Consider the following 57,671-nt stretch of genomic DNA (forward strand, 5'->3'; position numbering starts at 1 on the left):
CGCCGGCATCGACGCAGTCTGGTATGCACTGGTTTCACTGGTGGTCACGCTGGGGAGCGGCCGTGGCTGGCTGGGCGCAGCGGCAGCGCACCGCCTGCAGCAGGTGTTTGGGGTCTTGCTACTGGGCCTGGCAGCACGTCTGGTGCTCAGCCTCTGAGGAGGTCACTGGTTGCCGGCTATTCCAACCAAATCCCGATCATAAAAAAAGCCCGCAAAGCGGGCTCTCAAACTCTACTGCGGGGTTGAGGCAGCGCCCCTATTGGGGGGAGCAAGGAACGCTGCCGTGAAATGATTATCCCCGAGTTTTATCTCTACTTGCCGCAGGAAAACGCACCCACCGTTCGACTTACCGCAAACCTCCGCACTTGACACTGTACACATACACAATTACTGTACAAACATACATATAACCAACCCGCTTCAAGAAAAACCGGAGGCAACCATGGCCGTTGTAGCTGTATGGAAATGCGATAGAGACGGAGCAATGTTCGACAACAAAAAAGACGCCGAAGAACACGACAAGATGCTGGAGCTCGCCGCCAACATCACTTCCCTGATCGAGCGCCACGTGGATGGCATCTCAGAAGAGGTTGGCGAGGAAATCGGCCTGCTGCTTGCCAAACGCCGCGAAGCCCTGGCAAAAGCCTGCAAGGGTAAGCCGGAAGTACTTCTTGAAGAAGAAGCCAGCACCGAAGAAGAACAGGCGGACGACCGCGTAACCCCGCTGGCGGTCAATCAGTAAACTCAAGTCTTAAAAGTACCATCCCTGTACTGTGCCCGGCCTGAGCCGGGCTTTTTTGTGCCTGCAATTGACTGAGGGTGCAATGCCCCCATAAACGCAACTGCGCCTGCGCCCAGTTGCGGCCAACCTCAGAACTTCAACGCACTAAAAGTGCCGACTAGCAGGACTACTGCAAGCGCCAGGATGACGGTCCAGGTCAGTGCGGTGCCCCAGAAACGCCCGGGATGGTAGCCGCCCCTGCCCGCGGTCAGTCCGAAGGCATGCAAGAAGCGCCCAAACAGCAGGGTCCCGCCAAGGATATGCAACCAGCTGGCGGCAAGACCATTAAGCTCTGCCAACAACAAGAGCAGCAGAGCCAGGGGCACATACTCCACTGCGTTGGCGTGCGCGCGAATCAGAACCTCCGCGGCATGCTTCCCACCGCTGCCGAGCCCGACCTTCTGCGTCCGACGAAACTTCACCACCCGGAAGGCCAGTGCAATGATCAGAAGCGCACAGAGCGCAGCATAAAAAGCGGTGACTGTAGCCATGATGATTTCCTATCAGGTTTGCGGTTCGGGGGACAGTCTCAACGCTTGAAACCGAACGCGTGCCCCGCTTGAGGCTTGAGGTAGCGATCCCTCAGTCTCGTGGAACGGTTTACCAGGGACTGTGGCTCGCCGTTAATAATCACAGCCTCGGCATAACTGGTTACCTCGAGAGGATCCCCACTCCAGACGACCAGATCTGCCACGCGGCCCGGGGTCACACTGCCACCCCCAATACGGAACACATCGGCGACATTACTACTGATTGCTTTCAGGGCCTCTTCATAGGGCAGCCCCGCAGCAACCGCATTGCCCGCAGACTGGCGCGCGAGGTATACGTTATGAGTCGAGGCATAACTGGGGCCGCTGATGACCACTTTGACCCCGGCCTTGTTCAGTAACGCCGCATTATCCAGTCGCGCGCCCAGGCTTTCGAATCCAGTCGGCAGGTTATTGATGGCATCGACTATGACGGGCGCTTTGGCAGCCGCGATACGATCAGCCACCATCCACCCTTCAGCTGCACCGAGAATAACCAGCTGCAGCTGGAACTGGCGGGCGAGATCGAGCACGGCGATGATGTCGCTGGCACGGTTAGCCGTCAGCAGTAGCGGCTGCTTGCCTTCGATTACCGGTTGCAGGGCTTCCAGGTCTTCAATGGAGTGATTGAGTTCTCGCCATTGGCCACGGCGGATCGCGTCGCGATTTTCCCGGTACTCCCTGGCCTCCTCCAGTGCATTGCGGACCTTGGCAATCGCGTTGGCACGGCTGCCGCCCGCGAGCACACTGCCGGCCTCACCGGTATAGGCCTTCTGCGCCAGATCCGTGGCCACCACACTGTCAAAGCGACCATTGAGTGCGATCGCAAAGCTGCGACCGGCAAAAACCCGTTGCGGGTCGCCGACACTCTCACCCCACATCTGGATGCCGGGGAATACCAACGCCCGGGTCACCCCGCCTGCACGGTTGAACGGAATCAGCGTGGATTTCGGGTTGTAAGCAGGCAGGGGATCGAAAGCCGCACCGATGCTCTCACCGGTCACGGAGTAATCATTGGTGCTGCTGGCAGCTCCGATTTCCACCAGTCCCAGCTCGGAAACCGGCGCGATGACGCCGGGCGTTACAATCTTACCGCTCGCATCGATCTCGCGGTCGGCCTTTACGCTGATGGATGGCGCCACCTGTTCTATCCGACCGTCACGGATCAGCACGTCGGCAGTCGGCAGCGTTCCAGCCTCGGAGAGGGTATGGACACGACCGCCCTTGATCAGCAATGTCTCCGCCACGACAGCTGGTGCTACGGCACCAACCAAAACCGCCAGCGCCGGGAAAATAAACTTGTTCAGGGCTTTCACGAGCGCTCTCCTTCCGGATTCAGGATACCCAGTTCAAAATCACTGTGGGGCTGGCGGGCGGGATCATCACGGTCAAACATCAGCTCACCGTCAATAAATACCTTCTCAGCCTTGCTGTAGACACTGAAAGGATTGCCGGACCAGAGCACTATGTCGGCCATCTTGCCTTTCTCGATACTGCCGGTCTCTTCGGCAACACCCAGGGCCTTGGCCGGATTCAGGGTCATCCAGATCACGGCATGTTCCGGCTTGATATCAAACCCGGCGCGCTGGCCGGCAGTCATGGCCTTGGCCACCTCTTCGTTCAGGTGCTGAATACCGATGGCGGAGTCCGAGTGAATCATCGCGCAGGCACCGGACTGGTCGACGATCGCGATGTTCGCCTCCGTCATGTCAAAAGCCTCGTGCTTGAAGCCCCACCAATCTGCCCACATCGCAGCGCAGACACCCTGCTCTGCCAGCAGGTCGGCCACTTTATAGGCCTCTACCGCGTGGTGGAAAGCGGTGATCTCAAAATCAAATTCCTCGGCGATGTCCATCATGATGGCCATTTCTTCACCGCGGTAGCAGTGGTTGTGTACCAGGATTTCGCCGTTCAGCACGCCCGCCAGCGTCTCCAGCTGCAGATTGCGCTCCGGAGCCTCACCGCCTTTATCCCAATACTTTTCCCACTTGTCCTTGTAGCGGGACGCCTCGAGCCAGGCATTGCGGTAGCCGGCAACATTACCCATGCGGGTGGAGGGAGCCGTGCCCTTACCGCCGTATACCCGCTTGGGGTTCTCACCACAGGCCATCTTCAGGCCATAGGGGGCGCCGGGAAACTTCATGTCCTGGACACTGCGGCCGGGCACATTTTTGAGGGTCACACTGCGCCCACCAAACAGGTTGGCGGATCCTGGCAATATCTGCAGGGTCGTGACGCCGCCGGCCAATGCCAGTGTAAACTGTGGGTCCTGCGTCCAGACCGAGTGCTCCGTCCAGACTTCGGCGGTATTTGGCGAGGTCATTTCGTTGCCATCCTGGGAGGACTCGATGGACGGCGCAGGATAATTACCCAGGTGGGAGTGCACATCCACCAGCCCCGGCGTCACCCACTTGCCGTTGGCATCGATCTCCAGGGCATTGCGTGGTGCGCGCAGTTTATCGCCGATTTTGGCGATCCTGCCGTCCTCCAATACCAGATCGGCGTTATCCAGGCGCTCACCGGTACCTGTAAGTACAGTGGCATTGCGGATGATGACGGGCTTGCTCTGTTCCAGAGCGTAGGTTGAGGGAAAAGCTTCGAGGTCAGCAAAGCTCTTGGCTGCTTCTTTGCCCCCAGTTTCCTTCTCGCCGCCACAGGCGGTCACCAGAATTGCGGCGCCCAACAGGGCCGCGAGACAGCGAAAGTGGTGCTGCATTGTTATGTCCCGGTCTCATTGACTGATTGTGATCGATTCCGGCGTCTATCCTACCAGCACTGGCACGGTTCGACACAGACGCATCCGATGATGCGCATTGACAGGAACCCCACGGGGCCAGCGCAGTTCATTTTTCATGCAGCTTTAACTGTGAAACCTGTCAGCAGCACTAGTCTGTAAAAGAAATCTCACTTTCTCGACCTGGAAGCCCGCAACCGGGACGTATCCTCCGGCCTGGCGTCCTGCACGAGTTCATCAAGAAACTCCTCACAACGATCCCTCACTTGCAGCTGGACCAACACTTCTGCGAGAGCTGATAAGTGGCATCCCTGCCCCCGCTCCAGCCTCTTTAATGTGCTCATGCCGATTCCACTGGCCGCCGCGAGTTCTTCCTGGGAGCGATTCTGGGCAAGGCGCAAGCGTCGCAACCGGTCCCCCAGGAACCGGAGCAGCGTCACCGCCTCCAGGCTGCCCTCAGCGGCCTCGTCCGTATTTTTCTTACCCATTCCGACCCACTCCCGCTATCCGTCAACAGCGCCCATTATACTGCTCCTATCAAGCGGCAATCTTGCATAACTGCAATGCCGGTAGACTTTGTGTGGCCCCCGTGCTGCAATTCGAGTCGGAGCGCAGGGAGTCGCTGCTCCGCCGATCCCAATAGCCCGGCATGCACAAGGACGGAGAATGAAAGAAAAAGATCAGGGCAATCTTGCACCACCACTCAACCTCAGTGGAGAAACCCGGGTCATTTACGACGCACTGCGCAAGAGCGAAGAGCGTTACAGAGAGTTGGTAGAGCATGCCAACTCAATCATTCTCCGCTGGGACCGTCACGGCTTTATCACTTTTTTCAATGAGTACGCGCAGCAGTTTTTCGGCTATAGCGAAGCAGAAATACTTGGCAGGCACGTGATAGGAACAATTGTCCCGGAAAATGAGAGCACAGGTCGCGATCTCCGGCCGCTGATGGATGAGATCTGCCGCGATCCGGAAGCCCACCGCTACAACGTCAACGAGAACATTACCCGCGCGGGCAAACGTGTCTGGATTGCCTGGACCAACAAGGTGCTCAAGGATGACGCAGGTCACCCGGTTGGCGTGCTCAGTATCGGCACCGATATCACCAAACAGCGCCGGCTTGAAGAAGAGCTGCGTCAGGCTCAGAAGATGCAGGCGATCGGTGAACTTGCCGGGGGGATCGCCCACGATTTCAACAATATGATTCACGGCATCAGCGGCTATGCGGAGGTCATCCGCGAGCTCAGTGACCACCCGCGAGTCGGGGAATATGCGACCCACATCCTGACGACCGCCCAGCATGCCGCAGAGCTGACTCAACAACTGCTCACATTTGCCCGCAAGGGGAAATATCAGCTACGACAGTGCAATACTCACGACATTATCCGCGATGTCTGCGCCATGCTTTCCAGAACCATCGACCGACGGATCATTGTCGAGCAGAACCTTCAGGCAAGCCGGCCCCACGTACTTGGCGATGCAGCACAATTGAAGAGTGCCCTTCTCAACCTTGGCATCAACGCTAAAGATGCCATGCCGGATGGAGGCACGCTGCGTTTCTCAACACGGAATGTGGCGATCGAGGCCCCCGTCACCATTTCAGAGTTTGAACTGCAATGCGGCCAGCATCTCCTCATCACCATCAGTGACGACGGCACGGGAATGCCGGAGACGGTACGCCAGCGCATTTTCGAACCCTTTTTTACCACCAAGGACAGTGGCCGGGGTGCGGGCCTGGGACTGGCGGCCGTATATGGCATGACACATATGCACCAGGGCGCCATTCGTTGCCATAGCAGGGAGGGTCAGGGAAGCAGCTTCGATCTGTTCCTGCCGATCAGCAAAGACTGCGCAAAGCGGGAGCAACAGAATCGACGATCACCAGATCCCCGTAGCGGTATCCACATCATGGTAGTGGATGACGAACCCATGGTGCGTAACTACTCCAAAACCCTGTTTGAGATGCACGGGCACAAGGTGGTGACCTTCGAATCAGCGGAAGCTGCGATCGATTTTTATCGTACCGATCACGCCAGCATCGACCTGGTATTACTCGATATGATCATGCCCAAGATGGACGGGCAGCAACTGTTTTCCCTTCTCAAGGAGATCAACCCGGAAATCAATGCCATCCTGTCCACCGGCTATAGCGTGGAAAGTAAGATCGAAAGCATACTCCGGGAGGGCATCATCGAATGTATTCGTAAGCCGTTTACCTACGAGCAGCTGGACTCACTGCTCAGGCGACTGGCGGCAGAGGGGCGCCTTCCCGGGTACCAGGCCCTGGAGCCGCTGGAGAATTGAGAAAAAAAACTAAATCTCAATAATGCATGATCTTGATAATCGGCTCACCGTTGTCACACTCTCCCACCACCTCGGCATCAGTGATTTTGGAGCCGGCCTGGATAACCTTGTTTGAGGGGTAGGAAACAAAGCAGGCAAAGTTGAAATTTACCGCCCAGTTGCAGAGCAATCGGCCGTCTTCTTCCTCGTAAAAGCGCTGCTGACAGAATGAAAGGTACGGGCTCGCACCGCCTCCCGCCTGCCGGGCTTCCGAGTCAGTGTCCGAGAGCGCGAAAACGCCTGTCGGGAGTATCAGCCCCAACGCGAGTAACCACCGCATAACTACACTCGCATTTCAATTATCCGATGTATGCAGCATAGCAACGGCTTGCGCGTGTTTCCTCTTTTCTGATGATTGGCGCAAGATTTCACATTGGAAAATAAAAAAGGGGGTGGGAATCCCACCCCCTGAAAGCCAATTCTTGCGGAAGGGAAATCCGGAATTGGAAGTTCAAGGTGAAAATGCCGACTCAACCTGCCGTAAACCTCTGAACCGGATGAGTCCGCCGCTCTCGCCTTTACATAACGATTCGATGCTATAACCGTTTATTGCAAAATCGAGAACGATTACGAATATATTATTCCTACCGGCAAGAGGCAACCCCCTTCAACACAATCCAAACAGTTGCGTGGTTTTTTACGCCATTCAAGCTCAACCAAGGGAAAGATCAGTTGGTGCGCGGTCGTCGCGGCTGCCCCTGCTGCCGGAATACCGCTACCGCATCACGGCTGCGCTCAAACAGGTCCTTGGCCTTTTCATCCCGCTGGGACATCAACAGAAATAAAAGATCAGTGACCATAAGCTGTGCGGTGCGGGCGAGAATGGAAGAGCTGCGCGTGCCCGCCTCGTCGGCGACACAGAACAGGTTGATGCCCGCAACGTCAACCAGTGGATTGCGGGAAAAGCTGGTCAAAGAAATCACCGCCGCCCCCTGAGCGAGGCCCGCTTCGGCAACACGAATGACCTCCTGGGTCTGGCCGGATTCGGAGATCGCAAAAATCACATCCCCCTCGCCCAGAGTGGCTGCATTGGCCATCTGTACATGCGTATCACTTTCTACCAGCACCGACTTGCCCAGCTTCATCAACTTGAAAGCCAGATCCTTTGCCACCAGGGAGGAGGCACCTACGCCGGCCATCAGGATTCGCCCGGAGCCGGCGAGCAAAGCCACTGCGGCAAGCAGCTGGGATTCCGGATTGACTGCCAGCGTCTCGTTCAGTGACACCGTTTTACGGGCGATCAATTTCTGCGCAACGGTGGTGACGTTGTCACCGATGGCAATATCACCGTGAATCGCCTTGGGCAGCAGTGAGGTTCGCGCCAGGGATTCGGTGAGAGACAGCTTGAGGTCGGAATAGCCCTTGTAGCCCAGTTTCTGGCTGAACTTGACCACACTCGACTGGGAAACTCCGATACGTTCCGCCAGTGCCTTGGAAGACTTACCCCGAACCTCCTCCACATTCTCCAGAAGAAAATCCGCAATACGTCGCTCGTGATTGGACATCGAATCGCGCATCGCGCGGATTTTTGCGATAGAACCCATAGCTTTCACTCTGCCGGGAGCGCCCGGGTCCCCGCCCAGTTCACTCTTCAGTGGAAAAGAGGAGCACAATCGGCGCTGCCGATGGAAAATACTTTGCCCCACCCAAGAATAAATGATACCAATATAAGGAATTATTAGGAATAATTAAGCATTGGCGCTTATCGAGCGCACGAAAGAATAACAACGGGTGAGCATTGATGGAATTGCAGTTCACTGGACTCGACTGGGCAATTTTTGCACTCTATGGAGCCGTGCTTGTCGGCAGCGGCTGGTACTTCAGCCGGAGCCGCTCCGCGGACAGCCGCGACTACTTCCTGGCCCACAACAGCATGCCCATGTGGATGGTGGCGATCTCTACACTGGCCACCACACAATCCGCCGCCACCTTCCTCGGCGGTCCCGACCTGGGCTATCGCGGTGACCTGACGTACCTGTTCACCAATCTGGGCGCCATTCTGGCGGCATTCATCGTCGCCCGACACCTGATTCCGCGGTTCTACGAGCAACGGGTCACCACGGTTTACGAGTTACTGCAGAGCCGTTTCGGTGAGGGGGCAAAGCTTAAAGCCGGAGCCATGTATCTCCTTGGCCGGGTATTTGCCAGCGGCGCTCGCCTCTACATGGCGGCAATCGCCGTCTCCATGATCCTGTTCAATGATATTGATGCCGATCACGTCGTTCTGGCTGTACTCCTGTTAACCGCAGCCGGCCTGCTGCAGACCTTTATCGGTGGCGTCCGCTCGGTGATTCAGAGCGATGTCATGCAATGCGTGGTCTACGTGAGTGCCGCCATTGCAGTGGTGGGTGTTCTGCTATGGCAGATCCCCGCTGACCTGCCGGCAATCGTCTCCGCACTGCAGAATCCTGTCGATGGCAGCGGCTCGAAGCTGGCGCTGGTGGATACAAGCTGGAACCTGCAAGACCCTTTCAATCTCTGGGCCACATTTACTGGCTTCGTGCTGCTGAATATTGCCGCCTTTGGCCTCGATCAGGATGTTACCCAACGCCTTCTCACCTGCAAGACGCCCCGCGATGGTGCCCGTGCCATGCTCCTGTCCGTAGTGATGGTCGCTCCGGTAATGGCTGTGTTTATGGGGATCGGCCTGCTGCTCTATGTTTTTTACCAAGTTCCCGAACTGATGGGTGGCACTTCCGTTTCCTCACCGACCGGTGGCGACATCACTGTGTTTATGCACTACGTCCTCAACGAAATGCCGGCAGGCCTGCGCGGACTGGTGACTATCGGCGTGATCGCCGCGGCACTATCGACCCTGAACTCCAGCCTGAACTCCATGGCCAGCGTCCTTACCGAAGACCTGTATCGCAACTGGCTGGAAAGGCGCGGAGTCGACAAGCCCGCCCACCATTTCGTAATCGCCGGGCGCAGCGCGATGGCGCTGATCGGCGCGGCCCTGAGTGGCATGGCGATCCTGTGCTTCTACTGGCAGCAGATCAGCGATCTGCCGCTCATCACTTTCGCTCTCTCGGTGATGGTTTTTGCCTACTCCGGGCTTCTGGGTGTGTTCTTCACCGTGCTGTTTACCAACCGCGGCAGTGGCTTGAGTGTAACCATGGCGCTGATCGGTGGCTTTGTCGTCACCCTGCTGTTGCAGCCCTGGATGATAACTATGCTGACCGGCAACGAGGAGCCGCTCACGCTAGCGTTCCCCTGGCAGCTCTGCCTGGGTACAGCCATTGCCTTTTCCATCTGCTGTCTCGGCAAGCCGGCTGAGCAGGCTGACGTCGAGGCCTCTGAGGAAGCTCGCGCATGAGCCAGTGCTTTCTCGGCATCGATGGCGGTGGCACCAAAACCCTCGGCCGTATCGGTGGACCCGGCGTTGAGCCCCTGGAACTGCGGGCCGGCCCCAGCTCCCTCACCCAGGACATCGAGGGTGCGATCGGCAATGTCATGGGGCTTTGCCGCGACCTGCTGATGCGCAGCGGCATACAGTCAGCGGAAACACACCTGGTCTGCGGGGTTGCCGGAGCCGGTAATCCGTCCGCCGCAGCAAAACTCACCGCGCGACTGGAATCCCTAGGATTTGCCAGTGTGACGGTGACCTCTGACGCACGGACATCCCTCATTGGGGCTGGCGCAGGTAGCCCGCTCGTCATGGCTGCTATCGGCACCGGATCTGTGGTGATGCGCCTCGCCAGTGACGGCGACATTCGCCAGTTCGGCGGTTGGGGCCTCGCGGTGGGAGACGAAGGGAGCGGCGCCGCCATCGGCAAAAGTGCCGTGCGCGCCCTACTCTGGGAACTGGATATCTATGGCGGCCCACGGACTCCGCTTTGTCAGCAAATCATGGCGGAGGTAGGCCAGCATCGCGGCCCAATTCTGAGCTGGCTGCAGAGCGCTGGCTCGCGGGAATACGGCGGACTGGCACCGGTGGTTTTTTCCCACTTGCCCGCCTGTGATCTGGCTCGGGAAATCGTCACCAACACGACCGCCGAAGTGGAAAGACTGATCCGTGCAGCTTCCGCCGCGGAGGCACTGCCGCTGGCGCTGTTGGGCGGACTCGCCGACAAACTGGTGCCCTATCTGTCCCCGGACCTGCAGGAACGGCTGATCCCGCCACTCGGTACTGCATTGGATGGCGCCTGCATTCTGGCCAGAAACGACAGCAGGGTCGCGACTGTACCCTACTCTTAGCCAAACAGTCTCAAAAGGAAGGATCCTGGAGCCCGAATTTCCAGGAAATTGTGGCAATCAGGCGAATTTGGGTTTCCTCCTGCCGGCGTTATAACAGGCGTAAACCCGCTCTCGCCAAATTCTGGAATTAGACAATGAGCCAAGACCTGATTCAGGAGCTGAGCCGCCTCACCAGCGAGGCGCGCAACCCAGACACACAGGACATCGACCTGCTACCCACCGAGGCCATCCTGGAAAAAATCAATACCGCGGATCGAGAGGTTCCCGTGGCTGTGCACCGCGTTCTGCCCCAGGTGGCCGAGGCGGTTGAGAAGATTGTCGACGCGTTCAAGAACGGTGGGCGACTCATCTACATGGGCGCAGGAACCAGTGGACGCCTGGGCATCCTGGACGCGGTCGAGTGCCCGCCTACCTACGGCGTCACCGAAGACATGGTGGTCGCCCTGATCGCCGGTGGTGAGGACGCTGTCTACCGGGCCCAGGAAGGCGCGGAGGATAACCCGGATCTCGGTCGTGCCGACCTGGAAAAGATCAACCTGACCGAGCGCGATGTCGTCGTGGGAATCGCAGCCAGTGGCCGGACACCCTATGTGATCGGCGGTCTGCAATATGCGCGAGCACTCGGCTGTACCACGGTAGCCCTGTCCTGTAACCGCGCAGCGGCAATCGCCGATGAGGCAGACATCGCCATACTGCCGGAAGTGGGTCCGGAGATTCTCACCGGCTCCACCCGCATGAAGGCCGGTACAGCCCAAAAGCTGGTGCTCAATATGCTGACAACCGCCAGCATGATCCGGCTCGGCAAGAGCTTCTACAATCTGATGGTGGACGTTAAGGCCACCAATGCAAAACTGATCGGGCGCACCCGCCGCATCGTGATGGAGGCCACCGGTGTCAGTTTTGAAGAGGCGGATCGGGTTCTGGGCCAATGCGACCACAACGCCAAGCTCGCCATTATGGTGATCTTGAGTGGACTGGATCGGGCCGGCGCAGAACAGGCACTGGAAGAATCGAATGGTTTCTTGAGACTGGCGTTACAGCAGGTAAAGCCAGAAAGGCAAGCTGAGGAAGTGCTTGCCTGACCGGGAAGGGAATCCAGCCAGCGGGGGGCCACCCCCGCTGTTATCAGAGCCTTCTCCGTGTACGAAACACCCACCGTATAAACCCCGCAGCCCAGGCGAGCCTGAAACTTTTCTGTTGGAGCTAACTGTCAGGCGTTCCTCTCCGATAAAGCTGCGTTCTCCAGCACGTCCGCAACAATTTCCAGCCAGTGGCGCACCGGAGTCTCGGTACCACCCTGCAAGTGCAGCTGGCAGCCAATATTGGCCGTGAGGATGGTGTCGGGATTAGAGGCCTGTAGCCGCTGCAGTTTTTCCTCACGGAGCGCCCTCGACATCGACGGCTGCAGCACCGAATAGGTGCCGGCGGAGCCGCAGCAGAGATGAGCATCCTCCACCACAGGCAATCTAAACCCGAGCTTGCCCAGCAATCGCTCCACACGTCCATTCAACCCCTGGCCATGCTGCAGGGTACAGGGGCAGTGAAATACAAACTCATTGGCAGCCACTGCATTAGTAAGCTGGAGATTTCGCTCCTCGAGCACCTCCTCCATTACCTCGACAGGATCACGGATCAGGCGCACGATCTCCTCCGCCTTGTGGCGGTAGTCCGGATCATCCGCCAGCACAGTGCCGTAATCTTTCAGGTGCACACCGCAACCACTGGCCGTGGACACGATTGCCCGAATCGGCTCCTCGGTGAGACGTTGCCACCAGTAGTCTACCTGCGCGCGCGCCAGCGACCGCGCCTCCCCTTCCCCGCTGGTATGAAAGCTTGCCGCGCCGCAACAGTTCGCCGCAGCGGACTCCTCCACCGGGACTTCCAGAGCCGTCAGGATTCTTATAAAGGCGACATCGGTTTCCGGTCGCAGGGTCGGCTGTACACACCCCTTGACCAGCAATACCTTGCCAGCATCGGAATCACTCGCGTTGGTAGCAACCCCGGATTTGATCTCGGGTGACTTTTTCTGCGCGGTGCGCGGAGGGAAATAGACACGGCGCAACACCGCCGGCAACAGCGGCGCGAAGGGACGCCCTATTGCCATCAAGGCGGGAAAGAGAGCCGGGGTCACCATCAATTTACGCAGCAGAAAACGCAGGCTTTTCTGTGCCGCACCGCGGGGAGCGAGCCGCTCACTGGTAGCACGGCCCACTGCAACCAGCTTGTGATACTCCACACCGGATGGGCAGGTGGTCTCGCAACTGAGGCAGGTCAGGCATCGATCCAGATGGGTGCGGGTCACCTGCGTGGCCTCACCGGTCTCGAGCATTTCCTTGATCAGGTAAATCCGCCCGCGCGGACTGTCGAGCTCGTTGCCAGCCTGCAAGTAGGTTGGACAAGTTGCGGTGCAGAAGCCGCAGTGAACACAGGCATTCAGCACCTGCTCGGCCCGCTTCGCCTCGCCGGGGTGCAGTAAGCCTTCGATGATCCTGACCTGCATCAGTGCTCTCCCCCGGATTCGAAGTGACTACTGAAAAGAACCGGGTTGAAAACACCCTTCGGATCGAACGCATCTTTGATGCGTCGGTGCCACTGCGGCGCGCTGACAACCGGCGTTACCGCATCGCCGCGCAAAACCCGAAGGAAACCGCCTTCCGCCAGCGCCCGCTGTTGTAATTCCTCGTGGTCGCCGCCTTTTACCCAGATCCGGGCACCCTCCCAGTCCGTCAAGATGTCGCCCTGGGGAATTTCAACCTGCGTTCGCGGCGGCAGTAACAGGCAGGCGAGTTGCTCTGCACAAAAAAAATCACTGCGTAGGTCGCGCAGCGCACTCCAGTCGAAATCCGAGGGCTCGCCCCCCAGAGACGCCAAGACCTCATCCAATGCCTTTGCCCGGCCACTGAACCGCAAGTGCAGGTGACCTTTGTACCAGCAGCTGCCGCTGAGCAGGGGTCGCAACTCCCTGCAGCGCGGCCACCAGTCTTGCAGTTGCGCAGGAGAGACAGCGAAAGTGCGCGTTTCGTGCCTCTCCGCCAATGGCGCGAGGCGCAGGGCAACATCAAGAATCACACCTAGAGTGCCGAGGGCACCGACCTGCAGCCGGGATAGATCATAACCGGCCACGTTCTTCATCACCTGCCCACCGAAATTCACAATTTCGCCGTGGCCATTGATCAGGCGGCAACCCAGCACCGTGTCCCGCAATGAAACACCGAGGGATCGCCCGGGGCCATCCCAACCGCAGGCAATGGCGCCGCCCAGTGTGCTCTCCGCCGTCGGTGCGGGGATCTCGGCGGCGAAACGCTGGCCGTGGCTGGCCAGCAAATGTTCCAGTTCAACGAGTCGCGTTCCTGCGCGAGCGCGGATCACCAGCTCATCCGGCTGATAGTCGATGACACCGCAGTGGTCAGCGACAGACATGGCCTCGGGTCCCAACGGCAGGCCCATGCCGGCACGGCTGCCACTGCCCACTATTTCCAGCGGCCTGCGCTCAGCCTGAGCCTCTTGCACCTGCGCCTGAAGGTGGGCACTGCGATCGTGCGCTCCACAAACGTCACTCATGAGAACGCCTCAACGCGCGGTATTCCTGGCAGCGGGCCAGCTCGGGGATCTGCTTATCCGGATTCAGCAGGCCGAGAGAATCCAGTGCTTCCTTGATGGCCATGAACTGTGCGATCTCCGCATCAGTAAACTGCACTGCCATCTGATTGATTTTTTCCAGCCCGACACCGTGCTCTCCGGTGATACTGCCACCGACGGCAATACAGTACTCAAGAATATCCGCCGCCAGCTGCTCAACCCTATCCAGGGCGTCAGGCTCACTGCCGTCAAACATGATGATGGGATGCAGGTTACCGTCGCCGGCGTGGAAGACATTCGCCACCTGCAGGTCGTAGTTCACGGCAAAAGACTGGATGGCTTCCAGCACATCGCCAATGCGGTGACGGGGCACCGTGCCGTCGATACAGTAATAGTCAGGGGAGAGGCGGCCAATCGCAGGAAAAGCGCTTTTGCGCCCCTTCCACCAGAGTGCCCGCTGCGTCTCATCCGCGGCGAGCTGCACACGGGTGGCACCGGAACTGCCGAGCACCTCCTCCACCAGCTTGAGCTCTACGTCCACCTCGCGGGGATCACCATCCAGGTCGATAATCAGGATCGCCGCTGCATCCAGTGCATAGCCGGCATGACAGAACGCTTCAGTTGCCGAGATCGCCAGCGCATCCATCATTTCCAGTGCCGCCGGGATCACACCGGCACGGACGATGGCCGAAACTGCGTCGGATGCGGCGCGCACACAGGCGAAATCCGCCATCAGCGTCCGGGTTGTCGCGGGAAGCGGCGTCAGCTTGACGGTCACTTCCGTGATAATGCCGAGACACCCCTCAGAGCCGTGCATCAGCGCCAGCAGGTCGTAGCCCGGTTGAGCCAGGCACTGACCGCCGATGGTCAGCACCTCCCCCTCGCTGGTAACCACCCGCAGCGCCGAGACGTTCTGCACTGTGACGCCGTATTTGAGGCAGTGAACGCCGCCGGCATTTTCCGCCACATTGCCGCCAATGGAGCAGGCAATCTGGGAGGAGGGATCGGGAGCATAGTAAAGCCCCAATGGGGCCGCAGCGCGAGAGACCTGCAGGTTCACTGCCCCCGGTTCCACCCGGGCAGTCATGGCATCGCGGTCCAGTTCGAGTATCCGATTCATGGCGGCGGTAACCAGCAGCACACCGGATTCGATGGGCTTGGCACCGGCGGACAAGCCTGTCCCGGCTCCCCGGGTCACCAGGGGTACACGGTGACGGTGACAGGCAGTCGCCACAGCAACCACGTGAGCCTCAGCCCGGGCCAGAACCACCGCCACTGGGCGACTGCAGTAAACCGGCAGAGCGTCGCACTCGAACGGCGCAATCTGCTCCCGCTCTGTCAACAGACAGTCTGCTGGCAGCTGGGAGCGGAGCTCCTTTAACAGGGCTTCTGCAGACACCGGATCACACCTTCCAGATAATCCTGCGGCGGTACATCTGCCACATCACCACGTAGAACAGCGCCAGACAGCTGACCGCAAATGCCAGCGATCCGCCGTAGCTGCCAAACAGGGGCTCGAACACATTGCTGAACAGCCATCCCTTCAGTGTCGTCTCTCCGACGGGAATCATGATTAACACGCGGCCAACCACCCCGGCCAGCATGAACAGGGCGATGGCGTTGACGCCGAATACCAGCAGCGGTGCCAGCGGACCGCGGAACCCGCGTATATCCACCAGATAAAAGAGTGTAGCCAGCAGCATCAGGGAAACGCCGCCGGTGACCATCACGAAGCTGGGTGACCACAGAGCCTTGTTGATCGGAACCCAGGGGTGAAGCAGTTGCCCGACCACCAGCAGCAGCACACCTGCCGCCAGCCATTGCCTGCACAGCTTCATCCTGCCCTCTTCCGTACCATCGCAGGCTTTCCAGGCCAGCCCCGCCAGAACACCCAGCAGGCAGGTGGAGACGGCGAGAAGCGTGGTCAGGACGCCCTCCGGGTCGAAGGGAAAAGGCTCCGCGTTGCGGTAATAGAGATGCTCGCTGCCCAACAGCCAGTGATCCAGCCAGGCGGAAAAATGATTGCCGAATAGTAACTGGCCGCGGAATACCTCGCCGCTGTCACCACTGTACGGGATCCACAACATCATCAACCAGGGCACGAGTGTGCAAAGCACCGCCGCAACAATCAGCCCGCGCGTCGACAGCCAGGAAACCAGGTAGCAGCAGAAAATATAAACCAGCGCGATACGCTGCAGCACGCCGAGCCAGCGGATACCCGTCAGGCGGTCCTCAAACCAGTCGTAGGCCGGATCACGGAAATTGTAGAAAAAAATGGCGAGGAAGAGGCCCAGACCGAATAGCTTGAGTGCCCGGGACCATTGCGGCCAGCCCACTGCCGGGAAAGTCTCCCGGCGGCCATTGGCAAGCACCATCGATACACCCACGACAAACAGGAAAAGCGGAAAGATGACATCCGTAGGGGTCCAGCCATGCCATTCCGCGTGCGCCATGGGTGCATACACGTAGGACCAGCTGCCGGGATTGTTCACCAGTACCATGGCGGCGATGGCGAGACCGCGCAGCAGATCCACCGACATCAAACGCCCCTGCGGGCTAAGGGACAGGATGTGCTCATTATGACGTTGCAACATGTTAACCCTCCGGATAGAGCAGGTAGGGCTGGCGGCGCTCCCTGAACTGCTGGTGCTGAGTCTCCCAACTGCGTCGAATCTCCTCCTCGTCCTGCCCGGCCACGATGGCCTTGCGCAAACGGTCAGTGCCGGCCAGTTTGTCGAAGAATGCGGAACGGGAGAAGAACTCCTCAGATGACTCACCGGTGCGACCTGACCAGTCGATCAGGTACTGCAGGGAAAAGCGCGGTTGGTTATCCAGCATCCGCAGATCGTCCCCTGTCACCACAGACCCGCGGTGCTTGGGGTTCTCACTGGCGCCGGCGATAGGCTGCGGAGTAAATTCAAACTCTCCCTGTTTATCACCGGGATGGCCGATTGTCTGGAACGGAAACTCTGTGCCCCGGCCGATGCTCACCGTCGTACCCTCGAACAGGGCAAGGGACGGATACAGGCGGATGGACAGGTCATTGGGCAGGTTCGGTGAGGGCTTGACCGGCAGTGAGTAAACATCACTCTTGTGGTAATTGGTGGCGGGCACCACGGTTAGCTCACAGCGTGCACCCTCATCCAGCCAACCCTCGCCGTTGATCATCTGCGCCAGCTCTCCCACGGTCATGCCGTGCACCAGCGGGATTGGATGCATGCCGACGAAACTGCGGAATTCCGGCTCCAGCACCGGACCATCGATGTAGTCACCATTGGGGTTCGGCCGATCGAGAACCATCAGCGGCAGGCCGTAATCGGCACAGGCCTGCATCAGGTAATGCAGCGAGCTGATGTAGGTGTAGAAGCGAACCCCCACATCCTGGATATCGAACAGCAGCCAATCCAGGTCTTCGACGCTCGCCTCCGGGGGCGCATACTGCCCGCCGTACAGGGACACGATAGGTAGCCCGGTGGGGCCGTCCACGCCATCGTCCACCTTGCCCCCGTTTTCCACATTGCCGCGAATACCATGCTCCAGTGCAAAGATCCGGGCGATGTCCACGCCTTCATCGCGCAGGAAATCCACCAGGTGCTGTTGGCCGACCCTGGAGGTCTGGTTCACCACCAGTCCGACCCGCTGCGCTTTCAACAGCGGCAGGTAACGCTCGGGCTGCTCGGCACCGGTGAGCACCGGTTCCGGGCGGTCTTCGCTGCAGCCGGAGAGCGGCAACAGGCATAGCACTGCGACGAGGGGGCTCAAAAGAGCGCGAAGGGAAAATGCTTTCATGATAGCGCTGTCTTTTTTATTGAAATAAGTCATCTGGTGGATAAAGCCCGGGCCTACTGCACGGGGAAATCGAAATATTGTTCGGGCCAGGGTTCGGGCTTGAAGGTGTAGTGCCACCACTCCTGGAAATAATTGACGAAGCCGCGCGCCGCCATCGCATCACGAAGCAGCAGGCGATTCTGTACAGCGAGAGAATCTTCCAGCGGGAATTCAGTAGCGGAGCGCTCATCCATGAAATCGAAGCCGGTGCCCATGTCGACAAGGTCACCGCTCTCGAGCCGATACAACCCGAGATCCACGGTGGCACCGCGGCTGTGCCCGGAGCGCTCGGCGATATAACCGCGCGCAAACATCTGCGACTTTTCTTCCCGAGGGTAGAAAGCCTCCTTGGTAGAAAAGTCCTCAGGCTCACTCACCCAGCGCACGAAATGGTTTACCGCCTGTTGCGGGCGATAACAGTCAAATATCACCAGTCCGAGGCCGAGTGTAGAGAGATCACTGGCCACTTCCTTCAGGGCACTGGCCGCTTCCGGTGCCAACAGACAGCGATTGGCCTCATAGCCATCCAGTGGTTCACCCACCAGGTTGTCACCGCTGTGATACTTCATGTCCACACGGATATCGGCGGCGGACACCGCTTCCATCTGCACCGGCGGCTCGGAATTGTCCGCAGCACAGGCAGTGAGCACCACTAGCGCCAGTAACCAGCTTTGCTTTGCATCCATGGCGATCTCTCCCTGCCGGTTCGCCCAGCCAACTGCCGGGCGTTTATTATTTTCTTGTCAGCGTCACGATCAGAGCGCTTCCAGTTCCCGGATTCCCGCTTCAACTTCATCCGGACACATGACACGGATTGCCGGGGCGCCGTTGATCGAGCGCAAGCCATGCATTTCCAGGTCCTCGCGGTCTTCCACGTAGGAGCGGATCGCCGCCAGGATCTCCCCGGTAATCTCCTGCCCCGGCACCAGCAGCGGAATACCCGGCGGATAGGGCACCACCTCATCGCAGGCAATACGCCCTTCCAGTCGTGCAGCATCGGCTCCACTCAGGGGCAGCTTTTCGCCGCGGGCAAAATAGGCAGCCCTGGGCAGAACACGGATTGCACTCAGCGCCGGCAGGGATTGCCCGCTGTCACCGGAACCCGACTGCAGGCAGTCCTCCGAAAGCCGGCGCAATGCCTCTTTGAGGCGCAACACCTTGCTTTCTGTCGTACCGATGGTGACGAGGAAAGACAGAGTGTTGTGAGTGTTCTTCTCCACCTGGATGCCGTATTTGTTAAACAGCACCTGTTGCGCATGCGGCGCTGAGACGCCGGCACAGCCCACATCGATGGTCACCTTGGTGGGATCCAGCAAAATACCATCACCGGCGACTTCCTCGCTGCAAAGATCCTCCACCGCGAGGCTGCTGAACGGCGTGCTTTCACATACAAACTGGCGGATGTCCTCGGCAAACGCGAGGGTGCGGCTCAGCACCTCGAAGCCCTCAATACTCATCTGTTTGCGTGCCACATCCAGGCTCGCGATCATGCCGTACTGCGGGCTGGTGGAGGTATGCATATTGATGTCTTCGCGGAAACCCGCTGCATCAAAGCCTTTTACGCTGTCACCGACGTGGATCATACTAGCCTGCGAAAATGCAGACAGCATCTTGTGGGTCGACTGGGTAACGAAATCGGCACCACACTCGATCGCAGTCGGGCGGAGTTCCGGGTGGAATCGTCCGTGCGCATACCAGGCCTCATCGATCAGCACATAGACGCCGTGGTCGTGGGCGTACTCGATGATGGGCTTCAGGTCGTAGCGCAGGCCATCGTAGGTACACGACGTCAGCACCAGCAGGCGCGCCGACGGATTGCGGTCGATGGCGTCGAAAATTTTGGCCTTGGAGACAGGGCCATAAATGCCGTAGTGCTGATTGACCGAGGACTCCAGGTATACCGGCAGTGCCCCGCTCATGATCATCGCGTGGTGCACCGACTTGTGACAGTTACGGTCCACGATCACCCGGTCCCCGCTGCGCAGTAGGTGCTGCAGCACGATCTTGTTGGAAGTGGAAGTGCCGTTGGTCACGAAATAACTGTGCGCCGCACCGAAGGTCTTCGCCGTCAGCTGCTGGGACTGGCGAATCACACTGATGGGATCCATCAGGGAGTCGAGCATCTTCACACTGACGGACAGGTCCGTATTGAAGATGTGCTCGCCCATAAAGCGGTAAAAATCCACCACCCAGGGGCTGGAACTCAGGCTGTCGCCACTGGAATGCCCCGGTGTGTGCCAGGAGTCACGCGCGGCGTAGACATACTCGCGCAGAGCGTCGGCAAACGGCGTGGCAATACGCTCTAGCAGGATGCGGCGCAGGGTACGATATACAACGCCGTAATTGGACTCGCTGCGGGAAATGACACTCTCATATTCCCGCCCGCTCGCCGCCCGATCCCCAGCGGTCAGCAACACACAGTCAATTTCTGCACGCCAGCGGCGCAGGGTGGTGTACGCCTCAACCAGGGTGTCGCCGCCCAGACTGCCGTCATCCAGCGCAACGATCTGTGTTTCGCCGCGACCGAGGAAATCTTCCAGGTCTTCAAGTCCGGTATGGCAAAAAGACAATTTTACCGGCGAGTCGTGGTCACTCTCCGCCACCAGGCCCAGTTCTGAAACCCAGCGCGCGCCAAACCTTGGCTCCGCAGTGACCAGTACAATCTTACATTCCGTCATCAACCAACTCACAACTACAGCAAGAGCAGACCCAGGGCAACAAATCCTACCGCGCTGACGGCACCCGCTATCAACGCATACGGCAACTGGGTCCGCACGTGATCAATATGTTCAGTCCCCGCCGCCAGCGACGAGACAATTGTTGTATCTGAGATCGGCGAGGCGTGGTCCCCGAAAATCCCTCCGGAGAGCACCGCCGCCACAAATAGCGCCGGTTCGGCGCCCAATGCCGAAGCCACCGGAATGGCAATCGGCAGCATAATGGAGAAGGTACCCCAACTCGACCCCACAGAGAAAGCGATCACGCCGGCAACCAGGAAAATAACCAGGGGCAAAAACGCCACGGGAATAGCATCTCCCACCATCCCAGCCACATAGGCACCCGTACCCAGGGTCTTGGAAACAGCCCCCAGGGCCAGGGCCAGTATCAGAATGATTGCCAGCGGCAGCATCCGCCCTGCCCCCTCCATCCAGGTATGACTCAGCTCCTCGAGGGTCATGCTGCGCTGAAAAATGACCAGCAGGGAAACAACGGTCAAAGCCGCAAAGGATGCCCAGAGCACTGCCGTGGAACCGGAACCGGCAAAAATCTCGCCGTCACCGGTGATCCAGAGTCCCAGCGGCATGGCCACGATCAGCGTGAACACAGGCAGCAACATGTTCATCAGGCGCGGCTTGACGTGCTTGCGCTCAGCCGTCGCCGCGGCGATGTCGAGTCCGTCCACATCACCGCTGTGCGTGCGGGCCTGCGCTTTCGCCATGGGGCCCGGATTGTAGTCGCGGGTGATGGTGTAAGCAGTCAGTGCGACGGCGGTAATGGCATAGAGATTCAGCGGGATACTGGCGAGCAACACCTTGAGCGGCTCCTGCACACCAAGACCGTCCAGCAGGCCAAGGTTGAATGCGCCCCAGGCATTCAGGGGAATCAGCATACAGATTGGTGCAGAGGTAGAGTCGATGATGTAGGCGAGCTTTTCCCGCGCGACGCGGAAGCGATCGAACAGTGGCCGCGAGACCGTACCCGCCACCAGCACCGTGATATTCGATTCGATAAAAATCACGATACCGATCAACCAGGCCATCCACTGGGCACGCTTACCATTGGTAACCCAGCGGCTCCGCTCGAGGAAACGCACAAAACCACTCACCGCACCACAGCGCTCGAGGGTGATGATGAATGCCCCGATAATCAGCGTGAACGCCACGACCCGGGCATCCCCCGGGCTGGCCAGCACCGCAATGACCGCATCGATGGCCTCGGCCAAGGAAGGGAAAAAGCCGGACTGATTGAGCAGAAAGTAACCGAGCCAGATACCGGCAAACAGTGCCAGGTAGACCTGTCGGGTGAGAAGCGCCAGACCGATGGCAAGAAAGGGCGGCAGCAGGGTAATCCAGGATAATTCAGTCATACAGCATCGTTTGATTATTGTTTTTTATATGCTGACAGGCCCCGCGGGGCCTGCCGAAACAGCTTTTATCGCCGAAACCGATAATTGCATTCCGGCTCGGGATAATTCTGAGAGAGCGAGCAGCAATCAGCTCACCACCGGCTCCTGCAGGATCAGGGCGCCGCTGTCACCGTCCAGCTCGGCCATGGCTCCCACCGGCACCACTGTCTGGTCATCCACGTGCCCGATCATCAGGCCGCGCACCACCGGCACTTCCAGCCCGGCGCTGCGTTCACGCAGTACGTGCTCCACGCTGAACGTGTTGCCACTGGTTTCCGCATCGGTGAACTTGCCAAAAACGATTCCGTTCACTTCGTCCAGCTTGCCGGCCAGCCACAGCTGAGTCAGCATGCGGTCAATACGGTAAGGCGCCTCACCGACATCCTCCAGAAACAGGATCTTGTCACGAAAATCCGGTTCGAAGGGTGTCCCTAGGAGGCTGCACATCAATGTGAGGTTGCCGCCGATGAGCCGCCCCCTGGCGCTACCGCCTCGGAAACGGGTCACACGATTGCGGCGCTCGACCCGGCCGGGGCTGCCTTCAAAGGGCGGCGCCTCGCCAAGACGCACCGGAAACTCTCCGCGGACCAACACCTTGGAGAATTCTTCCAGGGTGTAGTCAGTAAAATTCTGAGCCGCGATGGGACCGTGGAATGTGATCAGGCCACAGCGCTCGTGGATCGCATTCAACAGCGCGGTGATGTCACTGTATCCGAGCAGGATTTTGGGATTCTGGCGAATGGTCGCGTAATCGAGCATCGGCAGGATACGCGGTGTTCCATAGCCACCCCGCAGACAGAAGACCGCATCCACCTCGGGATCCGCGAACATGCGATTGAAATCCTCTGCCCGCGCCGCATCCGGCCCGGCCAGATACTGGGTGCGCTGGTAGAGGTTTGCACCTTCCTTCACCTTGAAGCCGAGGGACTTTACCACGTCGATGGCAAAGCGGATATCTTCGTCCTCCCAGGCATTACTGGCGGGAGTGACCAGCCCCACCGTCATTCCGCGACGCAGACGGGCTGGCCGCAACAACTCGCCGGTGGACGGTGCCGCGCCGGCACTGCCTGCAGCGGCAAGGCCGCTCAGCAGCGGAGCCGCCATCAGGGATTTAATTAGTGTTCTTCTTTCCATGGGGCTCTCCTACCACCTATCTTCAACCGCCTTCACTGAGCCGCACAAAGCGCAGATCCGGAAAATCGTAACTGAAGTCCACACCGCGCGACTGCGGCTGCATTGTCAGCACCAGAGTGCCGCTCTCATCGCGCTCTGCACGTACCCACGCATCAGCATCGAGGCTACGATCATCCCACTTCACACTCCAGACACCCGGTGCCGCAGCACGCATGCTACCGGCAAGCCGTGGTGATTTCAGTGATCTCCAGCGCAAGCCTTCATTGCCCTGCTCAATCTCAATGGCACCAAACCAGGGATCGCGATAACTGCCGATGACCTCCGCATCGCCGACGTCCGCCATACTCTCTGGCGCCGGTAACAGCTCCGGCTCAACGGGCTCGGCTGCGCCGCCGTATAATTCCTGAAAATACGCCAGCCAGTCCCGCTCCTCGGCGCCGAGGTAAGGCTTCAACAGTCCGTAGATAAGGGCCTGACGGGCTACCCCCGCACTACGATTCATCAGCACCACAATCGCCAGTTCCTCCTCGGGAACCAGCGCCGCCCAGGCATACATGCCCGATAGCGAACCGGTATGGTGGATCACCCGCTTGCCGTGCATGTCCTGGACCCGCCAGCCCAGCGCATAAGCATAAAAATGCCCCGCGTCCCGCTCCGAGCGCGAGGCAGAAAGCGGCATCAACGTGACCGGGCGCCAGAGTCGATCGCGGGTTTCCTCGCTGAATAGCTGTACGCCTGCGGGAGAAATCCCGCCGGCGAGAAACGTACGCAGCCAGGTCATCATATCGCCGGCACTGCAGTGCATTCCGCCAGCAGCCGCGAGCACAATGGGTTCGTCACCGGCCAGGTTCGGCGTATCCACCACCAGACCCTGCTCTTCCAGCCGATGTGGATCCGCAAGGTTATTTCTCGCGGATCGCGGCACCGGACCTGCGAAGCAATGCTCGAGGCCAAGCGCCTGAAGCAGTCGCTTCTGCACAAAGTCTTCGTAACTCTGCCCTGACACGGCAGCGATCAATTCACCGGCGACGATATACAGAAGGTTGTCGTAGGCATAATCCGCGCGAAAGCTTCGCGTGATTGGCAGATATTCCAGACCGGAAAGCACATCGGCGCGATCGAAATAGTTTGGCTGCGGCCAGAGCATCAGGTCTCCAGCACCGGGTCCCAGGCCGGAGCGATGGGTCAGGAGGTCGACGACGCGGAATTCCGAGGTCACCCAGGGATCGGCAAGCTTGAAGCCGGGCAGGTACTCCACCACCCGGCTATCCCAGTCGAGCTTTCCCTCCTCCACCAGCAACGCCAGCGCTGCAGTGGTAAATGCCTTGGTAGTCGACGCAAGTTTGAACAGGGTTTCCTCATCTACGGGGTGTGGCGTTTCCACATTGGTAACACCAAAGCCGCGCAGTAGCACCGGCTTACCCCGATGCCACACACCCACTGCGGCTCCGGGCACCCGCTCTTCTTCCAGCACCCGCTCCACCAGGGCCTCGACCTCGCCTGAGGATGGCGGGGAGTCGCCGCATCCGGCGATGAGAAGAGTGAGGAAGGCTGCAAATGCCCTTATTTTCATTATGTTACCCCTGTAAGTAAGGCCCAGGAGGCCCTGAAATTTGAGCGACTTTCTTATTTAGCCTTATTTAGCCTTATTTGGCTTATGCGGCCGGCTTCTCGATCATTGCGATTCAAGCTCAACGCCAAATTGAACTTCACGACACCAAACAGGAATCCTTGACGGCCTCTCTTTGGTAGAATAATTTATCAACTCATAAAATCAGTGTAAATATAATTTATTCCAAGCTAGAACTGCCGAATTATTGACCAAGCAGGCCAGCAACCAGGCAGGTCGATACAAAGGGAGCACCCCGTGTCCTCACCTAACCTCTCGCGCAAACTATCACTCGTGTTTTCTGCCGTGTTTACCTTTTCCACCCTGAACGCCAGTGCGGCGACTACCCTCCAGGATGTGCAGCAACTAGTCAATCAGGGCCAATACAGTAATGCTCGCAAACAGATTGAACGCCTTCTGGAAAACGAGACGCTGAAGCCGGAGCACCATCAGCTGAAGTTTGAAGCGGAACGGATGCGGCGCATCGAAATGGAGTTCACGCTACAGCGCAATGAACTGCTGACTTCTATCCAGCGATATATTCCAGATGCCACCGAGGAAGATGTGGATGCGTGGGACAAGGCGGGCCTGCTGGAATCGAAGGTGATCGATGGAGAGCGCCGCTTCTTTGGCAAGACAGCTTACAACCTGGTACACATTTCTGATACTGCAGCAGCACGAACCGCGGACTACCGCCGCTTCACCGACAAGGCGCCCCTGTATGAAATCCACCCACACCACCGGGAGATCATCGGTGCCGATGAGCCAGTCCGTCGGCGCATTCGCGTAAGCTATTCACTGAGCGTCGATCCCGATGCAGTACCCGCCGGAGAAACCGTACGCGCATGGCTGCCTTTCCCCAAGCCTATTGAAGGCCGCCAGGAAAATGTCTCCCTGCTCGCCTCCTCTCCATCTCAATATGTCATGGCACCGGAAGCACAGCCGCAACGCACTATTTATTTCGAAAAACAGGCGGAAGCGGGTAAACCGGTGGAGTTTGCGGTGAGCTATGAATTCGACAGCATCGCCAAATTCACACAGATCAACCCCGAACTGGTCACTGTCGTCAAACCCACAGAGGCACTCGTACCCTACCTGCAGGAACGTGCGCCCCATATCCAGTTCACCCCATCCCTTCGCACCCTGTCAGACAGAATTGTCGGCGACGAAACCAATCCTTACCGCATCGCGCAAAAACTCTTTGCCTATGTCGACAGCATCCCCTGGGCAGGTGCCCGGGAGTACTCCACCATTCGCAATATCAGCCAGTATGCCGCGGAGGCAGGTCACGCGGATTGTGGCCAGCAAACCCTGCTCCTGATCACCCTGCTCAGAATGAACGGTATCCCAGCACGCTGGGAGTCCGGCTGGGAGTTTTCCCCCACATCCTTTGACACCATGCACGACTGGGGAGAGTTTTACCTGCCTTCTTACGGCTGGATGCCAATGGACGTCACTCATGGCAAGCTTGCCGGTAAAACGGCTAGTGAGACCTGGTTCTACCTGGGCGGTATCGACGCCTACCGCCTGATTTTCAATAGTGACTACAGCCAGCCTTTCTATCCAGCCAAGGAACACTTCCGCTCAGAAACGGTTGACTCACAGCGCGGTGAAGTGGAATGGCGCGGCGGTAACCTCTATTTCGATCAGTGGGATTACAGCCTCGAATGGGAAGTGGTGGACCAGGGCTGAGCTACCCGAGAAATCAGCAACGAAAAAGGCCGGAACCCCAACAGGATTCCGGCCTTTTTCGAAAAGAGATATACCACCCCAAAAAAAATCAGCTGCTCCGGGCGAGAAGACCGCTCACCAACCCTTCCACAAGGTGCAACTGGCCAGAGCGGAACAGCAGCCTTTGCATGTCCTCATTCTCATCCGCAGGCACCACAAAGAGGCGAATATCGGAGTGGATACTCGCTGCATTGTAGTTATAGCGGGTCAGACTGAGCACCTTCACACCGTGCTCCCGGGCATGGTTGGCCACGTCCACCAGCGACTCCTCACCGCCAAAGTCGCAGATAATGCAGAGCAGGTCCTCATCCCTCAGGGAGCTCGCCATGCGATGCTGCACCTGTTCACCCTCCACGAATACCGCCCAGCAACCTAGTTCCAGCAACTGATGAGTGAGGTATTTTGCAACAGCGACAGAGCCCGGGCAGGCAGAAACCTGGATACAACGGGCACCGCGAATGGCAGCAATCGCTGCCGCAAGATTTTCAGCCTCATTGATTCCGGCGGTATTCTCCAGTACTTCGAGCTTTTTCTGCCCGAGCTGACTGAGGGGATTGTCCGGCTGACCGAAATGGCCCTCGCCACCGCCCTGCCCCGACTGGCTACGCGCGGATTCGGCATAGGTCTCATATACCGCGAGCTTGAGACTGGGATACCCCTTGTAGCCGAGCTTTTGTGAAAATTTCACCACACTCGACTGGCTGACACCCACCACATCCGCCAACTGTTGCGAGGAGTAGTCTCGCAACAGCTTGGTATTCTCCAGAATGAAATCAGCAAGCTTGCGCTCGTTGACCGACATCTGGTCGCGCATCGCGCGCATCTTCAGTAAACATGTCATGCTCTGGGGCTCCGCTGGATGGTTTGCCGCCGATCTTTAGACCAGCAGCTCCAGCCCTTCAATTTTTTCAATACCCAGTCCCGGGGTTTCATTGAGAATGATATCCGCATCCTTATAGGTTGCGCCACCGATCACCGGATCGTACTGACACAGAGAGGGAACATCGAGATCGAGTTTGGACACTACCGGTGACTTGGCCGCGGCCATATGTGCCGCCGCTGAAACGCCAATACTGGTTTCCAGCATGCAGCCAACCATACACTCCAGATCATACAGCCCCGCCAGGTCGGCGATCTTCAGCGCATTGGAAATACCGCCGGTCTTCATCAGCTTGATGTTGATGATCTCTGCAGCATGACGCTGGATCACATCCATGACCTCCAGCGGACCAAATATACTTTCGTCCGCCATAATCGGCGTCTTCACCCGCTCGGAGATGTAGCGCATGCCCTCGAGGTTGTTGGCCTTCACCGGCTGCTCTACCAATTCGAGGATAACGCCCGCCTCCTCCAGACTACGAATCGCCATCACGGCCTGTTTCGGGCTCCAGCCCTGGTTCGCGTCCAGGCGCAGCAACGCCTTGCCCTTGACCGCGGAGTAAACGGCCCTGATTCGCTCGATATCAAGGCGGATATCCTTGCCCACTTTGAGCTTCAGGATTTCAAAGCCACGCTCCACTGCACTTTCAGCATCGGCCACCATCTTGTCGATGTAGTCGACACTGATCGTAATGTCGGTTGTCAGGCAATTCTCGCCACCTCCGAGAATTCGATACAGGGGGGTCTCGTAACTCTGGGCGAAGAGGTCGTAAAGAGCGATTTCCACCGCGGCCTTGGCGCTGGTGTTGTTGATCATCGCCCCACTGATTTCCCGCGTCAGGCGGTTGAGTTCAGAAACCTCACGATTCAGAAGCAAAGGGGTGAACACCGTCCTGACCGCCTCGATGACGGAGCCGTGGGTATCACCAGTAATCACCGCCGTCGCGGGGGCGTTACCGTATCCGATATGGCCGGTATCAGTCTCCAGCATGACCACTACGTCTTCGACACACTCCACTGTGCGCAGCGCCGTCTTAAATGGCGTGATCAACGGCACTTTGAGCATGCCCAGCTTCACATCAACAATTTTCATGGCGGTACCGTTCAAATAATGGTTTTTATTGCGTAGATGCTGTCGACGAAGTCCATACTGCGTCCCAGCCAGAGAGGCTTTAACGGCGTCACGGATACACCCGAAAGGGTCCCGGAGTAAAAATCGCCTTCGCTATTGAAATAGCTAAGCCCAGTCACATCATGAATAACAAAGGGCTCACCATCCACGTGCCCGATGTACATCATCACATGCCCTGGGATATAGATAAGGTCACCCACTTTCAGCTCTTCCAGAGCCTGCAACTTTGCCTCACGACTGGCATCGCCGAGGCGACGTGTCGGCGCGAAATCACTGCGGCCTTGCTGGCCAGAGTTGCGCGGCATCAGGATGCCAAAAGACTTGTAGACTTCTCCAACGAAGCCGGTGCAGTCCCGACCGTTGTAATCGTGGCCCCAGCCATAGCGCTCACCGAGAAATTTGAAAGCCTGCTCGATCACCTGGCTTGGCCGGTACTCCAGCGGGCCGGTATGGACATCCTGGCTGCGGGCAATCAGCGCCGGAGTGAACTCCAGACGCCCTTTCGCGTCGCGCACCGGTAGCTTCACCACGTAACTGGCATAGGGATTTTGCCCATTGACGCTGTGGCCGACCTCACCTGCAGTCATCAGTGGTAAGGACACCCCCATATCCAGAACAACTTCGGAGGTCCTTGGGTCGACGGGGTTGTAGTTGGTTTTCACCTGGGAGCCGGTGACCATCAGGCGCGCATCAGCGCCCTGCCAGCCCTCGATTTCTGCCCGATCGCCTACCGCCACGGCGGATTTCGGTAACCAGGCCGCGTAGTGATAGTTGACCGCGAACCACCACTTGCCATCAGCGCTCTCGTGTAACAGCGCCAACTGCTGGCCCGGGAAAACGCCGGTCTCCTGCAGGCGGTCCAGGTCGGTATCATCAGGGTGCTTGTAGATTCGGGTGTGGGTCGGATAGCTGCGCATACTCGCACGCTGCACCACCATCCCCCATTGGACAGCAACCGCTTCTGGCAGCTCGTGCCGCTGTACCGCGGCCTGCCAGGCCTCGTAGTCGGCATCGGACACCTGGCGACCATCGCCATGGTAACGGGGCGACGATGCCGGTCGACTCACGCCATCGATCAGCGCCAGGACACCCGCCCTGGGCAGGCTGGCCGGGAATGCTTTCAGCTGGTGGAGATGCTCATCCCGAGACAGGTTGGCGGCGTTGAACTGCCGGATCTTCTCGGCGGTGAGGCGGACGGAATCATCCTCCAGCCGCGAGAGCCAGAACTCAGCGGAAAGCATTTCCTCCCGCACTTTCGGGACGTCAGATATAAATGTGGATTCGCCCCCCGGCGAACCTACTTCAACCCCGCCACTGACAGCGGGAAGCGACAGAGCCAACAGCAGCCCCGCCAACGTCATTGTTATTCTCATCTATTCGCTCCAGCGCCTTCCGGCAGATCTGGCCGCTCAGCATCCCAGACCGCTCAACTTCTCAACGCCTCAACACCAGTAGGGTTACCCCTGCGAGAATACATTATTCAAATCTTAGTAACAACTTTGAATAAACCTGTAAGCGGCAAAAAAAAGCCGGCACAGAATGCCGGTAACAACAATGGTGAGAAGACGACGGGGCAGACCTTCGCCCCAGCCTGCTCGATGGGAACCCGATAACACTGCAAACGCCGATAAAACAACACTTCGATGGCGCATGCGCCCTAATACCAACATCGCAATCCGGGCGAAATGGACACCGGCATCCAGGGAACAACATGGAATAAACTATTTTTCTTTGTGTGGACGGTCAAGAATTTTTTAGTTTTAATCGTGGAATGAAAGGATTGAATCCACGACCCGCTTGGCGCAAAGTTCAACAAGAACAACCTATCGCTGTGGCCGATTGACCTTAATTCGATCGGCCAAGGGAAGGGCTTACACTGGCCCCACGTCGATAATAATGAAGAAAATCACCATGCAGCCGATTCACGACCGCTGGCAGAATCTCGTCAGCCTGTTGATGGTGTCCATGATGGGCGCCGCTGTTCTCACCCTGCTGCCACTGTGGGTCGGTGGCCTCAGTGATCAGGGGCTCTTCTCCGAAACACAGATTGGCTGGCTCGCCGCTGCCGATGTGATAGGGATCTTCGCCAGCTCAGCCTCAGCCATTTTCTGGGTTCGTCGAATTCCATGGAAGCAGGTCACACTCGCCGGACTAGGCCTGTTCTTCACCGGTAACCTGTTGAGTCTCGGCACCACGGAATTCTCCCTGTTGATGGGATTCCGTATTCTCGCCGGCATCGGTTGCGGCGCGGCCTACGCAGTAGCACTGGCAGGACTTGGTGATCATCGCCGCCCCCCTCTGGCCTTTGGCCTGATGGTCACCGCTCAGGTGACCTTCGGCACCATCGGCTTTTTTGTCGTACCGCGCATCATGGAGTTATGGCAGGTCAATGGCTTCTTTCACTACCTGAACGGCTGGTTGGCGGCCACGCTGCTGCTATGCACCCTTTTCTTTCCCCGCTCAAAGCGGAGCGCAGCTGAATCAGATGCTGACGGCATCACGTCTTTGCTCCATGGCAAGTCCCTGCTGGTCTTTGCCACCACCGTCGTTTATTACTGTGGCGTTTCCGCGGTGTGGGCCTACCTCGAGCGGATTGGTGTCGATATGGGTCTTGCAGGTTCACAGGTCGGAGACCTGCTGGGTATCGGTTTTGCCATCAGTGGTCTGGGCTCGCTGGCAACGCCCCTGATCAGCCGGCTCGTCGGCCGCGCCCTGTCTCTGGGGATTTCCATCGCGATTCAGACGGTCACCATGGCTCTGCTGATGGGCGAGCATAGTGGAAGTGGCTATATGCTTTACGCAGCCACATCCATCGTCTTTCAGTTTTTCTGGAGCTTTACCATCCCACTGTTGATGGACCAGTTTAACCGAGTCGACGATACCGGTCGCTTCATCGTACTCTGCGCCAGCGCATTCAAAGTTGGCGAAATCATCGGCCCTCCCCTCGCAGCCAGCCTGATCGGACCGTTTGGCTACACCGGTGTCCTGGCCCTGGGTATCGGCAGTGTTCTCCTCGCCCTTTGCATGGCACTGGTCACTGAAACCCGCTCAAACCAATCCATTGCGGTACCGGCAGCGGGGACCCTGTGAGTTACCCGCAACTACAGAAGCTGATACTCGGCCTCACTGCTGTGACCATCTTCAACAGCAGTGCTGCTTGGGCACAGCCGATGGCAGGCAGCGATCCCTTTGCGCGGCTCACGCAAGCGGAACTGGGGCTCGGAGCCTTCCGCAGCGCCAATGGCACGCCCTCTGCCAATTACTGGCAACAGCAGGTCGATTACGACATCGATGTCTCGCTGATGCCTGAGCAGCAGCGACTGGAAGCCAGTGCCGTCGTGCACTACCACAACCGCTCGCCGGATACGCTCAACAACCTATTCTTCGCCCTGGACCACGATGCACTGAAGGGCGCCAGCGCCGCAGAGTTTCGCCTGCTGGCCAGCGGTGAAGCCGCGCGACCGGTGGCAGTGGCCAGAAACCAGAAGACCACCGGTTTCGCTATCGAATCCGTGCAGCGCGCCGATGGCGGAACCCTGGGCTGGAACGTGAGCGACACGCTGCTGCACATCCGCCTCCCCCACCCGTTGGAGAGCGGAGAAAAGATTGCCCTCTCCATGCAATGGAGCCTGCCACTCACAGATAAGCAGGCAACGACTGTACGCAGCGGCTACGAAACCCTGGACGATGGCAAGCGTATCTTTGTTGCTGCGCAGTGGTTCCCCCGCGCCGTGGCCTACACCGACTATGCCGGCTGGCAGCTGAAGCCCTTTCTGCAGCAGGGTGAGTTTTCCACTGAATTCGGGCGCTATCGTGTGCGGATCACTGCGCCGGAAAATTTTGTTATCGCCGCCAGTGGGCAGTTGCGGAACCCGAAAGAAGTGTTGGATCGGCAGCAGTTCCTGCAGTGGAAAAGTGATTCCACCGAAGAGCGATGGATTGTGAATGAGGCGCTCGCAAACCTTAAACGCCGACAGACTACTGAGGAAAGTAAACAGTGGTTTTTTACTGGAGAACAACTGCGAGACTTTGCGTTCTCGGCCTCGGCAAGCTTCCATTGGCAGATTAAACGCGACAGCAAGGGCCGACGCCTGCAGCTTTTTTATCCGCGCGAGGCAGCCTCGCTCTGGAGCAAGTTCGGCTTGCCGGCAATTGACCACACCCTGCAGGTATTTGATGAGGCCACTGTTCCCTTGCCACTTGAAACCATCAGTGTGGTCAATGCGGCCGGCATCGGCATGGAATACCCGGGCCTGGCCACCATCGCCACTCGCCCGGAGCGCATGGAGAACACGAGGGAGCCCTCGACCGAGGCAAGCGAACCTCTTCCCCCCTGGGACGCTCTGACAAAATACGACTTTATCGGCAGCATCATTCATGAGGTGGGACACAACTACCTGCCCATGGCCATCAACACCGATGAACGGGAATGGGCCTGGCTGGATGAGGGCCTGGTCAGCTTCATCGAATATCGGGCCGAGCACGCATGGGAAGCGAACTTCGATGTTATCTACGGTGAGCCACGCTCGGTCGCGGGCTATATGGCTTCGCAGGCCCACCAGCCCATCATGACATCCGCTGACAGTCTCGACCGAAAAATTGCCAACGCTTATAACAAGACCGCCAGCGTTCTCAATATGCTGCGCCACTTGGTACTGAGTCCGGAAGACTTCGATCAGGCACTGCGTCGTTTTGCTGTCGACTGGCAGGGCAAGCGTCCCACGCCCGGGGATTTCTTCCGGGCAATGGAGAGTTCTACGGGAACAGATCTGAGCTGGTTCTGGCGCAACTGGTTTTTCGACGCAGCTTCAATAGATTTTTCCGTCCTGGCACTGATGGAGAACGGGACTACCCTGCCCCAGCGTTCGATAGATCAGCCCGAGCCCGCGGCACTCGCATATACCGCAGGAAGTATCAGCCGGTTTGTCGTGGATCAGCAACCTGACCTGGCAGATACCTACACTAAAACCCTCATACCAACAGAAGCCTCCGAGAGAATCGAGACACCTCTCCCGGCACCAACCGAACACAGCCGCTGGTACCAGCTCACCATTGCCAATAGCGGTCTAGGCCTGTTGCCAGTACCCATACGGCTTACGACGGCATCCGGCCGCGCCTACCGGCTGCAAGTGCCTGCACAGACCTGGATGCGGACCGAAGAAGGCAAACTGTCGCTGCAGTTGCCACTGCCAGAGCATGAGTCCCTTAGCGGTATCTGTATTGATCCCCTGTGGCTGACACCGGATACCGACCGAAGCAACAACTGTATTGAGATGGATCCATCATGAAAAAACATCGCCACGCACAGCGGCTCCTATTGCCGCTATTCACCGCCCTGCTTCTACCCCTGAGCGCCGCAGCGGAATCCCAACAGCCAGAACAGAGCATGGCCAGCAAGGTCATCTCCCAGGCGCTCAAATGGAATAACGGGGAATACCGGGTCGGCACCGCTGAACAGTGCATGAACTGGACGCGGGAAGTACTTGTCGCCGCCTGCGGCGCTCACTTTGCCACGCTGGAGACACAGACCCCGTGGGATGCCCACCTGCTGGGATCAGGGGACAAGCTGCTACCAGAGCATGTCGATTCTCTGGCAGCCGATGAGTTCGGAAAGAAAGTCACCCGCATCGGAGACCTGCAGCCCGGTGATCTCGTCTTCCTGAAGAATACTTATGGCAACTGGGCAGAGGGTGTCCTGACCCACGTGGGCATCGCCCTCGGGGATGGCACCTATATCCATCGCATGACCTCCAACGATGGCATCGTGAAAATTGATCCTATTCCGTCCAACGATTTCGACTCGGGTATTCGACTGAAGGAGTCTCTATGTCATTCCGAATAAAACGCCCCCTGCGGACAGTTTCCCTGCTGGGAGCCGCCTGCGCACTCGTGCTGACAGGCTGCACCACCGGTGGTATCGACAAGCCTCGGGGCAACGGCTACAAAATCGAGCGGGTGCAATCGGAAAATGCCAGTGAACGGGTACGGTTCCTGGTGATGCACTTTACTACTATCGATTTTGACCACTCCCTGAGGGTGCTCACTCAGCCGAGCAGCGCACCGGTCAGTTCGCATTACCTGGTGCCCGAAAATAATGACCCCACCTACCCCCATGATGACCTGAGGGTATACCAGCTGGTAGATGAGGATCGCCGGGCCTGGCATGCGGGGCCGGCACGGTGGGAGGACCGGTACCAAATCAACGACCAGTCCATCGGTATCGAAATCGTCAATCGGGCCCACTGCCACCCGCCGGTGGAGACCTCCACCGAGGAAATCGGTGAAGAAATCTGCTTCTTCCCGGAATTCGACCCCGAGCAGATTGACCTGGTGATTGCCCTGTCCAAGGATATCCTTGCGCGCTATCCCGATATCACCCCTACCCGCGTGATCGGCCACGGTGATGTAGTGCCCCAGTACAAAATTGATCCGGGCCCCCGTTTTCCCTGGCAGAAACTGGCAGAGGCCGGCATCGGTGCCTGGTACGAGGAGGAGGCAGTCAAACGCCATATGGATTACCTCCAGGGCAATACCAGCAGCGACCGCGAGAGTATCCGCCGACGCTTCGCGCAATGGCTAGCCGACTATGGTTACGGTATCGATCCGGAAACCGCCAGCGAAGACGACATCACCCTGTACACGCGGGCTTTTCAATTCCACTTCCGCCCCTGGAAAGTGGACGGTGAGGTAGATAACCATTCCCGCGCCATCCTGCTGGCGCTGCTGGAAAAGTATTTCCCCAGCAAGTTGAGTGGCTATCCGGAGCTGAAAGGCACGCTTGTAGCAGAGCTGGACAACAGGGAATAGCTTTCCACGCAGAAACAGGGCCGTGTGACCGGCGTCAGTTCATCCTGCGCCGGTCATTGAAGTGGAGGAAACCGACGGTGAAACCAATCCTTAGAACCTTCAGGGCGCAGCTGCTTGCTGCGCTGTTACTACCCGCCATTTTCCCCGGCACGGCTTTGGCAGAAAGCGTTAAAGGCACCGACGCGCTGCAACTGCCCTACTGGAAGCAAACCGAGAATCGCCATGAGCCCGAGCGTACCTGCTCGCTAACGTCGCTCGCCATGGTCACTGATTATCTGGGGCTGACCGATCCGGCAAAGAACGGCCGCACACCGGATTTCCTGTTCGAACAACTGAATGGCGTGCGCCAGACAGTCCCGGCACTGCAGGATGGTTTCAACACACTGGCCAAGAAAAACGGCAGCGACCTGCGGGCATACAGCAAAACCGACGGCACCATCGAGGAGCTCCGGGAGGCTTTGGCCGCAGGTTACCCGGTCATCGTCCATGGCTGGTTCACTCCCTCCGGACATATCGTCGTAGTCACCGGTTTCAATGGCCGAAGTTACACCGTCCACGACCCGAACGGCCGCTGGGATCTCAAGAAATGGGGTGGTTACGATACGTCGGTTTCCGGTGAGGATATGCGCTACCCCCGGGACGCTTTTGAGCTGGCCATTAATGACAACGGCACCGGTGACGATCTCTGGCTGCATATTTTCCGGTGAAGCTACAGCCTGTCACCGGCTTCCAGGTCGTCCCGCCTTGATTTAAGTGCCTTACGGACTTCCTTGATGACTGCCACTGCATGCGGATTGTCCCCATGGACGCAGATCGTATCCGCCTGAAGCGGGTAACGTCCGCCATCACTGGCTACCACGTGGCCCGCGGCAATATTTTTGACCTGTTCAACCACCGCTTCCGCATCCTGCAGCACTGCCCCCGTCTCACTTCGCGGTGTCAGGGTGCCATCGGGCCGATAACGGCGGTCGGCAAACGCTTCGAACAGTAGCGGAACCGAGTACTCGCTGGCGATTGTCTCAAACTTTTCCCGCTCGGGAGTCGCCATCAGCATGACCGGGATATCCAACTCCATCTTCCTGACCGATTCCAGTATCGCCCGGTATACCTCCTCTTTCCCCATCATGTCGTGATAGAGAGCCCCATGGGGTTTGATATAGGCGAGCTGTGTGCCCTCCGCTGCGCAGAGCCCCTGGAGGGCGCCGGCCTGATAGAGCACCATTGCGGTCACTTCTTCCGGCGGACAGGCCATGGAGCGACGACCGAAACCGACCAGGTCCGGATAGGAAGGGTGCGCGCCGATCTGGACGCCATGAGCCTTCGCCAGCTGTACGGTTCTGTGCACCGTCAGCGGGTCGCCGGCATGAAAACCACAAGCCACATTCGCCATATCGATATAGGGCATGACCAGGGCCTCATCCACCAACTGCCAGTTACCGTATCCCTCACCCAGGTCACAATTGAGCTTGATCACCCCTTTACTCCATGGCTATCAGTCATTTTCATAAATCCGCGGTACCCGTTCAGTAAGGCCTGTCAACAGTTCATAGGCAATGGTGCCCGCGTGAGCCGCCACGTCCGCTACCGGCAGCGCACTGCCCCAGAGGGTCACTGGCGCTCCGACCTTTGCCTCCGGTAAGTACGTGAGATCGACCGCCAACATGTCCATCGACACCCGGCCGACCAGCTGGGTTTTTCGACCTCCCACCATCACAGGAGTACCAGACGGTGCATGGCGGGGGTACCCATCGCCGTAACCACAAGCCACGATACCGAAGCGGCCCGGCCCAGGGAAATGGTAATCGCAACCATAGCCGACACTCTCCCCCGCACCGATCTGACGCTCGGCAATTAACCGCGACTCGAATTCCATACTGCTTCGCAGCTCCGGATGCCGGATGCCATCCAGGCGTGGGTTGACACCCCACAACATGATTCCGGCACGGTTCCAGTCACGACGCGCGCCGGGCAGCGCCAGTAATGCTGCGGAATTGGCAATACTGGCCGCTAGAGCCTCTCCTGCCAGCGCGGAATCAAACCGCTGCAACTGAACCTCGTTGCACTCGCGCTGCGGTTCGTCCGCGCAGGCCAGGTGGGTCATCAGGGTAATCTCGGCTTGCGGCGCCACAGCCCGCAACCGCCGGTAAATCGCCGCAGCCTCCGGCCAGGAAAACCCGAGACGCCCCATCCCGGTATCGATCTTCAGCCACAGGGCGAGATGGCCTCCCTCGGGTTCCTGCGCCAGCATGTCCAGTTGGTAAGGGCTGTGGATGACAATATCCAGGCGCTGCGAGATGGCCTCCCGCAGAGCGGCACGATCAAAGACACCCTCGAGCACCAGCAACCGGCCCTGCACACCTGTGCGCCGCAAAACCAGCGCTTCCTCGATGGTTGCCACGCCCAGGGCGTCAGCCCCTGCCAACGCTTCGCCGACGACCGCGAGACCGTGGCCGTAGGCATTGGCCTTGATGATGGCCACGGTCCGGCCGTCACCCAGGGAGCGGGCGAACTGATAATTGTGGCGGATAGCATCCAGGTTGACCCGTGCCTGCAGTGGACGACTCATGATATTGATTCCGGGATAAGTGCCGGCGTGGCAATCGTAGGGGGTTTGGCAGAATCCAGCGTATCGCTGTTGCTGCCAATCAGGTGACGGAGCTCATCGATCAGGCTCTGCCCGTGGTCCGCTGGTAGGCCATCTTCGGTTGGCGTGGCCGCACCGGTGACTCCGTCGACGATGCCCGAAACATTCAATGCTTCAAGCAGCTGCCACAGGGAGAGTTCCGGGAACAGGTCTCGGTCCATGTATGCCGAAGCCAGGGCCACTGCACCATAGACGCCCCAATTGGAAACATCCGCGATCACCAACTGATCCGTCGCAGAAACCGCCGGCTCGATATCCAGCTGCTGTAAAGCGGTACCGACAGCCCCCATACCCAGTTCATTGCCGCCGTCGGCGAACGCCAGGCTCGGGCAGGAACAGAGAGAGAGCAGCGCCTCCCAACCGTGAGTCCTATCGCTGATATTCTGCCGACGCATGTTGTAGTGATTGCCGTCGGCCGTGACACCGGGCACTTCAACGAAAACCACCAGTGTGGGACGGAAGTGACCCACCGCAGTATGCAGCCACGAGGCCGGATCGCCACCCTCTGCCAATTTATCCCGTGCGCCAAGCACTTCTCGTTCGAGATTCAGCAGAGCGGCAGCCTGCCCCAACTGCGAGAGAAAGCCCGGTGCGCCCAGTACTGCAACTTCGGAACCGAGTCGCTTCATTGCCGAGGCTAGCAGCAGTGCACCAGCCGGGCCATCAGTCTCAAAGGTATCACCCACCGGGAAGCCACTAATAATCAGCACCCGCGCCCGGTGCCGCAACATGCTCCTCACGGCAGTCTCGAGATAGCCGGTCTGCCAGGCACTGCGCAGCCATCCCATGCCTCGCCGGTCCAGGCGCACCAAGCGCTCTTCGATCTCCAGAGCGAGCGCGCATGGGGTTTCAGCACGGAGATCAGTGTTCACGGGCGGCGCCCAAAAAGAATTGCCGCTGCTCAATCAGCAGGGCCTGGGACTCTGTCAGTGTGCCGGGCACAAACTTCACCTTACTGCCGGGCCGCGCCTGGGCCAGCCAGTCCAGGTCCACAGAGTAGACATGGCCCAATTTGGGGTAGCCGCCGATGGTCTGGCAGTCGCGCATCAGGACAATCGGCTGGCCACTGGCGGGCACCTGCACGACACCGGGGCACACCGCCTCCGAAACCAGATGTCCCGGTACTTCTGGCAGTGGATCGCCAGACAAGCGGATACCCATGCGATCAGAATCCGGCGCTACCTGGTAAATCTGTGAAAAAAAATTGTCTCTGGTCGCTTCGGGAAATTGCTCAAACTGATTCGAGGCAACCAGGCGCAACTCCAGCTGATCGGTATAACTGCGCTGAAAATCCACCGGCGTCTGGCGTAGCACGCCATCTGAATCTCCGCGATAGGGCAACTGATCTCCAGTCTGCAGCGGTGCACCATTGAGCCCTCCCAGGGCTTCACCGACGGTGGTGGCCCGACTGTTCCAGACCTGAGGGCTATCAATGCCACCGGCAATAGCCAGGTATCCCCGGATGCCAGTGCGCGCCATACCCGCTTGCAGCAGTGCGCCCGCGGGAACACGGTGAGACGCCCAGGACTGCAGCGGTTCGCCATTGAGCTGCCAACCGCAATCCGCTCCGGTCACGGCGATACGGGTAGCGGAACGGAAACGGATCGCAAAAGGACCGAGGCAGATTTCCAGTAACGCAGCGCCGACCTCGTTACCCAGTAACAGATTGGCCCAGCCTGCGGCATGGGTATCCAGAGCACCGCCGACACTGACGCCCAGATGCTGCTGTCCGCGGCGCCCACTGTCCTGAATCAGGGTCAGAGGGCCGCCCTTCTCTACGGTGGCAAAGTCAGTCATCCAGCACCCCGCCCAGCTCGAGATAAGTCTCTCTGTTCACCGGCCTGAAGCGCACGCGGTCGCCGACCTGCAGCAACACTTTCGGTGGATTCTCCGTGCGATCAAATAGTGCGAGCGGACAGCGCCCGATCAGATTCCAGCCACCGGGGGACACACAGGGATAGACCGCGGCCTGGGGGCCTGCGATGGCGACTGCGCCTTCGGGCACACGCCGTCTCGGCGTATCCAGTCGCGGTACTTGCAGTTTCGGCGGCGTGTCACCCATATACGCAAAGCCAGGGCGGAAACCGAGTGCGTAAACTCGGAATTCCGTGTCGGCATGAAGGCGGATCACGTCATCGACAGAGAGACTGGCGAATTTCGCTACCCGCTGCAGATCGGGCGCCACCTCTGCACCGTAAAAAACCGGCAACTCCACTCTTCGTGCAGAACCGGCGCTGTCGCCCTGGCCGTGCGTGGCGATGTCCGATTCAAAGGATTCCAACAGAGAGGTCAGGCGCTCGGACATGACCGCCGCATCGCTCTTCAGGACATCGTAATAGACGGTAATGCTGCAATAGGAAGGCACCACATCGGTCGCCCACTCAGCGAGTGCTTCCCTGAGAAAATTTCCAACCAGTTGGATGCGTCGCAGAATCGCCTCACTCGGGTTTTCTGCCAGGTAAATGGTGATCGACTCATCCCCTGAGACCTGTAGTCGCCACATAAAATCAGCTTGCACTCCCTACCAATCCAGCTGCTCGCGCGCGGTCAAACCTGCCAGGGATTCATTGAGCTGATCCGTAATCAGCATATGACCCGGGCTGTGCGTTATGCAGAAATCCAGGCCCGCGTTACGGACGGCCTCAATGGCGGTGACGCCGCAGGCCCAGAAGGCGGGCACCTCCCCCCTGCCAATCCGAACTGGATCGCCAAAGTCTGGCCGCTGAATGTCTGCGATGCCCAGTTCTGCGGGATCACCGGCAAATACCGGCGCTCCGTGCACCAGCGGATAGCGGGTGCAGATCGCATGTGCCTGGTCGAGCGCCTCGGCGGGAAACGGGCGCATGCTCACCACCAGGCGGGCCGCAAAGTGCCCCACCGACTGACAGCGGCGTACCGTCCGGTACATGGGGACGTTGCAACCCTCGGTCACATTACGCACTTCCAGTCCGTGACTTAATAAAGCCTCTTCAAAAGAAAAGGAACAACCCAGGACAAAGGTCACCAGGTCATCGCGCCAGTGACCGCGGATATCAGTTACCTCTTCCGGTGCGCCGCGGGATGAATGCAATTGGTAGCGGGGTACATCGGTACGGATGTCGATATCCTCGCCGAGGCTTTGCAGCAGGTACTCACCCGGCTGTGATCGGTAAAGCAGTGCACAGGCGCGGGCATTGGCATCACAGAAAGCCTCAAAATCGTCGGCGTGAGCAGCGGGCACGATGGCAATATTCGCCTGTACGAAGCCCGGAGCCAGCCCCGACGTGGGGCCGGTAAAATGTTCCGCCCGGATCTCTGCCCGTATCTCCCTGGGACGGCGCTCTTTCATGCTTCAACCCTCGCGATGTCCCTCGCCACACCCCATTGCCCGTCTCGACAGGTGGGATGATGATCCTGACGGATAAAAGGCTGCCCCGCCTTCTCCAGCGCCAGTCCTGCTCGGAGTACTGCGGCATCGGCATAGGGCTTGCCCACCAACTGGATGCCTGTGGGCACACCGTTGTCAGCAATACCGCTCGGCATGGACAGTACCGGACAACGGCTCAGGGTATTGAATGGATAAGTCATGAACCAGCCCTTGACCGGGTCAACCGGCTGCCCATGGACGCTGACCTGATCACGACTGTAATCAAAATCTGCCGGCACATTGGTGGTACAGACCGTGGGGCACAACAGGAAATCACAATCCCGGAACACACGCTCCAGCTCCTCCCACATATGCTGGGCATAGCCGTGGGCCCACAGAACCTTCTCCGGCGTCGCCTGTTCCGAAAGGGAGAAATAGTGACGCGCATAGGAAGTCAGCTGGTCACGAAAATCGGGGTGATCGAACTTCTGTCGCAGCATATGCCCCATCTGCGCTCCCTGGTGGATCTGGGCGGTACGGATGCACCTGTCGTCCCAATCCAGCGAAACCATATCGACCTCGGCGCCGAGACGCCGCAGCTGTTCGGCGAAGTGCAGCGTATTTTCACGCACGGACTCCTCGATCGGGTAAAAACCCAGATCCAGAGATAGCCCGATGCGCACGCCCCGCAGGTCCAGCGGTTCCGACGCCACCACTTCCTTGGGCAATTGTGACATCAGGTCTACAGGATGAGGGCCGGCAATGAGGTTGTAGAGTAGCAGCGTGTCGCGGACGCTGCGCGCCAGCACGCTATGGTGAACGTAGGGATCTACATTGTAAGGCGGTATCTCCGGCACACGCCCGTAGGAAGCCTTGAGCCCTACCAGGCCACACATGGAGGCCGGAATTCTCACCGAGCCACCCATATCGGTGCCATTGGCAATGGTACAGAAACCGGCGGCAACCGCGGCGGCGGAACCACCGGAGGAGCCACCAGGAGTAATGGCCGGGTTCCATGGGTTGCGGGTAACGCCCCAGAGGTCAGACCAGGTAAACGCCGCCACGGAAAATTCCGGTGTCGCCGTGCGTCCGCTAAACACCGCCCCGGCAGCCTGAAGACGCTCCGGCACCGGATCGGTCACATCGGCGCGGTTGTCCCGCATTAGCCGGGAGCCATTGGTGGTTATTTCACCCTCGATAAAGGTTTCATCCTTGATCGCGGTATTGATGCCCTCCAGCGGCCTGGCTTTACCACTTAGGTAGGCTGCCTCTGCCTCGCGAGCCTGCTCTACCGCACGCTCCATGTGAAGCGCGGTAAAGGCATTGATCTCTGCGCCAGAGGATTCGATGCGCTCTGCCTGTGCGTTCAGGATTTCCACCGGCGAGAGCTCGCCATTTCTGAAAAGCCGAATCGCTTCACAGGCATCGAGATAACACAGATCCTCGGACATGAAACACCCTGCTGTTATTGTTGGAGAAGGTTCAGTCCAGTTTGCGCAAAGTGATGCTGTAGCTTAAGTGACGAACTAATGGCGCGACCGATAGGCCAGAGCAAATTCCGCACACGCCAATAGTTTTCTTCGCCGGGAACCTGACTCAGCCGCCACTAACAGTTTTCATTTCAACGGTCTCTTCCTCCGACTCAACGGTGACCGGCAGGCTACCTGTGGGCAGCACATCGCTGATCAGTGCAGAAGCCAGAGCACGATATATCGGTCCCTGGAAAAGATCGTCGGCACCGATAAATGCCTTGTAATCAAAAGTCGCCAGATGCAGGTCGGCGAGGCGGTGGAAGCGGGCCGCCTCATAGGGCGAGCGCATGGTGACAAATACCGTCTTCTGCCCCCGCGCACGGGCAATCTCCAGGCCGCGGCTATAGGTTTCGTAGAGATCCTCCAGAGCCATGGGCGGACGGCGTAACCTGCCCAGGTCCTCCATTCCCCCGAGTTCAACCGCACTCTCACCGGGAACGATACTTGCCACAATCAAGACGTCACCGGTACTGCCCGGCAGCTCCTCCAGCACGGTGTGCGGATCAAGCACTTCGACCGCCGCTTTGGAGACCCCTTCGAGGGATAGCCGGAACGCCTCGCCCACCGCGGGTGTGGGGGCAATCACCTGGATTTTTTTCGCTTTATTATCGAGTACTGGCAGTACACCCTCAGCCGGAGGATAAATGGCACTGACGGCGGCACTGGCCAGCTCATCCGCCAGCTGGGCATGTTGCGGATCTGCCAATACCTTCGCCGCGCTGTCGCGTTTCTGCGATGGGCTGGCGGCAATCCACTGTGCGTCAATGTAGTCTTTCTTCAAGGACTCAATACGAGCCAGGGAAGTATCGATTTCCGCTTCTGAAAGCTCGCCGTCCAGTACCGCATTTACCGCCCGGTCAATAATTTCATCGAGGCGCGCGATGTCTTCCGGGAAACGGATTTTCAGCGGCATCAGTGCGATATCAGCGCCGGCAGCAAACGTTTTGACCACCGCCTCCTCGACCGAGAAGTAGTCACTGATCCCCGCCATACCGAGCGAGTCAGTGACAATTACGCCCTCATACCCCATCTCATCGCGCAACAGGTCAGTGAGAATTCTGCGGGAGAGCGTTGCCGGCACCACGATCTCCTCACCATCGCGGGAATGCAGGGTCGTATCGTCCAGAGCCGGATACTGAATGTGCGCCGTCATGGTGAGTGCAGGTTGCGCCTGCTCGAAGGCCTCCGTGAACGGCAGCAGGTCAGTGGCCCGAGCCTGCTCCAGCGGCCGATCGACACGGGGCAAACCGGTATGACTGTCTACCGAGGTATCACCGTGCCCGGGGAAATGCTTGACCGTGGCCGCCACCTGGCGCTGCTGAAACGCCTGAATCGCGGCAATCCCCAGCTCCGCCACGACTTCGGGCTTCTCGGAATAGGAGCGCACATTGATCACCGGGTTGTCCGGATTGCTGTTGACATCGAGGGTCGGCGCGAAATTGACATTGAAGCCCAGAACCCGCAGCTGTTCAGCCATGGCCTCGGCGGTCTCGCCGGCAAAACGATCACCATGAAGCGGATAGGTCGCGCCGATTGCCATGTTGCCTGCGAAAGCCACCGCTTCGGCACGCGGCAGGCGATGCACCCTGCCCCCTTCCTGGTCGATACCAATCAGTAATGGGCTGCCGAGATGGGAGGACGTCGCTGCCGCCTGCAGGTCGCTGTTCAAAGCGATGATCTGGTCGGCACTCTCCAGATTATCCGCGAACAGGATGATGCCACCGATGCCTGTATCGCTGATCATCTGCCCGAGTGCTGCCGGCAGCTCTGTCACCGGCTCCGCACAGCGCCCGCGGTTTTCCTCATTCCGCTGCTGATCCGGGCAGAAATAGCGGATATCCAGCATGATCTTCTGGGCGATCTTGTCTCGCAGGATCTGGGTCCGCTGTTCGGTTGCATCATTGCCACAGGCGCCGATAGAGCCCACAAGTGCCACAGCTGTGGCGAGGGCCCCGGAGCGGCGCAGGAGTTTCGAAAGACGGTTGGGCATCATCGGGGATAATCCATTATTCGCTATTTAAGACTTTGGAATATTTTATTCTGCCGGAGAAGCGACGGGCGCACAAGCAGGTGATTATCAATGAGTGCGGAGCATCACAGCATGCCGGACCGGCACAAAAAAGGGCCGGACAGGCCGACCCCAGATCAAGGAGGAGTTCTACTTTTGCGCTATGGCTGGAGCAGAACTCTAGGGAAAGTTAATTCAGCCATGAATGGCGCCCAAATCGCCTAACTCCGACCTGGGCGCCCCACTCATTTAGAAGTCATAAGACAGGTTCAGGCCAATAGTACGGGGCGTCGCGTTGAAGATCCGACGACCGAGAACACCACCAGATTGACTGGAAACGATTGGATCATCATTCAGCAGGTTGCTCACCCAAAGGCCTGCCGCAACCTTGTTGAATCGCATACCAGCGTTGGCATGGAACAGGGTGTATGAAGGACGCACCCATGGTGTCCAGGTATCTTTGGTCACCTCACCGGTTGAGGGATCGGTAATCAGCACACTGTCTTCGCGGTCGGTATTGGTTTCATCTACATAGCTACCACGCAGAGACGCCCAGAGAGGGTATCCTGCAAGCTCACCACTATAGTTCACACCGAAGTTATGCTTCCACTTGGGTGAACCACCGAGCAGGTCACCCTCTACCCAGGTGCGGCAAGCGTAATCATCTCCCGTGGAGCCGCCGGTGTTCTTATACATGCAGTGAGTCAGAGTATCGGTAAAACGGCCCTCTGTCGTTGCCGTGGCGTAAGAGAAAGACCAGTTGTCGTTCAACTTGTAGCGAGAAGAAAATTCCCAGCCCTTGGTTTCCGCATCCGGACCATTCTCGGTACCGTTAATCGGGAATCCAAACTCAACCGCCTGCGAACGGTAGGTCTGCGGGTCGTTCCAGCTCATCATGTAGACATTGGTCTGCAGATACAGCTGCTGGTCAAAGAAATAACCCTTCAGACCCACTTCAAAGTTGTCAATGGAATCCGGCTCGTAAGACTTGGAGTCTTCTGCCACCTCATATCCGGCGTAGTCGCGGAAATTATTGCGACCACCGCGACGGAAGCCCTGTGACAGGGTTGCATAGGCCAGGATGTCCTGATTGATGTCATAGGAAGCGTTAAGCTTAAAGAAGCTCTTGTTGTCTTCCCCACCCTCGGTATTGAGATCCTGGTCCGGTAGCGCAAACGTGTGATCAAGCAAAATGGTGTGACGCTTGTCCTCGTAGTTAAATACGCGCGCACCTGCGGTTACCGTCAACTTATCGGTGAAGTTATAGGAAAACTCACCAAAAACTGCATCTTCAGAGTAAGTACCCCGATAGTCTTCTTCGTAGCCAACGTCAGTTACGCTCGCCACACGCTTCCAGGTTAAGGCCTCGTCGATGGTAGGGATGATCTCCCTGAATGCGATGGAGCTGTCTTGCTCCGTCGTGTAAAAACCGACAATCCATTCGTAGCTATCATTGGGCGCAGACACCAGCCGGGTTTCATGACTGAAACCTTCGTAGGCATTATCGAACGTCATATAGGCAGTGATGTTGGTATCCGAAGAACCAAAGCCTGCCCAGCCATAGTAGGCATAGCCCTGGCTGGTGTAATCGGCCTCACCGATGCTGCTGTCTTCAAACTTTGAGGTGCTGGACGTCAGGGTTGCGAAACCCAGATCGACAGAGATATCGAGTGCATCCAGAGAGAAGTCCTTGTCGGCATACTCCTCGTGTGGCGAGATGATCGTGCGATCATTGATTGCGTAGGGCGTTTTGAAGTCCCCAAAGTCCAATGCAGAATAACTTGCATCCGCCTCAGACAGCGGCAGACGGTTTGCACCGCGGGTACCGTGCGCCAGCTGGTCCTGCTGCATATGAGTGAACTTGATATCTATGCTGTCTGTGGGTGCCCACAGCGCTGCAATTTTCGCAGTGGTTACTTCCTGCCAATTATCATCTTCGTAGATGACTTTATTCGGATTGGGATCGCTGATATAGGCATCATCTCCGGTGCGCCATGGCGCATTCGCGGAGCGATCAATATAGCCTGCCTCATCCAGAAACGCGGCAGATGCACGAACGGCAAAGGTATCGGCAATCGGCAAGTTAACGACAAAATCGGTGTCGTTGCTGATGCCGCCCCCATCCACCTGATAAGCCGCAGTATTCACATTGAACTCAAACTCGTCGAGCTTGGGTTCGTTGGTGATGTAGCGAATGGTACCGCCGAGACTACCAGCCCCATACAGAGTACCCTGCGGGCCCAGTAGTTTTTCAACCCGGTTGATATCCTTGATGCGGAAGCCCAGCTTGGGCAGCGGGGTATCGTCGATATAGTAGGCCAGCGTGCTTTTGACGAACTGTTCGAGGTTATTGGCACTAACCGGGGACACGTTGAGACCACGCACAGTCACGGAGTCTGCGAAGCGCGCACCGCTATCAGGCGCACTGATTTCCACACTGTCCTGAATCAGCCGCTTAACATCGGTAATGTTCTGCTCACGCAGGGCTTCACCGGAAATCGCGGTGATGTTCATGGGCAGGTCAGAAGCGGCTGACGCGCGCTTGGTGGCGGTGACGACCAGCTCTTCCACTGCAACGTCACTGCCCCCCTTAAGCTTCTTTTTCTTCCCTTCTTTTTCGTCCGCAACCTTCGCTGTCGAACTTGCCACGGTATTATCTTGGGGCTCTGCGTCTGTTTGGGCATAGACAACGGGTGCCAATGTCAGCGCCAGGGATGAGATTAACAATGCAAGCGGTTTTTTCTTATACGGTAACATACCCTATTCCTTTCGATTCTTTGGAGCTTTAACCGGGCGCTCAAACTCCTCCACCCTTGCCGTGAGCATCGCGCACAAAGCATCTATTCGAAAAATATCAACCATCGGCTACGGCGATAGATTGCCTTCAGGCCGTGACTGGGCACTTCTCCGGTGCATGGATATGGCCAAACAGCGCCCTTGGCACCAAACTTGCGCGTAGAAATGGCCCAAAATCGACGTGTTTACGACACCAGGCATCAACCTGAACAACGACTGGAGCACCCGAGACGGCGCGTTCTGGTCTGTTTTCTTCACTCTCAAAGTGCGGCAGGTGGGGGCTTTTCTCCGCTTCCGGGGCCTGATAGAGTCGAAACCATCGGCAATGCCGATGGCAGCCATAGACAGGGCTGGACAGTAAAAGCATAAGAACGATGGCCTGGAGTATCCGATGGAATCCCGCTTTTTTATCGCCCCGGAACAACTGGAGGCATTCGAGGCCGCCGCCCGCAGTGGCTCCTTCTCGGCAGCCGCCCGCAGCCTGGGCAAGGCCCAGTCGACCATTTCGGGACTGATCAGCAATCTGGAAATCGATACCGGGCTGCAACTGTTTGATCGCTCAGGCCGCGAACCCAAGCTGACCGCCCAGGGGCGGGCACTATTGCAGGATGTCCGAGCCCTGCTGAACTCCTACTCGCGTTTCGAGGCTAAAAGCCGCAGCCTGAATGCCGGACTCGAGGAGTCACTGACACTGGCGATCGACGAATCCGCTATCGATCTCAAGCAACTGGTCCGCGGACTGGATCCGTTTTACCAGCGCTACTCCACGGTTTCGCTCAACCTTTTGCACGCTTCCGGGGACAGTGCTGCCAAACTGGTGCGAGAAGGAAGTGCCGATATCGGTATCGTTCTCAGCCAGGGCGACTACCCTGAGGATTTTGATTTCCGCGGCGTGGGAAGCTGTAGTTTCGTGCTCGTCGCCGGGGTGCAACACCCGATGGCCCAGCAGAGCACGGTATCCAGTCAGGATCTGAACAACCACCTGCACTTGCGCATCAGTGCTGCCGGTGACCAGGGCTCTCTGCCAGAGAATGATCTCAGCGATCGTATCTGGTATCTGGAAAGCTACTCCCTGTTTATGACCCTGCTCACCGCCGGGATCGGCTGGGCGTTTGTGCCCCTGCACATTGCCCAACCCCATCTGGATGCCGGAGCGATCACTATCCTGCCGACGGATTTTCAGCTGACGCCCTACCCTCACGGCACAGACCTGATCTGGTCGCGACGCAAGGTACTGGGCCCTGCCGGCCAGAGCCTGATCGATGAGATTTCGCAAGTGATTGCCCAGCGCGAGGGCGAACCCGCCTGATTGACCTGAGGGCCAATCAGGAAACCCTGACCACGATTAGCCCAGTGCGACCTTGGTCGGCGCCGACAGGTGGCCGGCGGCCACGAGATCCCGATGGGTCTGCTCGATGGCCCGACCGAGCTTTTCCACCACAAAATCCACTTCCTGGTGGTCCATGGTCAGAGGCGGGGACATCACATTCAGGTGCACGATCGGACGAACGATCAATCCCTGCTCTTCCGCCCGGTCGGAAATCCATTTGCCAATATTCAGGCTCTCAGGGAACACCTCCCGTGTAGCCTTGTTGCGCACATTCTCAACGCACATCATAAAACGCTTGCCACGCACATCACCCACCAGGGGAAGATCGCGAAGGGTCTGCAGCCTCTCCTCGAAATAGGCTCCGACCTCGATGACCCGCTGTAACAGCTTCTCCCGCTCGATAATCTCGATATTCTTCAGTGCTGCGGCACAGGCAACCGGGTGGCCGGAATAGGTGTATCCGCTGGCAAAATACCGATCCGGATCGCCGGTGGAAATCGCCTCGTAAATCCGGTCTGAAAACAGTGTCGCCCCCAGTGGCTGATAGCCGGAGGTCAGCCCCTTTGCGCAGGTGATGATATCCGGCTGTATATCGAAGAGTTCCCGGGAGGCAAACCAGTGCCCTACCCGGCCGAACGCAGTAACCACCTCATCGGCAACAAAAAGGATGTCGTTGGCCCGGCAAAGCTCCCATATCCGACGGTTGTAGTCCGCCGGGGGCACAATCACACCACCGGAACCCAGGATGGGTTCGGCAAAAAATGCAGCAATCCGTTCCGCACCAACTTCATCGATTTTCTGCTGGAATTCATCCACCAGAAAGTCACAGAACTGCTGTTCGTCCATATGCTCCGGGGCCCGGTAGAAATTCGGGCAGGAGAGATGGTGGACCGTATCCTGGATGTAATCGAACTCGGGAATTTTATCTCCGGCCTTGCCGGTGATCGACATGGCGGCGTAGGTACTGCCGTGGTAACCACCCCGGCGGGCAATAATGTGCTTTTTCTCCTGCTTGCCGCGACAGTTCTGGTAAAAATGCACCAGCCGGAAGGCGGTATCTACGGCCGTGGAACCACCACAACTGAAGAAAACCCGATTGATGTCGCCGGGGGCCAGCTCAGCCAGTTTCGCTGCCAGGGCGATCGCCGGTTCGTTTGCCATATCGACGAATGGATTGGCATATGCGAGCTGCCGGACCTGCTCAGCGATGGTCTCCGCCATCTCCTCACGTCCCAGGCCAATATTGGTACACCACAGCCCACCCACTGCGTCAAAATAACTCTTGCTGGCATTGTCCCAGACCCGGCTGCCCCTGGCGCGGGACATAATCAGCGACCCCTCCTCCTGAAATGAGTCGAAGTGTGTCCAGGGGTGCATCCAGTGTCGTTTGTCCGCTTCCCAGTATTTCTTCTTGTTCATGCTGATACCGTTTGTCGAGCCGCGGTCTTTACCACGACGAAATTCGGGTTGTGAACAAGTGTATGGGCGGCGACGGGATTACATAGTTTGAATCCATCGACACTACCGATGGTTGGGGGTAAGGGGCTGCCGCCCGGATACGTCGGGCGACAGCAACACCTGGAGTGAGAGGCTGGATCTTGGGAGCCGGAGTCCCAGCTCACATAATTTAATCAGCCGCTAGCTGTACGGAATCGCCACTCCGCACATCGACCAGCTCGCCGTCCAGCACGGCCAGACGCACGCCGTCTTCATCACTCAAGAGGAAAGTGGCACCGTGACGACGGGCAGGACGTTCACCCTGGGGATTACGGGGATTCATGACGACGGGAAGGCGGGTCTCCTTAACGAGTAACTCACTGTCTCCGACAAAATAGCCGTAACCACGCCGCAGAAGATCGAGATAGCGCTGGTCGGTCAACTCCAGCGTCTCCTGCAGAGGGTAGGCCTTTGGCGCCTGGTACAAGCTGCCATCAGCGTCGAAGCTCAGGGCACCGTACAAATTGGACAGATCCCCTGCATCCACCACGCTGACGGAGCCATAGCGGCGATTAATCGCGATATCCGTGAGATAGCTGTCGCGACCTTTACCAGCGCGAATATTGTCGATTTTCACATCGACAAAAGCATCGTCCTGGTTAAACGGAATCGCGTCATAGGCACTGGCAGAGCTGGACTCATAGCTACCACTGGCGATGCTATCGATGGCGGCAACCAGCATCTCAAAATTCATATGCCGGGCGACCTGGCGGTTGGGATCGTTCGGGTGCGCACCGGATTCGATCAGGATTGTGCTGATCCCCATTTCAGAGAATGTGTCGCCGAAAGCCCGCCAGGCATAGGTGTCATCGTACTTGGCAATATGCTCGCCAATAAATGGATCGATCTGCTGTACCAGGAGACCGATCAGTTTCATCGCACGCTCACGACTGGCGTTCACTTCTCGGGCTTCGTTGTAGGCCGGCGCCAGCACCGAAATGGTCGCCATCCGGTCGGTCTGACCAACTCCATAGTGGCGGCTCTGGTCGTGCAGGTTGAATCCGAAATGCGGTTTGAAGGACTTGGCCAGGGCCATCAGCGCACGCCCCTCCGGAGACTGAAGCGCCTTTGCATCCCGGTTCACATCAAAGCTCTGTGCGTTGTGACGGGTATTACGCTCGGCGCCATCGGGATTCAGCATTGGAACCATGACCAAGGTCAGGTCATCCATCCATCCCTCACGCCACTCAGCCTGTTCCGGCGCAGTGATGTATGAGAGCAGGTCGAACAGTGCCGGGGTGGCTGTAGGCTCATCACCGTGCATCTGGGACCACAACATCACCCGGGTATCGCCCTGCCCAATCGCAATACTGACAATCGGGCGCCCCTCATAGGAGTGTGCGATTTCCTCCACACGCAGCAGTGGTGATTGCCGCAACTCCTGGATCAGCGGCAGTATGTCCGCCTGCCGGATCGCCGGCTTGTCCAGACCTGGCACCTTGTAGTCCAGGTAAGTTTTGCCTCCAGCCGCAGCCAGCAGTACCGGGCTGCAAAGAATCAGGCATAAGCCCAACAGTTGGGAAAGTTGTCTGGCCATACTTCACACTCGATTGTTATTGATTATTGCAACGGATTGCGTGAATAAAATATTCCACAACTCATGAAGAGGATGCAATGAACAATTGCAGTGCAAGAGAGGAACCAGTCGAGACTTTTTCGAGAAAACAGTGGTGCCCGTACCAAAGCCCACACAGCGGATATGGTTTTCGGTGTAATTCAAATGTGTCGCCGATCTGACCCATCGGGCAAGCCGATGGCGGCTCAATGGCTGGATGCGTCGGGCCACCAATCGGTATTCACTGGATGATCGGGGCCGAATATTGTGTAGTCCCGCTCGAGATCAAAAGTCCCACTATCGTGCGGGCGACGGTTGATTAATGCATCGTGCAGGCACCATTCGGCACCCGTCCCGCAGCCGCTATCTACCTGCAGCTCCCGGTGCGTGATTTTCCCCGGGTGGGTTTGGGCCAACGCCAGTATATCTGCATGATTGGCGGAAAAGCTGCCAGTAGCACTGTCACGTGCCGACACGGCAAACCAGCGGCCCGCCAGTGAGAGAGCTGCTCCACCCAGCGAAAGATCACCCCTGGCAAGTCCCTCACCCGACCCACCGTCCAGATTGACATAGTCGATACGGCCCTTGTAACGCTTTGCCAGTGGCGATATTGAAGCCAGCTGGTTTAGCCACAGGTGGGCCGGGAAGCTCCCACTGGAATGGGCCACCACCAGAATCCGCTCATACTCCCTGCTTTCTCGCAGGCGAGCGAGGCTGGTTTGCGTAGGGAGTGTGCGGGTTTCGTAAAAAACCGTTTCCGGTCCGGCAAATACCCAGACCGCTATCACCTCCTGTGCTGCAGGGCTCGCCATGAGCGCCTGCGCCCACTGCTCGGCCCAGGTGCGCTGCACCGAATAGCCGGGAAACAGGATCAACAGGCTTCCGCTGGACTTGCCCGGCTGCGCTGCACGCTCCCACACTGACCAGTTCGGGCTCTGGTGTTGCCACTGCCCTGCGATCGCCACCGGAGCAATCCCCGCCGCCACGACCGCCGCCATAACGAACTGACGGAAACCTCGAATCAGCAGCCTCACTGGGACCATCGCACCTGCGGTAGTTGCCACTCCTCCCGCAGCTCGCGGTAAGCCGGAACCGGCAATGCAACATAAACGGGCTTTGCATCACTTTTCAGCCACGCGAGCAGACGATCCATTTCCGGCTCTGCATAAGCCGTGCATCCCGCCGTCGGCTCCCCCTGGCCACTCCACAGGTGAATAAAAATGCAGCTGCCAGCCCCGTCCAGATTGGACGGGTTGTGTTGAACAAAAATTCCTTTTTTATATTGATCGTCTCCGTAATGAAGATCGCGGCGCATCCCCTCGCTGGAACCCTGTACCGCCTCCGCTCCGACTTCGCCGGCATCGACGGTCTGGTTGTAATAAGGTGAACCCTTTACATCGATACAGAAATGGCCCTTGGACATGGGCTGATAGCCAAGTCCGGTCTGCAGCTTGGGGCCATAACCGAATGCATCTCCCAGGAGGAATATTCCCGCCGGTGCCCGACCATCGCCTTCCACCTTTTGCAGGCCAGGCTGAGGTTGATGCAGGCCGAGCCCCCATCCCAGACCGGCACGCCCCACGTTCACCGGGGTCTCCGCTCCCACCTGGTGCCAGCGGTCTCCACGGCGCTCAAAGCGGAAGGCGTGGCCAGTTGGGGCATTCCAGTCACCCGTCAGGGTCAGGACGAGCTGTGTGGAGTCCTCGGGGATATTTGCCATTGAGGGGGAACTCAGCAAGATCAGCAGTGGGGCCAGGAGAGTGGCCACGGGTCGGAATAGCGCTCGATACATGATTATTCTTCTCTGCGAGTCATTCATTTGATCACGAGGATATCCCAACCTCAGGCGGGGGCAAACCGGGCCAATGCCTCGCAGTTGGCGATTTCCCCTTCCCTGCCGCAAAATGGCCTCCCGACCACGAGCAGGTACGACTCACCGCAACATATCCTGCCGGGCGCAGCATCCTTTGGAGAGCAGAGACTTACACCATGACAGATTCCCCCTGCCCCTGTGGCTCGGCAAAGCCCCTGGATCAGTGCTGTGGCCTCTACCTTTCGGGTAAAACGTACCCCAAGACAGCGGAATCCCTGATGCGCAGTCGCTACTCCGCCTATGTTCTGGGCAACCTGCCCTATCTGCGTCTGACATGGCATCCGGACACGAGACCGGAACTGGACATGGACGATTTGAATACCCAGTGGACGCGCCTCGAAATCGTGCGCAGCAAACAGGGCTTGAAACGCTCGGTCGTGGAGTTCAGGGCCTGGTTCCAGGACGGTGACATGGAGCGGGCGCTCCATGAAATTTCCCTGTTCAAGCTGTACAAGAAGCGCTGGGTCTACGTAGAACCGCTCGCCGAGTGGCCCTGACCTGCGCGAAACGCGGAGCAAGCGATCCATGCCGCCAGCCGACGTGAAACCGGCAACTGTGCCGGAAGTGATTTACGAAGACAGTGATCTCATTGCAGCTTATAAGCCGGAGGGCTGGCTGGTGCATCGATCTAACATCGATCGGCACGAGACACAGTTTCTGCTGCAGTACCTGCGGGATCAGACTGGAGCGTACCTGTACCCGATTCACCGTCTGGATAAACCGACGTCGGGCGTTATTCTGTTTGCCAAGAGTAGTGAAGTGGCAGCCAGGACCCAGTCATTGCTGGAGAGTGATGCCGCGGTGAAAACCTATATCGCCGTCTGCCGCGGCTATTGTCCTGAAGAGGGCGTTATCGACCACCCCCTGCCGCCAGTCAACGATTTCAAACACCAGAGGAAGCGCCCCAAGGCCGATCAACCGCGCCAGGACGCTGTCACCCTGTTCCGGCGGCTGCACACCATCGAGCTGCCTTACGAAGTCGACCGCTATCCCAGCAGCCGCTATTCCCTGGTCGAGATCCAGTTAAAGACCGGACGAAGGCACCAGATCCGAAGGCACTTCAAGCATCTCTCGCACCCGCTGATCGGCTGCCCAAAGTACGGCAAATCAACTCACAACCGTTTTTTTGCCGAGCATTTCCACTGCAGCCGGCTACTGCTGCACGCCCTGGAGTTGCGTCTCCCCCATCCGGTTACCGGTGAACCGTTGGTAGTGCGCGAGCCTCCGCGAGGAGAGTTTCATACACTACTGGAGAGGTTCGGTTGGCAGTTGTAACCCGCGGTTGTAGCCAATTAGGCCTTCGCCCGAAGCGGCACGTTCTTGCCCATTAGCGCTCGACCACCTCATCAGCCCTGACCCGGTGAAATAGCGCGTAGAACACCGGTACCGCGATCAGCGTCAGTACCGTGGCAAAACCGAGTCCGCCCATAATCGTTACCGCCATATCTGCGAAGAAAGCGTCGAATAACAGTGGTGACATCCCGAGTATGGTGGTGACCGCCGCAAGAAATACCGGCCGCAGGCGGCTCACGCTGGCCTGCTGAATCGCACTCAGACGCGGCAGGCCGGCGTGGGTCTGGATCTCGATTTCGTCCACCAGCACCACGGCGTTCTTGATTAGCATACCCGAGAGACTCAACACCCCCAGCAGCGACATAAAGCCGAAAGGCAGGCCGGATAATAGCAATCCGACGACAACGCCAACCAGGGACATGGGCACCACCAACCAGATAATCAGCGGTTCGCGCACGGTACCAAACAACAATACCGTCACCAGAATCATGATCAGGAAACCAATCGGCAAACCCTTCCCCAGTGACTTCTGTGCATCGGAGGATCGCTCGTACTCACCACCAAACTCCATCGAATAGCCGGGAGGCAGTGACAGGCTCTCGATATCCCCACGAATCCGTGCAAACGCGGCCATCGCCGTCACTCCCTCGGGGGCATCACCACTGATGGTAATGGTGGGGACACGGTTGCGACGTTGAATCAGCCCCTCTTCAGCCGTGGTCTCAAAATCTTCCACCAGCTGGCCTGCGGGAATGTAGCCGCGCTCATTCGGACTCCACACCAGGCGATCCGTGAGCGTGCCGACCTGATTGCGATCATCTACCGGTAGCCGCGCGACGATCGGAATAATGCGGTCGCCACTCTCGAAATCCCCTACCCGATAGCCCTGCGTGGCGAACTGCACCGCACGACTGATATCGGCATTGGTGACGCCGGCCAGTCGGGCGCGTTCGTCATCCAGGTGGGCGCGGATCACCGGCTCTCGCTCGCGCCAGTCGTGGTGAATATCCTCTAGCTCCTGTTCGCGGTACAGCACCTCCACGTTACCCGCCAACTCGCGCAGTGTGTTGAAGTCGGGACCGGAAATCCGCACCTCCACATCGGCGCCACCACCGGGACCAAAGACGATCCGCTTGAAGGTAATCAGCGCGTCCGGGTGTTTATTGCGCAGCGTCTCTTTCGCATGCTCGATCAGTGGTGCAATTTGCTCGCGATTCTCTGTGCGGACAATCAACTGACCGTAAGACGGATTCGGCGGCTCCGGCTTGTAGGTCAGCATAAACCGATCAGCCCCCCGCCCGGCCACGGCAGTGACCGAGACCACGCCCGCTTGAGAACTGAAAAACTCAGTCGCCTCCTGCAGAGCCTGATCCGTGCGCTTGATATCGCTGCCCTGGGGCATCTGGTAGTTCACGTAAAACAGGGGTGAGTTGGAATTAGGGAAAAACCCCTGCTTGACGAAGCCGAAGGCCATATAGCTTGCCAGTGTCACCGCCATCAGGATTGCGATGGTGGTGCCACGACGTTGCAGGGCTCCCGAGAGTGCATCGGCGTACATCCGGTAAAAGCGGCCCCGGTAGGGATCATCGGGATTAGCGTTTTTTCCCGGCTTGAACAGGTGGTTGCCCAGATACGGGGTAATGGTAATCGCCAGCACCCAGCTCAGAAGGAGAGAGATCCCGATCACGGCAAACAGTGAAAACAGGAATTCGCCGGTAGCATCATCGGAGAGACCGATACCCGAGAACGCCATAATGCCGATAATCGTGGCCCCGAGAAGCGGCCAGAAAGTCTGGCGCACGACGCGCGCGGCGGCATTGCGGGGCTTTTCTTTTTTCTCCACCCCCATCAGCATGCCCTCCGCCACCACAATGGCGTTGTCCACCAGCATACCCATGGCGATGATCAAGGCACCGAGCGAAATCCGCTGCAGGTTGAGGCCCATCAGGTTCATGATGAACACCGTACCCAGCACCGTCAGCGCCAATACAGCCCCCACTACGACGCCCGAGCGCCACCCCATGAACAGGCACAGAACCAGGATGACAATTACCACCGAGGAAACGAGATTGAAGAGAAAGCCATTGACGCTGTCCTCGACAACCCGGTGCTGTTCATAGACGGGAAATACTTCCACGCCCAACGGCAAGCCCTGCGCGAGCTGGGCCAGCTTTTCCTCTACCGCCGCTCCCACATCGACGATGTTGGTAGCCTGCCCACCGGCAATGCCGAGCAGAATGGCCGGCTGGCCGTTATAGCGGGCAATAAAATCGGGCTTCTGCTCATATCCGATCGAAACCTCTGCAATGTCTCGCACCGCGAGCATGGCAGTAGAACCGGGAACACCGATCAGGATATTGCGGATACTCTCCAGATCATTGGCCGGATTA

General features: G+C 58.4%; 48 protein-coding genes (2 of these 48 only partly in view). 15 read left to right on the plus strand and 33 right to left on the minus strand.

Going from position 1 to position 57,671, the window contains the following annotated elements:
• Together AUP74_RS13870 and AUP74_RS13875 are read left to right on the plus strand one after the other, a co-directional pair.
• Window positions 1–157, plus strand: the final stretch of a protein-coding gene (locus tag AUP74_RS13870) for a LysE family translocator (protein WP_069948081.1). It extends 464 nt beyond the left edge of the window; 157 of the gene's 621 nt are visible here — the last part of the coding sequence; its start codon lies off the left edge, out of view; its stop codon occupies window positions 155–157.
• Window positions 158–442: 285 nt separating this feature from the next.
• Window positions 443–742, plus strand: coding sequence for a YebG family protein (locus AUP74_RS13875; protein ID WP_069948082.1), 300 nt, complete (start codon window positions 443–445; stop codon window positions 740–742).
• Window positions 743–870: 128 nt separating this feature from the next.
• Here AUP74_RS13875 and AUP74_RS13880 read toward each other — a convergent pair whose 3' ends face one another.
• From AUP74_RS13880 to AUP74_RS13895, 4 genes are all read right to left on the minus strand, one after another.
• Complete coding sequence (locus AUP74_RS13880) at window positions 871–1,272, minus strand: MAPEG family protein (protein WP_069948083.1); 402 nt, start codon at window positions 1,270–1,272, stop codon at window positions 871–873.
• A gap of 38 nt (window positions 1,273–1,310) precedes the next feature.
• The gene (locus AUP74_RS13885) at window positions 1,311–2,624 is read right to left on the minus strand and encodes an amidohydrolase family protein (RefSeq protein WP_226999807.1); all 1,314 of its coding nucleotides are present in this window, start codon (window positions 2,622–2,624) and stop codon (window positions 1,311–1,313) included.
• Entirely contained in the window at window positions 2,621–4,024 is a 1,404-nt protein-coding gene (locus AUP74_RS13890; protein WP_069948084.1) for an amidohydrolase, read from the minus strand. Before AUP74_RS13890 ends, AUP74_RS13885 begins: the two co-directional genes overlap by 4 nt.
• A gap of 188 nt (window positions 4,025–4,212) precedes the next feature.
• Window positions 4,213–4,530 (minus strand): helix-turn-helix domain-containing protein, encoded by a 318-nt coding sequence (locus AUP74_RS13895; protein ID WP_069948085.1) that lies wholly within the window; start codon window positions 4,528–4,530, stop codon window positions 4,213–4,215.
• Between the two features lie 178 nt (window positions 4,531–4,708).
• Here AUP74_RS13895 and AUP74_RS13900 point away from each other — a divergent pair, with 178 nt between their 5' ends.
• Window positions 4,709–6,346, plus strand: coding sequence for a hybrid sensor histidine kinase/response regulator (locus tag AUP74_RS13900; protein ID WP_069948086.1), 1,638 nt, complete (start codon window positions 4,709–4,711; stop codon window positions 6,344–6,346).
• Window positions 6,347–6,362: 16 nt separating this feature from the next.
• Here AUP74_RS13900 and AUP74_RS13905 read toward each other — a convergent pair whose 3' ends face one another.
• Both AUP74_RS13905 and AUP74_RS13910 read right to left on the minus strand, forming a co-directional pair.
• Window positions 6,363–6,665: a hypothetical protein gene (locus AUP74_RS13905; protein ID WP_145924406.1), complete on the minus strand. Its 303-nt coding sequence runs from the start codon at window positions 6,663–6,665 to the stop codon at window positions 6,363–6,365.
• Window positions 6,666–7,053: 388 nt separating this feature from the next.
• Entirely contained in the window at window positions 7,054–7,929 is an 876-nt protein-coding gene (locus AUP74_RS13910; RefSeq protein ID WP_069948088.1) for a MurR/RpiR family transcriptional regulator, read from the minus strand.
• A gap of 197 nt (window positions 7,930–8,126) precedes the next feature.
• Here AUP74_RS13910 and AUP74_RS13915 point away from each other — a divergent pair, with 197 nt between their 5' ends.
• The 3 genes from AUP74_RS13915 (at window position 8,127) to murQ (ending at window position 11,664) form a co-directional block, all read left to right on the plus strand.
• Window positions 8,127–9,701, plus strand: coding sequence for a sodium:solute symporter (locus AUP74_RS13915; protein WP_069948089.1), 1,575 nt, complete (start codon window positions 8,127–8,129; stop codon window positions 9,699–9,701).
• Window positions 9,698–10,582 (plus strand): glucosamine kinase nucleotide-binding domain-containing protein, encoded by an 885-nt coding sequence (locus tag AUP74_RS13920; RefSeq protein WP_069948090.1) that lies wholly within the window; start codon window positions 9,698–9,700, stop codon window positions 10,580–10,582. Before AUP74_RS13915 ends, AUP74_RS13920 begins: the two co-directional genes overlap by 4 nt.
• 134 nt (window positions 10,583–10,716) lie before the next feature.
• Complete coding sequence (gene murQ / locus AUP74_RS13925; protein ID WP_069948091.1) at window positions 10,717–11,664, plus strand: N-acetylmuramic acid 6-phosphate etherase; 948 nt, start codon at window positions 10,717–10,719, stop codon at window positions 11,662–11,664.
• 128 nt (window positions 11,665–11,792) lie between these two features.
• Here the strand turns inward: murQ and glcF are convergent, their stop codons facing one another.
• From glcF to AUP74_RS13975, 10 genes are all read right to left on the minus strand, one after another.
• Window positions 11,793–13,082, minus strand: a complete 1,290-nt coding sequence (gene glcF, locus AUP74_RS13930; protein WP_069948092.1) for a glycolate oxidase subunit GlcF — start codon at window positions 13,080–13,082, stop codon at window positions 11,793–11,795.
• Window positions 13,082–14,143: a glycolate oxidase subunit GlcE gene (gene glcE / locus AUP74_RS13935; RefSeq protein ID WP_069948093.1), complete on the minus strand. Its 1,062-nt coding sequence runs from the start codon at window positions 14,141–14,143 to the stop codon at window positions 13,082–13,084. The genes glcF and glcE overlap by 1 nt, the downstream gene beginning before the upstream one ends.
• Window positions 14,136–15,560 carry an FAD-linked oxidase C-terminal domain-containing protein gene (locus AUP74_RS13940; protein WP_069948094.1) on the minus strand — a complete coding sequence of 475 codons (1,425 nt, stop codon included), beginning with the start codon at window positions 15,558–15,560 and terminating at the stop codon, window positions 14,136–14,138. The genes glcE and AUP74_RS13940 overlap by 8 nt, the downstream gene beginning before the upstream one ends.
• Window positions 15,561–15,564: 4 nt before the next feature.
• The gene (locus AUP74_RS13945) at window positions 15,565–16,755 is read right to left on the minus strand and encodes an acyltransferase family protein (protein WP_069948095.1); all 1,191 of its coding nucleotides are present in this window, start codon (window positions 16,753–16,755) and stop codon (window positions 15,565–15,567) included.
• Window position 16,756: 1 nt separating this feature from the next.
• Entirely contained in the window at window positions 16,757–17,950 is a 1,194-nt protein-coding gene (locus tag AUP74_RS13950; protein WP_069948924.1) for an exo-beta-N-acetylmuramidase NamZ family protein, read from the minus strand.
• A gap of 53 nt (window positions 17,951–18,003) precedes the next feature.
• The gene (locus AUP74_RS13955; protein ID WP_083261007.1) at window positions 18,004–18,675 is read right to left on the minus strand and encodes a M15 family metallopeptidase; all 672 of its coding nucleotides are present in this window, start codon (window positions 18,673–18,675) and stop codon (window positions 18,004–18,006) included.
• Window positions 18,676–18,744: 69 nt separating this feature from the next.
• Window positions 18,745–20,667, minus strand: a complete 1,923-nt coding sequence (locus AUP74_RS13960) for an aminotransferase class I/II-fold pyridoxal phosphate-dependent enzyme (protein WP_069948096.1) — start codon at window positions 20,665–20,667, stop codon at window positions 18,745–18,747.
• 14 nt (window positions 20,668–20,681) lie between these two features.
• Window positions 20,682–22,076 carry a Na+/H+ antiporter NhaC family protein gene (locus AUP74_RS13965; protein ID WP_069948097.1) on the minus strand — a complete coding sequence of 465 codons (1,395 nt, stop codon included), beginning with the start codon at window positions 22,074–22,076 and terminating at the stop codon, window positions 20,682–20,684.
• Window positions 22,077–22,202: 126 nt separating this feature from the next.
• The gene (locus tag AUP74_RS13970) at window positions 22,203–23,249 is read right to left on the minus strand and encodes a S66 peptidase family protein (protein ID WP_069948098.1); all 1,047 of its coding nucleotides are present in this window, start codon (window positions 23,247–23,249) and stop codon (window positions 22,203–22,205) included.
• Window positions 23,250–23,271: 22 nt separating this feature from the next.
• Window positions 23,272–24,822: a serine hydrolase gene (locus tag AUP74_RS13975; protein WP_083261008.1), complete on the minus strand. Its 1,551-nt coding sequence runs from the start codon at window positions 24,820–24,822 to the stop codon at window positions 23,272–23,274.
• Window positions 24,823–25,116: 294 nt separating this feature from the next.
• Here AUP74_RS13975 and AUP74_RS13980 point away from each other — a divergent pair, with 294 nt between their 5' ends.
• Window positions 25,117–26,550 (plus strand): transglutaminase-like domain-containing protein, encoded by a 1,434-nt coding sequence (locus AUP74_RS13980; RefSeq protein WP_083261009.1) that lies wholly within the window; start codon window positions 25,117–25,119, stop codon window positions 26,548–26,550.
• Window positions 26,551–26,638: 88 nt separating this feature from the next.
• Here AUP74_RS13980 and AUP74_RS13985 read toward each other — a convergent pair whose 3' ends face one another.
• From AUP74_RS13985 to AUP74_RS13995, 3 genes are read right to left on the minus strand one after another with little or no spacing between them, the layout of a single operon-like run.
• Window positions 26,639–27,430, minus strand: coding sequence for a MurR/RpiR family transcriptional regulator (locus AUP74_RS13985; protein WP_069948099.1), 792 nt, complete (start codon window positions 27,428–27,430; stop codon window positions 26,639–26,641).
• 36 nt (window positions 27,431–27,466) lie between these two features.
• Window positions 27,467–28,561 (minus strand): dipeptide epimerase, encoded by a 1,095-nt coding sequence (locus AUP74_RS13990; protein ID WP_069948928.1) that lies wholly within the window; start codon window positions 28,559–28,561, stop codon window positions 27,467–27,469.
• A gap of 11 nt (window positions 28,562–28,572) precedes the next feature.
• Window positions 28,573–29,973, minus strand: coding sequence for an NlpC/P60 family protein (locus AUP74_RS13995; RefSeq protein WP_069948100.1), 1,401 nt, complete (start codon window positions 29,971–29,973; stop codon window positions 28,573–28,575).
• 538 nt (window positions 29,974–30,511) lie between these two features.
• Here AUP74_RS13995 and AUP74_RS14000 point away from each other — a divergent pair.
• From AUP74_RS14000 to AUP74_RS14020, 5 genes are all read left to right on the plus strand, one after another.
• Window positions 30,512–31,690, plus strand: a complete 1,179-nt coding sequence (locus AUP74_RS14000; protein WP_069948929.1) for an MFS transporter — start codon at window positions 30,512–30,514, stop codon at window positions 31,688–31,690.
• Window positions 31,687–33,888 (plus strand): M1 family metallopeptidase, encoded by a 2,202-nt coding sequence (locus tag AUP74_RS14005; protein WP_069948101.1) that lies wholly within the window; start codon window positions 31,687–31,689, stop codon window positions 33,886–33,888. Before AUP74_RS14000 ends, AUP74_RS14005 begins: the two co-directional genes overlap by 4 nt.
• Window positions 33,885–34,442 (plus strand): NlpC/P60 family protein, encoded by a 558-nt coding sequence (locus tag AUP74_RS14010; protein WP_226999808.1) that lies wholly within the window; start codon window positions 33,885–33,887, stop codon window positions 34,440–34,442. Before AUP74_RS14005 ends, AUP74_RS14010 begins: the two co-directional genes overlap by 4 nt.
• Complete coding sequence (locus AUP74_RS14015) at window positions 34,427–35,407, plus strand: N-acetylmuramoyl-L-alanine amidase (protein WP_069948102.1); 981 nt, start codon at window positions 34,427–34,429, stop codon at window positions 35,405–35,407. Before AUP74_RS14010 ends, AUP74_RS14015 begins: the two co-directional genes overlap by 16 nt.
• A gap of 77 nt (window positions 35,408–35,484) precedes the next feature.
• Window positions 35,485–36,114 carry a C39 family peptidase gene (locus AUP74_RS14020; protein WP_145924407.1) on the plus strand — a complete coding sequence of 210 codons (630 nt, stop codon included), beginning with the start codon at window positions 35,485–35,487 and terminating at the stop codon, window positions 36,112–36,114.
• A gap of 2 nt (window positions 36,115–36,116) precedes the next feature.
• On the opposite strand, the gene AUP74_RS14025 is transcribed toward AUP74_RS14020, so the two are convergent.
• From AUP74_RS14025 to AUP74_RS14065, 9 genes are all read right to left on the minus strand, one after another.
• On the minus strand, window positions 36,117–36,881 hold the full coding sequence (locus tag AUP74_RS14025; RefSeq protein ID WP_069948103.1) for a 5-oxoprolinase subunit PxpA: 765 nt from the start codon (window positions 36,879–36,881) through the stop codon (window positions 36,117–36,119).
• An 18-nt stretch (window positions 36,882–36,899) separates the two neighbouring features.
• A complete protein-coding gene (gene alr / locus AUP74_RS14030) occupies window positions 36,900–37,973 on the minus strand; it encodes an alanine racemase (RefSeq protein WP_069948104.1) in 1,074 nt (357 codons plus the stop codon).
• Complete coding sequence (locus AUP74_RS14035) at window positions 37,970–38,923, minus strand: glutamate cyclase domain-containing protein (protein WP_069948105.1); 954 nt, start codon at window positions 38,921–38,923, stop codon at window positions 37,970–37,972. Before AUP74_RS14035 ends, alr begins: the two co-directional genes overlap by 4 nt.
• On the minus strand, window positions 38,913–39,848 hold the full coding sequence (locus AUP74_RS14040; protein ID WP_069948106.1) for a 5-oxoprolinase subunit C family protein: 936 nt from the start codon (window positions 39,846–39,848) through the stop codon (window positions 38,913–38,915). Before AUP74_RS14040 ends, AUP74_RS14035 begins: the two co-directional genes overlap by 11 nt.
• Window positions 39,841–40,554, minus strand: coding sequence for a 5-oxoprolinase subunit PxpB (gene pxpB / locus AUP74_RS14045; RefSeq protein WP_069948107.1), 714 nt, complete (start codon window positions 40,552–40,554; stop codon window positions 39,841–39,843). The genes AUP74_RS14040 and pxpB overlap by 8 nt, the downstream gene beginning before the upstream one ends.
• An 18-nt stretch (window positions 40,555–40,572) precedes the next feature.
• Window positions 40,573–41,379 (minus strand): putative hydro-lyase, encoded by an 807-nt coding sequence (locus AUP74_RS14050; RefSeq protein ID WP_069948108.1) that lies wholly within the window; start codon window positions 41,377–41,379, stop codon window positions 40,573–40,575.
• A complete protein-coding gene (locus tag AUP74_RS14055) occupies window positions 41,376–42,848 on the minus strand; it encodes an amidase (protein ID WP_069948109.1) in 1,473 nt (490 codons plus the stop codon). Before AUP74_RS14055 ends, AUP74_RS14050 begins: the two co-directional genes overlap by 4 nt.
• Window positions 42,849–42,993: 145 nt before the next feature.
• On the minus strand, window positions 42,994–44,922 hold the full coding sequence (locus AUP74_RS14060; RefSeq protein ID WP_226999809.1) for a glycoside hydrolase family 3 protein: 1,929 nt from the start codon (window positions 44,920–44,922) through the stop codon (window positions 42,994–42,996).
• A 264-nt stretch (window positions 44,923–45,186) separates the two neighbouring features.
• Window positions 45,187–47,586, minus strand: a complete 2,400-nt coding sequence (locus AUP74_RS14065) for a TonB-dependent receptor (protein WP_226999810.1) — start codon at window positions 47,584–47,586, stop codon at window positions 45,187–45,189.
• A gap of 538 nt (window positions 47,587–48,124) precedes the next feature.
• Here AUP74_RS14065 and AUP74_RS14075 point away from each other — a divergent pair.
• On the plus strand, window positions 48,125–49,042 hold the full coding sequence (locus AUP74_RS14075; RefSeq protein WP_069948112.1) for a LysR family transcriptional regulator: 918 nt from the start codon (window positions 48,125–48,127) through the stop codon (window positions 49,040–49,042).
• Between the two features lie 36 nt (window positions 49,043–49,078).
• Here the strand turns inward: AUP74_RS14075 and AUP74_RS14080 are convergent, their stop codons facing one another.
• The 4 genes from AUP74_RS14080 to AUP74_RS14095 all read right to left on the minus strand — a co-directional run bounded on the left by AUP74_RS14080 (window position 49,079) and on the right by AUP74_RS14095 (window position 53,907).
• Complete coding sequence (locus AUP74_RS14080; protein ID WP_069948113.1) at window positions 49,079–50,482, minus strand: aminotransferase; 1,404 nt, start codon at window positions 50,480–50,482, stop codon at window positions 49,079–49,081.
• A gap of 208 nt (window positions 50,483–50,690) precedes the next feature.
• A complete protein-coding gene (locus AUP74_RS14085; protein ID WP_069948114.1) occupies window positions 50,691–52,097 on the minus strand; it encodes a M14 family metallopeptidase in 1,407 nt (468 codons plus the stop codon).
• Between the two features lie 224 nt (window positions 52,098–52,321).
• Entirely contained in the window at window positions 52,322–53,149 is an 828-nt protein-coding gene (locus tag AUP74_RS14090; RefSeq protein WP_145924408.1) for a hypothetical protein, read from the minus strand.
• Window positions 53,146–53,907 (minus strand): L,D-transpeptidase family protein, encoded by a 762-nt coding sequence (locus AUP74_RS14095; protein WP_069948116.1) that lies wholly within the window; start codon window positions 53,905–53,907, stop codon window positions 53,146–53,148. The genes AUP74_RS14090 and AUP74_RS14095 overlap by 4 nt, the downstream gene beginning before the upstream one ends.
• 197 nt (window positions 53,908–54,104) lie before the next feature.
• Between AUP74_RS14095 and AUP74_RS14100 the strand changes: the two genes are divergently transcribed.
• On the plus strand, window positions 54,105–54,485 hold the full coding sequence (locus tag AUP74_RS14100) for a YchJ family protein (RefSeq protein WP_083261011.1): 381 nt from the start codon (window positions 54,105–54,107) through the stop codon (window positions 54,483–54,485).
• 28 nt (window positions 54,486–54,513) lie between these two features.
• Window positions 54,514–55,263: a pseudouridine synthase gene (locus AUP74_RS14105; RefSeq protein ID WP_069948118.1), complete on the plus strand. Its 750-nt coding sequence runs from the start codon at window positions 54,514–54,516 to the stop codon at window positions 55,261–55,263.
• Window positions 55,264–55,315: 52 nt separating this feature from the next.
• Here AUP74_RS14105 and AUP74_RS14110 read toward each other — a convergent pair whose 3' ends face one another.
• Window positions 55,316–57,671 carry the 3' portion of an efflux RND transporter permease subunit gene (locus tag AUP74_RS14110; RefSeq protein ID WP_069948119.1) on the minus strand. It continues 695 nt past the right edge of the window, so the window shows 2,356 of its 3,051 coding nt (coding positions 696–3,051); its start codon lies off the right edge, out of view — the gene reads right to left on this strand; the stop codon is at window positions 55,316–55,318.

It is taken from the genome of Microbulbifer aggregans, from assembly GCF_001750105.1.
GTDB classification, from domain to species: domain Bacteria; phylum Pseudomonadota; class Gammaproteobacteria; order Pseudomonadales; family Cellvibrionaceae; genus Microbulbifer; species Microbulbifer aggregans.

Coding starts and splice junctions, on each gene's coding strand:
- AUP74_RS14105 (WP_069948118.1), top strand. CDS start 54,514: ATGCCGCCAGCCGACGTGAAACCGGCAACTGTGCCGGAAGTGATTTAC.
- pxpB (WP_069948107.1), bottom strand. CDS start 40,554: ATGTGGCGACTACAGGTCTCAGGGGATGAGTCGATCACCATTTACCTG.
- AUP74_RS13965 (WP_069948097.1), bottom strand. CDS start 22,076: ATGACTGAATTATCCTGGATTACCCTGCTGCCGCCCTTTCTTGCCATC.
- AUP74_RS13950 (WP_069948924.1), bottom strand. CDS start 17,950: ATGAAAGCATTTTCCCTTCGCGCTCTTTTGAGCCCCCTCGTCGCAGTG.
- AUP74_RS14010 (WP_226999808.1), top strand. CDS start 33,885: ATGAAAAAACATCGCCACGCACAGCGGCTCCTATTGCCGCTATTCACC.
- AUP74_RS14050 (WP_069948108.1), bottom strand. CDS start 41,379: ATGAAAGAGCGCCGTCCCAGGGAGATACGGGCAGAGATCCGGGCGGAA.
- AUP74_RS13910 (WP_069948088.1), bottom strand. CDS start 7,929: ATGGGTTCTATCGCAAAAATCCGCGCGATGCGCGATTCGATGTCCAAT.
- AUP74_RS13975 (WP_083261008.1), bottom strand. CDS start 24,822: ATGAAAATAAGGGCATTTGCAGCCTTCCTCACTCTTCTCATCGCCGGA.
- AUP74_RS14080 (WP_069948113.1), bottom strand. CDS start 50,482: ATGAACAAGAAGAAATACTGGGAAGCGGACAAACGACACTGGATGCAC.
- AUP74_RS13920 (WP_069948090.1), top strand. CDS start 9,698: ATGAGCCAGTGCTTTCTCGGCATCGATGGCGGTGGCACCAAAACCCTC.
- AUP74_RS14015 (WP_069948102.1), top strand. CDS start 34,427: ATGTCATTCCGAATAAAACGCCCCCTGCGGACAGTTTCCCTGCTGGGA.
- AUP74_RS14075 (WP_069948112.1), top strand. CDS start 48,125: ATGGAATCCCGCTTTTTTATCGCCCCGGAACAACTGGAGGCATTCGAG.
- AUP74_RS14085 (WP_069948114.1), bottom strand. CDS start 52,097: ATGGCCAGACAACTTTCCCAACTGTTGGGCTTATGCCTGATTCTTTGC.
- AUP74_RS13990 (WP_069948928.1), bottom strand. CDS start 28,561: ATGAAAATTGTTGATGTGAAGCTGGGCATGCTCAAAGTGCCGTTGATC.
- AUP74_RS13960 (WP_069948096.1), bottom strand. CDS start 20,667: ATGACGGAATGTAAGATTGTACTGGTCACTGCGGAGCCAAGGTTTGGC.
- AUP74_RS14100 (WP_083261011.1), top strand. CDS start 54,105: ATGACAGATTCCCCCTGCCCCTGTGGCTCGGCAAAGCCCCTGGATCAG.
- AUP74_RS14055 (WP_069948109.1), bottom strand. CDS start 42,848: ATGTCCGAGGATCTGTGTTATCTCGATGCCTGTGAAGCGATTCGGCTT.
- AUP74_RS13895 (WP_069948085.1), bottom strand. CDS start 4,530: ATGGGTAAGAAAAATACGGACGAGGCCGCTGAGGGCAGCCTGGAGGCG.
- AUP74_RS13900 (WP_069948086.1), top strand. CDS start 4,709: ATGAAAGAAAAAGATCAGGGCAATCTTGCACCACCACTCAACCTCAGT.
- AUP74_RS13880 (WP_069948083.1), bottom strand. CDS start 1,272: ATGGCTACAGTCACCGCTTTTTATGCTGCGCTCTGTGCGCTTCTGATC.
- AUP74_RS13945 (WP_069948095.1), bottom strand. CDS start 16,755: ATGTTGCAACGTCATAATGAGCACATCCTGTCCCTTAGCCCGCAGGGG.
- AUP74_RS14060 (WP_226999809.1), bottom strand. CDS start 44,922: ATGATGCCCAACCGTCTTTCGAAACTCCTGCGCCGCTCCGGGGCCCTC.
- alr (WP_069948104.1), bottom strand. CDS start 37,973: ATGAGTCGTCCACTGCAGGCACGGGTCAACCTGGATGCTATCCGCCAC.
- AUP74_RS14000 (WP_069948929.1), top strand. CDS start 30,512: ATGCAGCCGATTCACGACCGCTGGCAGAATCTCGTCAGCCTGTTGATG.
- AUP74_RS13955 (WP_083261007.1), bottom strand. CDS start 18,675: ATGGATGCAAAGCAAAGCTGGTTACTGGCGCTAGTGGTGCTCACTGCC.
- AUP74_RS14040 (WP_069948106.1), bottom strand. CDS start 39,848: ATGACTGACTTTGCCACCGTAGAGAAGGGCGGCCCTCTGACCCTGATT.
- AUP74_RS13915 (WP_069948089.1), top strand. CDS start 8,127: ATGGAATTGCAGTTCACTGGACTCGACTGGGCAATTTTTGCACTCTAT.
- AUP74_RS13905 (WP_145924406.1), bottom strand. CDS start 6,665: ATGCGGTGGTTACTCGCGTTGGGGCTGATACTCCCGACAGGCGTTTTC.
- murQ (WP_069948091.1), top strand. CDS start 10,717: ATGAGCCAAGACCTGATTCAGGAGCTGAGCCGCCTCACCAGCGAGGCG.
- AUP74_RS13985 (WP_069948099.1), bottom strand. CDS start 27,430: ATGACATGTTTACTGAAGATGCGCGCGATGCGCGACCAGATGTCGGTC.
- AUP74_RS13875 (WP_069948082.1), top strand. CDS start 443: ATGGCCGTTGTAGCTGTATGGAAATGCGATAGAGACGGAGCAATGTTC.
- AUP74_RS14095 (WP_069948116.1), bottom strand. CDS start 53,907: ATGTATCGAGCGCTATTCCGACCCGTGGCCACTCTCCTGGCCCCACTG.
- AUP74_RS13890 (WP_069948084.1), bottom strand. CDS start 4,024: ATGCAGCACCACTTTCGCTGTCTCGCGGCCCTGTTGGGCGCCGCAATT.
- AUP74_RS13970 (WP_069948098.1), bottom strand. CDS start 23,249: ATGGAAAGAAGAACACTAATTAAATCCCTGATGGCGGCTCCGCTGCTG.
- glcE (WP_069948093.1), bottom strand. CDS start 14,143: ATGAGTGACGTTTGTGGAGCGCACGATCGCAGTGCCCACCTTCAGGCG.
- glcF (WP_069948092.1), bottom strand. CDS start 13,082: ATGCAGGTCAGGATCATCGAAGGCTTACTGCACCCCGGCGAGGCGAAG.
- AUP74_RS13995 (WP_069948100.1), bottom strand. CDS start 29,973: ATGAGAATAACAATGACGTTGGCGGGGCTGCTGTTGGCTCTGTCGCTT.